This window comes from Reinekea sp. G2M2-21 (assembly GCF_015687175.1).
Lineage (GTDB): Bacteria > Pseudomonadota > Gammaproteobacteria > Pseudomonadales > Natronospirillaceae > Reinekea.
Genome location: NZ_JADPQG010000004.1, coordinates 115,344 through 173,014, shown reverse-complemented (window position 1 = coordinate 173,014; position 57,671 = coordinate 115,344). Strand labels below are relative to the sequence as shown.

The 57,671-nt window shown below is 49.4% G+C and carries 56 protein-coding genes, 2 tRNA genes and 1 pseudogene (2 of these 59 cut by a window edge); 28 read left to right on the top strand and 31 right to left on the bottom strand.

The genetic code is table 11. The features are described 5' to 3' along the window. A protein-coding gene (locus IYN85_RS15975; RefSeq protein WP_196159920.1) for a DUF1570 domain-containing protein crosses the window boundary here: on the bottom strand, window positions 1-538 show its 5' portion. It extends 464 nt beyond the left edge of the window; 538 of the gene's 1,002 nt are visible here — the first part of the coding sequence; it begins with the start codon at window positions 536-538; its stop codon lies off the left edge, out of view. Between the two features lie 63 nt (window positions 539-601). Next, window positions 602-1,420 (bottom strand): metallophosphoesterase, encoded by an 819-nt coding sequence (locus tag IYN85_RS15970; RefSeq protein WP_196159919.1) that lies wholly within the window; start codon window positions 1,418-1,420, stop codon window positions 602-604. Window positions 1,421-1,690: 270 nt separating this feature from the next. On the opposite strand from IYN85_RS15970, the gene IYN85_RS15965 reads away from it, so the two are divergent. From IYN85_RS15965 to IYN85_RS15935, 8 genes and pseudogenes are all read left to right on the top strand, one after another. Then, window positions 1,691-1,766 (top strand) — tRNA-Phe (locus IYN85_RS15965). Window positions 1,767-2,517: 751 nt separating this feature from the next. Beyond that, entirely contained in the window at window positions 2,518-3,486 is a 969-nt protein-coding gene (locus tag IYN85_RS15960) for a hypothetical protein (protein ID WP_196159918.1), read from the top strand. Window positions 3,487-3,528: 42 nt separating this feature from the next. After that, entirely contained in the window at window positions 3,529-5,496 is a 1,968-nt protein-coding gene (locus tag IYN85_RS15955; protein ID WP_196159917.1) for a hypothetical protein, read from the top strand. Then, window positions 5,490-5,840, top strand: a pseudogene (locus IYN85_RS26460) (PoNe immunity protein domain-containing protein); the annotation flags it as partial. The gene IYN85_RS15955 and the pseudogene IYN85_RS26460, both read left to right, overlap by 7 nt. Window positions 5,841-5,852: 12 nt before the next feature. Then, window positions 5,853-6,260 (top strand): PoNe immunity protein domain-containing protein, encoded by a 408-nt coding sequence (locus IYN85_RS25970; RefSeq protein WP_230390791.1) that lies wholly within the window; start codon window positions 5,853-5,855, stop codon window positions 6,258-6,260. Between the two features lie 258 nt (window positions 6,261-6,518). After that, a complete protein-coding gene (locus tag IYN85_RS15945; protein WP_196159915.1) occupies window positions 6,519-6,920 on the top strand; it encodes a PoNe immunity protein domain-containing protein in 402 nt (133 codons plus the stop codon). Beyond that, window positions 6,850-7,299, top strand: coding sequence for a PoNe immunity protein domain-containing protein (locus IYN85_RS15940; RefSeq protein WP_196159914.1), 450 nt, complete (start codon window positions 6,850-6,852; stop codon window positions 7,297-7,299). The genes IYN85_RS15945 and IYN85_RS15940 overlap by 71 nt, the downstream gene beginning before the upstream one ends. Before the next feature lie 113 nt (window positions 7,300-7,412). Then, window positions 7,413-7,949 carry a hypothetical protein gene (locus IYN85_RS15935; RefSeq protein WP_196159913.1) on the top strand — a complete coding sequence of 179 codons (537 nt, stop codon included), beginning with the start codon at window positions 7,413-7,415 and terminating at the stop codon, window positions 7,947-7,949. 442 nt (window positions 7,950-8,391) lie between these two features. Here the strand turns inward: IYN85_RS15935 and IYN85_RS15930 are convergent, their stop codons facing one another. Continuing rightward, window positions 8,392-9,342 (bottom strand): phytanoyl-CoA dioxygenase family protein, encoded by a 951-nt coding sequence (locus tag IYN85_RS15930; protein WP_196159912.1) that lies wholly within the window; start codon window positions 9,340-9,342, stop codon window positions 8,392-8,394. Between the two features lie 128 nt (window positions 9,343-9,470). Here IYN85_RS15930 and IYN85_RS26455 point away from each other — a divergent pair, with 128 nt between their 5' ends. Together IYN85_RS26455 and IYN85_RS15920 are read left to right on the top strand one after the other, a co-directional pair. Further along, complete coding sequence (locus IYN85_RS26455; protein ID WP_196159911.1) at window positions 9,471-10,316, top strand: AraC family transcriptional regulator; 846 nt, start codon at window positions 9,471-9,473, stop codon at window positions 10,314-10,316. 188 nt (window positions 10,317-10,504) lie between these two features. Further along, on the top strand, window positions 10,505-11,392 hold the full coding sequence (locus IYN85_RS15920) for a diacylglycerol kinase family protein (protein ID WP_196159910.1): 888 nt from the start codon (window positions 10,505-10,507) through the stop codon (window positions 11,390-11,392). Between the two features lie 307 nt (window positions 11,393-11,699). Here the strand turns inward: IYN85_RS15920 and IYN85_RS15915 are convergent, their stop codons facing one another. Further along, the gene (locus tag IYN85_RS15915; protein WP_196159909.1) at window positions 11,700-12,992 is read right to left on the bottom strand and encodes a cystathionine gamma-synthase family protein; all 1,293 of its coding nucleotides are present in this window, start codon (window positions 12,990-12,992) and stop codon (window positions 11,700-11,702) included. A gap of 291 nt (window positions 12,993-13,283) precedes the next feature. Here IYN85_RS15915 and IYN85_RS15910 point away from each other — a divergent pair, with 291 nt between their 5' ends. Continuing rightward, a complete protein-coding gene (locus tag IYN85_RS15910; RefSeq protein ID WP_196159908.1) occupies window positions 13,284-13,751 on the top strand; it encodes a hypothetical protein in 468 nt (155 codons plus the stop codon). An 86-nt stretch (window positions 13,752-13,837) separates the two neighbouring features. Here IYN85_RS15910 and IYN85_RS15905 read toward each other — a convergent pair whose 3' ends face one another. The 8 genes from IYN85_RS15905 to gcvA all read right to left on the bottom strand — a co-directional run bounded on the left by IYN85_RS15905 (window position 13,838) and on the right by gcvA (window position 21,063). Further along, the gene (locus tag IYN85_RS15905; protein WP_196159907.1) at window positions 13,838-14,506 is read right to left on the bottom strand and encodes a DUF4386 domain-containing protein; all 669 of its coding nucleotides are present in this window, start codon (window positions 14,504-14,506) and stop codon (window positions 13,838-13,840) included. 128 nt (window positions 14,507-14,634) lie between these two features. After that, window positions 14,635-15,522: an AraC family transcriptional regulator gene (locus IYN85_RS15900; RefSeq protein ID WP_196159906.1), complete on the bottom strand. Its 888-nt coding sequence runs from the start codon at window positions 15,520-15,522 to the stop codon at window positions 14,635-14,637. Then, window positions 15,519-16,340, bottom strand: coding sequence for a hypothetical protein (locus IYN85_RS15895; RefSeq protein ID WP_196159905.1), 822 nt, complete (start codon window positions 16,338-16,340; stop codon window positions 15,519-15,521). The genes IYN85_RS15900 and IYN85_RS15895 overlap by 4 nt, the downstream gene beginning before the upstream one ends. Continuing rightward, the gene (locus tag IYN85_RS15890; protein WP_196159904.1) at window positions 16,333-17,022 is read right to left on the bottom strand and encodes an iron-containing redox enzyme family protein; all 690 of its coding nucleotides are present in this window, start codon (window positions 17,020-17,022) and stop codon (window positions 16,333-16,335) included. Before IYN85_RS15890 ends, IYN85_RS15895 begins: the two co-directional genes overlap by 8 nt. Continuing rightward, window positions 17,019-18,125: a beta-ketoacyl-ACP synthase III gene (locus IYN85_RS15885; RefSeq protein ID WP_196159903.1), complete on the bottom strand. Its 1,107-nt coding sequence runs from the start codon at window positions 18,123-18,125 to the stop codon at window positions 17,019-17,021. Before IYN85_RS15885 ends, IYN85_RS15890 begins: the two co-directional genes overlap by 4 nt. Next, complete coding sequence (locus IYN85_RS15880) at window positions 18,122-18,691, bottom strand: diguanylate cyclase (RefSeq protein WP_196159902.1); 570 nt, start codon at window positions 18,689-18,691, stop codon at window positions 18,122-18,124. Before IYN85_RS15880 ends, IYN85_RS15885 begins: the two co-directional genes overlap by 4 nt. 305 nt (window positions 18,692-18,996) lie before the next feature. Beyond that, window positions 18,997-20,040: a phosphotransferase enzyme family protein gene (locus tag IYN85_RS15875; RefSeq protein ID WP_196159901.1), complete on the bottom strand. Its 1,044-nt coding sequence runs from the start codon at window positions 20,038-20,040 to the stop codon at window positions 18,997-18,999. 111 nt (window positions 20,041-20,151) lie between these two features. Further along, window positions 20,152-21,063, bottom strand: a complete 912-nt coding sequence (gene gcvA, locus IYN85_RS15870; RefSeq protein WP_230390790.1) for a transcriptional regulator GcvA — start codon at window positions 21,061-21,063, stop codon at window positions 20,152-20,154. A 113-nt stretch (window positions 21,064-21,176) separates the two neighbouring features. On the opposite strand from gcvA, the gene IYN85_RS15865 reads away from it, so the two are divergent. Both IYN85_RS15865 and IYN85_RS15860 read left to right on the top strand, forming a co-directional pair. Then, entirely contained in the window at window positions 21,177-21,359 is a 183-nt protein-coding gene (locus tag IYN85_RS15865) for an RSP_7527 family protein (RefSeq protein ID WP_196159900.1), read from the top strand. 90 nt (window positions 21,360-21,449) lie between these two features. Then, the gene (locus IYN85_RS15860) at window positions 21,450-22,151 is read left to right on the top strand and encodes a putative 2OG-Fe(II) oxygenase (protein ID WP_230390789.1); all 702 of its coding nucleotides are present in this window, start codon (window positions 21,450-21,452) and stop codon (window positions 22,149-22,151) included. On the opposite strand, the gene IYN85_RS15855 is transcribed toward IYN85_RS15860, so the two are convergent. Further along, entirely contained in the window at window positions 22,126-23,055 is a 930-nt protein-coding gene (locus IYN85_RS15855; protein ID WP_196159899.1) for an alpha/beta hydrolase, read from the bottom strand. The two genes, IYN85_RS15860 and IYN85_RS15855, sit on opposite strands and share 26 nt — an antisense overlap. A gap of 137 nt (window positions 23,056-23,192) precedes the next feature. Here IYN85_RS15855 and IYN85_RS15850 point away from each other — a divergent pair, with 137 nt between their 5' ends. After that, window positions 23,193-24,974 carry an alpha-amylase family protein gene (locus tag IYN85_RS15850; RefSeq protein ID WP_370592217.1) on the top strand — a complete coding sequence of 594 codons (1,782 nt, stop codon included), beginning with the start codon at window positions 23,193-23,195 and terminating at the stop codon, window positions 24,972-24,974. Window positions 24,975-24,996: 22 nt separating this feature from the next. Here the strand turns inward: IYN85_RS15850 and IYN85_RS15845 are convergent, their stop codons facing one another. Continuing rightward, a complete protein-coding gene (locus IYN85_RS15845) occupies window positions 24,997-25,668 on the bottom strand; it encodes a nitroreductase family protein (RefSeq protein WP_196159897.1) in 672 nt (223 codons plus the stop codon). Between the two features lie 239 nt (window positions 25,669-25,907). Between IYN85_RS15845 and IYN85_RS15840 the strand changes: the two genes are divergently transcribed. Together IYN85_RS15840 and IYN85_RS15835 are read left to right on the top strand one after the other, a co-directional pair. Then, the gene (locus tag IYN85_RS15840; RefSeq protein ID WP_196159896.1) at window positions 25,908-26,621 is read left to right on the top strand and encodes a tyrosine-protein phosphatase; all 714 of its coding nucleotides are present in this window, start codon (window positions 25,908-25,910) and stop codon (window positions 26,619-26,621) included. Next, window positions 26,614-28,347 (top strand): ABC transporter ATP-binding protein, encoded by a 1,734-nt coding sequence (locus IYN85_RS15835; protein ID WP_196159895.1) that lies wholly within the window; start codon window positions 26,614-26,616, stop codon window positions 28,345-28,347. The genes IYN85_RS15840 and IYN85_RS15835 overlap by 8 nt, the downstream gene beginning before the upstream one ends. A 250-nt stretch (window positions 28,348-28,597) precedes the next feature. Here the strand turns inward: IYN85_RS15835 and amrA are convergent, their stop codons facing one another. Together amrA and amrB are read right to left on the bottom strand one after the other, a co-directional pair. After that, window positions 28,598-29,170 carry an AmmeMemoRadiSam system protein A gene (gene amrA, locus IYN85_RS15830; RefSeq protein WP_196159894.1) on the bottom strand — a complete coding sequence of 191 codons (573 nt, stop codon included), beginning with the start codon at window positions 29,168-29,170 and terminating at the stop codon, window positions 28,598-28,600. Next, on the bottom strand, window positions 29,167-29,964 hold the full coding sequence (gene amrB, locus IYN85_RS15825) for an AmmeMemoRadiSam system protein B (RefSeq protein WP_196159893.1): 798 nt from the start codon (window positions 29,962-29,964) through the stop codon (window positions 29,167-29,169). Before amrB ends, amrA begins: the two co-directional genes overlap by 4 nt. Window positions 29,965-30,055: 91 nt before the next feature. Here amrB and amrS point away from each other — a divergent pair, with 91 nt between their 5' ends. After that, complete coding sequence (gene amrS, locus IYN85_RS15820; RefSeq protein WP_196159892.1) at window positions 30,056-31,129, top strand: AmmeMemoRadiSam system radical SAM enzyme; 1,074 nt, start codon at window positions 30,056-30,058, stop codon at window positions 31,127-31,129. Between the two features lie 51 nt (window positions 31,130-31,180). On the opposite strand, the gene tpx is transcribed toward amrS, so the two are convergent. The 3 genes from tpx to phhA all read right to left on the bottom strand — a co-directional run bounded on the left by tpx (window position 31,181) and on the right by phhA (window position 32,978). Further along, the gene (tpx, locus tag IYN85_RS15815; protein WP_196159891.1) at window positions 31,181-31,681 is read right to left on the bottom strand and encodes a thiol peroxidase; all 501 of its coding nucleotides are present in this window, start codon (window positions 31,679-31,681) and stop codon (window positions 31,181-31,183) included. Between the two features lie 154 nt (window positions 31,682-31,835). Then, a complete protein-coding gene (locus tag IYN85_RS15810; protein WP_196159890.1) occupies window positions 31,836-32,165 on the bottom strand; it encodes a 4a-hydroxytetrahydrobiopterin dehydratase in 330 nt (109 codons plus the stop codon). 9 nt (window positions 32,166-32,174) lie between these two features. Next, a complete protein-coding gene (gene phhA, locus IYN85_RS15805) occupies window positions 32,175-32,978 on the bottom strand; it encodes a phenylalanine 4-monooxygenase (protein ID WP_196159889.1) in 804 nt (267 codons plus the stop codon). Window positions 32,979-33,239: 261 nt separating this feature from the next. Here phhA and IYN85_RS15800 point away from each other — a divergent pair, with 261 nt between their 5' ends. From IYN85_RS15800 to IYN85_RS15785, 4 genes are all read left to right on the top strand, one after another. Continuing rightward, on the top strand, window positions 33,240-33,920 hold the full coding sequence (locus IYN85_RS15800; protein WP_196159888.1) for an HAD family hydrolase: 681 nt from the start codon (window positions 33,240-33,242) through the stop codon (window positions 33,918-33,920). An 80-nt stretch (window positions 33,921-34,000) separates the two neighbouring features. Then, a complete protein-coding gene (locus tag IYN85_RS15795) occupies window positions 34,001-34,240 on the top strand; it encodes a DUF2789 family protein (protein WP_196159887.1) in 240 nt (79 codons plus the stop codon). 151 nt (window positions 34,241-34,391) lie between these two features. Further along, complete coding sequence (locus tag IYN85_RS15790; protein WP_196159886.1) at window positions 34,392-34,655, top strand: hypothetical protein; 264 nt, start codon at window positions 34,392-34,394, stop codon at window positions 34,653-34,655. A gap of 407 nt (window positions 34,656-35,062) precedes the next feature. Continuing rightward, complete coding sequence (locus tag IYN85_RS15785) at window positions 35,063-35,635, top strand: hypothetical protein (protein ID WP_196159885.1); 573 nt, start codon at window positions 35,063-35,065, stop codon at window positions 35,633-35,635. A 568-nt stretch (window positions 35,636-36,203) separates the two neighbouring features. Here the strand turns inward: IYN85_RS15785 and IYN85_RS15780 are convergent. Together IYN85_RS15780 and IYN85_RS15775 are read right to left on the bottom strand one after the other, a co-directional pair. Next, a tRNA-Leu gene (locus IYN85_RS15780) sits at window positions 36,204-36,290 on the bottom strand. An 80-nt stretch (window positions 36,291-36,370) separates the two neighbouring features. Next, entirely contained in the window at window positions 36,371-38,023 is a 1,653-nt protein-coding gene (locus tag IYN85_RS15775; protein WP_196159884.1) for an EAL domain-containing protein, read from the bottom strand. 306 nt (window positions 38,024-38,329) lie between these two features. On the opposite strand from IYN85_RS15775, the gene queA reads away from it, so the two are divergent. From queA to IYN85_RS15745, 6 genes are all read left to right on the top strand, one after another. Continuing rightward, window positions 38,330-39,409, top strand: a complete 1,080-nt coding sequence (queA, locus tag IYN85_RS15770; RefSeq protein WP_196159883.1) for a tRNA preQ1(34) S-adenosylmethionine ribosyltransferase-isomerase QueA — start codon at window positions 38,330-38,332, stop codon at window positions 39,407-39,409. Continuing rightward, window positions 39,406-40,542: a tRNA guanosine(34) transglycosylase Tgt gene (gene tgt, locus IYN85_RS15765; protein WP_230390788.1), complete on the top strand. Its 1,137-nt coding sequence runs from the start codon at window positions 39,406-39,408 to the stop codon at window positions 40,540-40,542. Before queA ends, tgt begins: the two co-directional genes overlap by 4 nt. A gap of 155 nt (window positions 40,543-40,697) precedes the next feature. Continuing rightward, complete coding sequence (yajC, locus tag IYN85_RS15760; protein WP_196159882.1) at window positions 40,698-41,051, top strand: preprotein translocase subunit YajC; 354 nt, start codon at window positions 40,698-40,700, stop codon at window positions 41,049-41,051. 57 nt (window positions 41,052-41,108) lie between these two features. Continuing rightward, window positions 41,109-42,950 carry a protein translocase subunit SecD gene (gene secD, locus IYN85_RS15755; protein ID WP_196159881.1) on the top strand — a complete coding sequence of 614 codons (1,842 nt, stop codon included), beginning with the start codon at window positions 41,109-41,111 and terminating at the stop codon, window positions 42,948-42,950. A gap of 10 nt (window positions 42,951-42,960) precedes the next feature. Then, window positions 42,961-43,914, top strand: coding sequence for a protein translocase subunit SecF (gene secF, locus IYN85_RS15750; protein ID WP_196159880.1), 954 nt, complete (start codon window positions 42,961-42,963; stop codon window positions 43,912-43,914). Between the two features lie 122 nt (window positions 43,915-44,036). Continuing rightward, window positions 44,037-45,050: a tryptophan--tRNA ligase gene (locus IYN85_RS15745; RefSeq protein WP_196159879.1), complete on the top strand. Its 1,014-nt coding sequence runs from the start codon at window positions 44,037-44,039 to the stop codon at window positions 45,048-45,050. 69 nt (window positions 45,051-45,119) lie between these two features. On the opposite strand, the gene IYN85_RS15740 is transcribed toward IYN85_RS15745, so the two are convergent. From IYN85_RS15740 to IYN85_RS15715, 6 genes are all read right to left on the bottom strand, one after another. Beyond that, window positions 45,120-45,959, bottom strand: coding sequence for an MBL fold metallo-hydrolase (locus IYN85_RS15740; RefSeq protein WP_196159878.1), 840 nt, complete (start codon window positions 45,957-45,959; stop codon window positions 45,120-45,122). A gap of 391 nt (window positions 45,960-46,350) precedes the next feature. Then, window positions 46,351-47,271 carry a 1-phosphofructokinase gene (gene pfkB / locus IYN85_RS15735; protein WP_196159877.1) on the bottom strand — a complete coding sequence of 307 codons (921 nt, stop codon included), beginning with the start codon at window positions 47,269-47,271 and terminating at the stop codon, window positions 46,351-46,353. Further along, a complete protein-coding gene (locus IYN85_RS15730; RefSeq protein ID WP_196159876.1) occupies window positions 47,268-49,010 on the bottom strand; it encodes an alcohol dehydrogenase catalytic domain-containing protein in 1,743 nt (580 codons plus the stop codon). Before IYN85_RS15730 ends, pfkB begins: the two co-directional genes overlap by 4 nt. 43 nt (window positions 49,011-49,053) lie before the next feature. Further along, window positions 49,054-51,696 (bottom strand): phosphoenolpyruvate--protein phosphotransferase, encoded by a 2,643-nt coding sequence (gene ptsP / locus IYN85_RS15725; protein ID WP_196159875.1) that lies wholly within the window; start codon window positions 51,694-51,696, stop codon window positions 49,054-49,056. Window positions 51,697-51,961: 265 nt separating this feature from the next. Then, window positions 51,962-53,338, bottom strand: a complete 1,377-nt coding sequence (locus IYN85_RS15720; protein ID WP_196159874.1) for a PTS mannitol transporter subunit IICB — start codon at window positions 53,336-53,338, stop codon at window positions 51,962-51,964. A 15-nt stretch (window positions 53,339-53,353) separates the two neighbouring features. Next, window positions 53,354-53,845 (bottom strand): PTS sugar transporter subunit IIA, encoded by a 492-nt coding sequence (locus IYN85_RS15715; protein ID WP_196159873.1) that lies wholly within the window; start codon window positions 53,843-53,845, stop codon window positions 53,354-53,356. A gap of 230 nt (window positions 53,846-54,075) precedes the next feature. Between IYN85_RS15715 and ulaR the strand changes: the two genes are divergently transcribed. Next, window positions 54,076-54,843, top strand: a complete 768-nt coding sequence (gene ulaR, locus IYN85_RS15710) for an HTH-type transcriptional regulator UlaR (RefSeq protein ID WP_196159872.1) — start codon at window positions 54,076-54,078, stop codon at window positions 54,841-54,843. Between the two features lie 21 nt (window positions 54,844-54,864). Here ulaR and IYN85_RS15705 read toward each other — a convergent pair whose 3' ends face one another. The 4 genes from IYN85_RS15705 to IYN85_RS15690 all read right to left on the bottom strand — a co-directional run. Then, on the bottom strand, window positions 54,865-55,365 hold the full coding sequence (locus tag IYN85_RS15705) for a GNAT family N-acetyltransferase (RefSeq protein ID WP_196159871.1): 501 nt from the start codon (window positions 55,363-55,365) through the stop codon (window positions 54,865-54,867). 950 nt (window positions 55,366-56,315) lie between these two features. After that, the gene (locus tag IYN85_RS15700; RefSeq protein WP_196159870.1) at window positions 56,316-56,570 is read right to left on the bottom strand and encodes a hypothetical protein; all 255 of its coding nucleotides are present in this window, start codon (window positions 56,568-56,570) and stop codon (window positions 56,316-56,318) included. 189 nt (window positions 56,571-56,759) lie between these two features. Beyond that, window positions 56,760-57,248: a GNAT family N-acetyltransferase gene (locus IYN85_RS15695; RefSeq protein ID WP_196159869.1), complete on the bottom strand. Its 489-nt coding sequence runs from the start codon at window positions 57,246-57,248 to the stop codon at window positions 56,760-56,762. 118 nt (window positions 57,249-57,366) lie between these two features. Beyond that, on the bottom strand, window positions 57,367-57,671 hold the end of the coding sequence (locus IYN85_RS15690; RefSeq protein ID WP_196159868.1) for an AAA family ATPase. Its footprint extends 859 nt past the window's final position; only the last 305 of its 1,164 coding nucleotides appear in the window; its start codon lies beyond the right edge, outside the window; it ends in the stop codon at window positions 57,367-57,369.

Below are 57,671 nucleotides of genomic sequence, written 5' to 3'. Positions count from 1 at the left end.
GCTGGGCGTAGTCATCGTTACCGTTATGCCAAACCGCGACCGTGTTATCCAGCGCGGAATAAAAACCATCCACATTATTCGACAGCCCCGGAGCCAGGGTCTGCTTATGCCGCATAAACGCAACGCGATTGTTGAACACCTTCATTTCAATACTGGACTTAGTCATGCGCTCGGCTGGAATGAGACGACTCAGGGCTTGGGCGATCGCGTGACCATTCACCTGAAGCGCGTCGCCTATCTCGCTGTTCGTGGCACCGGACGGAAAGGATACCGTCATCTCGAAATAGTCTTTTCGCCCCTGCAGAGTTTCACGTTGAACATCGGTATTGGCTGGCGGCCGATCGCCAAAATGGACCTGACCATGTTCATCGGTCCAACTGAATATCTGGGTACCTTTGGTTCGGGCAACCGGTGCGCGATTGGCGGCACACATTTCCCGGATCACTTGTTCATAGTGAGCATCGGTGGTGGGGTGCTCTGCACTCATGAGTGAACTGCTGAACGCGAGAAAAAAAACAGAGGTCAGACGATAGCGCATGAAAAAAGTCCCTTAACCATGCAAATAATTTGCGCGCCACGATACCAAACCCCCGCTGCCCTGTCAGTAATCTGGCTCGCCGATAAGCCGCCAACGGGAACCGGTATATTCCAGTTCAACGAGTGTCTGACGCAGTGTGCCGTGGGTGCCCCGCGGGTTGCAGAATGCCGTCGTCCGTGCTGTTAATGGCGTCCGGTGATATCGATGCACATGCCCATGTATCAATAACAATGGAGCATTGGTCAGCCCCAACAAACGGTCACGCGCATCGCTGGTAAAAAACGCATCGACCTCAGTCAGCGGTTCGTCCATGAGATTTCTGGCTAGCGCTTCTGGGCATAACCCGTGGTGACTCATCAGCAGAATATCGTCGTCCGTTTGCGCCTGAAATTCGACAAACTGCGCCAACGCGGCCTGATGCCATGCCACCATGTCATCGGTCCGCATGCATCGAAACTCGGCACCCTCCCGCACATAAATTTCATCAAAATCATCCCACACGGCTCTGGAAGCGGCGACCACCCGCTCGCGATTCCCGGTCAACGCCAGATCCGTCCAAAAATCCGACGCCCAGAGCTGCAGGCCTGGTGCCAATAAAACGGACTCGTTGAACACCAATTGAATTGAAGACCCCCAGACCAATTGGCGAATCCGTTTAATCGCATCCTCTCGGGTCAGGCCGTAATAATCGTGATTGCCCATCGTCAGGTAGGTTGGAATACCGTTGGTTTTCTGTATCAGCCAGCGATAATGCGATTCCACCACCCCGTTCATATGGTCACCGGCAATCAGGTATACATCGGCCGGCGGTAAAGTGAAATTCCGGTATTGGGCTGGGGTTAAGGCATCAATATGCAAATCGGAACAAATAAAAAGCTTCATGGCAGCGACCTCGTCTGGGTGTTTTGGACAGAATGCCCAAAAGTGATGTCAAAACCATGTCCGCCCGGCCTTATAGCGCATTGACGTCTGTACAAGCCTTAATCGATGTCGCAAAAATAGCGGTCAAAACGCATCCAGAGCCGATCAATATTCAACCGATCTGATTATTTTGTTAAAAAAATCAAAGATTTAGCAAAAAAGGTGTTGACGACCAAAAGCAAAATCCGTTTAATACGCATCCGTTGACGGGGCAACTGCTCTGAACAACATGCCCAGATAGCTCAGTCGGTAGAGCAGGGGACTGAAAATCCCCGTGTCCGTGGTTCGATTCCGCGTCTGGGCACCACTCATTCAAAACGAAAAAGCCTGCAGAAATGCGGGCTTTTTTGTGCCTGTTATTTCACGGAGAAATCAATCCCCCTGCCGTGACCAAGGTGGCCCCGTTATCCCGCGTCTGGGCACCACTTATTCAAAACGAGAAAGCCTGCAGAGATGCGGGCTTTTTTGTGCCTGTTATTTTTGCACGGAGAAATCGATCCCCCTGCCGTGACCAAGGTGGCCCCGTTATCCCCCGTCTGGGCAGTCAGCGTGACCCGCCACTATTCAAAACGAAAAAGCCCGCAGCAATGCGGGCTTTTTTGTACCTGTTATTTTTGCACGGAGAAATCAATCCCCCTGCCATGACCAAGGTGGCACCTAAGTTATTCGCTACATCCTTGTAGCTCCCCTTCGGGCTCCCTGCGGGTCGTGCAAATTCGTTCCTGACGAAATTGTCCGCGTCTGGGCAGTCAGCGTGACCCGCCACTATTCAAAACGAGAAAGCCTGCAGAAATGCGGGCTTTTTTGTGCCTGTAAAATCGATAATCTCAAGTGTCCTCTCCGCATGTAAAACTAGCCTTCAACCTCGACACCCACTTACTAACCAGACAATCAGCTTGCCCCTTGGTGGATGAGTACGGCCAATTACGAGGTTTGTCATAGTTTGTGATCAACTTTGCAAATAGAAACATCGGCAACCCTCTTTGCGAGGCTTTTGATTGAAGACCAATGCCAATAACGGTTGAATACGCCCTCCTCCATTTGATAAGGATCTATCAATGGCGCAGTCGAAGGATATTCAACTTCTGCATCAGCCTGTGAAGGACTTTTTGCGCAAACAAGGCGTTTCGCTGAACCCTTTATCCTGGCATGCCACTTGGCAATTGCCTGAAGACTATGATGACGTCAATCTGGTGTCTGGAAAACGGACACTGTTTGTACTTAAAACCTCACCGTCGCAGTTCCGCTTTATTAAAAGTGCGGACAAAAACCTATCGGGGGAAGTCTATGAGTTACGCAGACGCGAAGGCAGTAGTGGGCCAACGCCTGCTGCGCCTCGAATAGAACTGAGGCGGGCACACGTTCAGCCTGTTGAGGAGTACTCGCAACCAACACACTCTGTAGACGATACCCGCCCCAAACATTTCGCTGAGCTCAGTTACCGTTATGGCGATGGCTCGCCGGTGTCGCTGCCCTATCGCATTGAGACCAAAACCAACGGAACCCTGACTGGAAACTTAGTCGCAGGCGATACTGGCAGTTTGCCCTTGCACGGTGCGAGCAAAATCAACTACCAAATCGGCGAACCCGTGCAACAGGAGCATTGGCAAAAAACAGTAGAAGCTATTGAATTAAAGGCCGATGCGTTGTTTAAAGCATTAGCAGCGCAACCGACTATTGCGGACGTTCCAAAACGGGTTCAAAACCTGTTTTCCATTCAATTGGGCTTACTGACCCCTGCGAACCCGAGCACCATGCCAACCCGCCTTTACACTGAGGGATACCCGGTCCTTGAGCTGGCGAAAACAGCAACGGAACTCTTTGAAGCCGAGCACCACAAGCCTCATATATTTGCTGAGCGTTTTCGAGCAAGACACCCAGAGGCTTACCACGAACACCTGGCACTCAGCTTCGGTTTAAATGAAATAAACGCAAACCGGGAAACGGCAGCAAAAGCCTATTTCGACACCCTGCTTTTGGCATCACAGCAAAGTTTTATAACTATTTTAGAACCGCATTTGCACTAACGGTTTGAAGATGCCGCCGATGCGGAAGGTGCATTACTAGAATTGACTTTGTTGTGCCTGATCACAGCGGGGTCAACATCCAGCACCACGAAAAACGGCAACCAAAACCCGTTGTTCACTCAGTGTCGTGACCTTGGAAAAGCTCTCAGAGCACTTGCTCAACTGACCGAGCAACAATGCTTATTTTTGTCGGTCACTGAACAAGATTCTTACCCGATAAATGCAACAGCACAACTGCCACCACCACTCATCGCGTGGCAACCCGTACCTGAACCCAATTGGATGGAACTCAACTACGATGATGCTGCCAGCCCTTTTCCCTTGGGTACGCAGTTAAGCTATTGGCTTTACGACGAGGCCGATGAATTACTCTATGAAGGCGATGACCTCACCCCTAATGTCCCCAAACGGTTTCTGCTGCCCAATACTGTCACTGAAGTGAGCTATCACTTTGCAGCGAACCTGAACCCTACATTATTTGAACAGGTCATTGCTCAATTTGGACAACCCATCGTGCAGCTCTTCGACGTCAGCCCGTTGATGGATCGCGAACCGGGGCTCTCATTCACTTACCCTTCCAGTACCGGTCAAAACGTCGTGTTAAGGCCAAGGGAAGTTGCTCAGTTGCAACAAGCCATTGCCGCGTTAAACCTCCCGGTGGATGAACGTGGCCTGGTCTTACCCAACAGCTATGTCATTCTTGCCGCGCCATACACCAACACGGACGATATTAAACAGACGGTGTACCACCAGTTCGGCAACGCCTTGAGCGAAGAAGACTGGCAACTGGTTGAAGACCAACTCGCGCATACATCGAACTCACACCCTATTTTGTTGGATCTCACTTGGCTGTATGCCGACATCGTATTTCGCGCTGCCGCTGAACGATACGACGACCCTCAGGTTCAATTGCACGTAAAAAAACTCACTGAGTTAGTCGAACAAGAACCTGATATTCCTAAGGACCCTTGGTACCGTTTATTTGCTTACGCGAGCCCCAACTTTCAGCCGAGTGAGGAAGAAGAACACCGGCTAAAACTCGGGCTAACACAGTCTGAATTGAAAGAACGACTGGATTTTCTGTACGAACAACAAAAAGATGCCGGCTTCATTCCGTATCGGCAAACTTTTAATGAGTTTTTGGAGTGGACCAACGCACTGCTGTTTGGTCTCGCGACCTTTTTTGTGCCGGTAGAAAAGTGGGCCATCGGCGGTGGGCAAGCGATTCTGGCGATTTTACGGCACAAGTACTTTGTTGGGGCTGCGGCCACCGGAGCATTGTTGTATTCCGGTGATGCCGAGGCGGGCAAGTACAAAATGCCGAGTATCAGCGTGGCCAAAGGTGCCATTCGCCTAACCGCCTCAAAGGTGCTTCGTGAACAAGCCGAGAATTACGGGATTCTGTACAAAGCCGTCAATTCACCCAGCAATATCGGCTTGGACGGTGGCGTCGGCCAGGTCAAACAACTGCACATAGGCAAAACACCCCAACAAGCACTACCCAGCCCTCCGAAAGGGCACCATTGGTTTAAACAAGCCGATGGAAGCTACAATACCAAACGCAACCCAAACTACGACGGGCCGCGCAAAGCGTACAATGCGGACGAAGGCTACTTTTACGTCACCAGTAACACCACGACTAAAGGTACCAATCGGGCCAAAGCAGAACTCGGAGAACTGAAAGCACACGAATACATGATTGCCGACGGACATACCCCCGTCCCCGGTTTCAAACACCCACTCTATGGACATCACGGTGTGGATGGTTTGTACTTTAACGGTCGGCCACCACCAAAATACATCGTCATGGAAGCCAAGTACCATAAAAGTAGTTATGGCTGGACCAAGAGTGATGGGAAGCAGATGAGTGATAAATGGATTGAGAAGAAAATCATTAATCAATTGCGCGGCGATGCACTTGACGATTTCGAACTAGAGGGATATGCCAAGATAGGCCTGAGATACATACCTGACCTTGGACGATCAATTAAAGAGGAAATTACATGGTAATCCGTCAGAATAATACGAACATTGAACTTATGTTTGGATATGTTGAGCGGTTAAATGAGGGTAGATATAAGTATGAAGAAAAACTTTTGGAAAACATCCCTACAAGGCAGAAAAATACTGTTTATCGAGGACTAATTCGAAGGGGGCATTCGGTAGTAGCGGGTTCATACACCACCGGCCAACCAATCGACAATATTCAACACGCTGCAAAGCAACTTATAAATGACTATTACAATTACGTAAATTTTTCTTCGGAATCGCTAGCGGAAGGAGAACTTGAAGACTATATAAAGTGCACATGGATTCTTTCCTTTGCTTATTTCTTCAACGCTGAAAGAAGCGATGTCGAAAAAATCATGTCACACATTCCCTACACCGGTAAGGACAAACTCATTGATCGTTTGATTGCGGCCATTATTCCAGAACACCCTGTTTCACAAGACATTGCGTTCCCGGACGTTTATAAACCCATTTGCGATGCCATGGGCGTATATGACAAAGACGCGCGCGATGTTTTAGTACAGCTGTTTCTGAAAAAGTATTACCCCAGTTTAAAAAAGCACGACGTCACCTGGTACGACGGTCACAAAGAAAAAGACCCCGAATACAACTTCCACACTGGCTACTGGGTATTTGAATTAGCGGCCATCGCCGTCGCCATAGGCTGGGACGACACCAACTTTCGCGACAATATGTATTACCCGAAAGACCTCGCTGACTGGAAGCGGGAACAACTCAATAAAGAAAACTTGCAAACACCGTAGTATTACGCCCGATATTTACGGCACTTCGAGGTTGGTTACAGGCATCGAAGTGCCAATACTTCGTCGCGTACCAACGAATGCTATCGTTGCTGAAAGTATAACCAGAAGGCTTTAAGCAGAAAATCAACACGTTGATTGCAAAGAACATCATTAAGTAATTGCACGGCGATGCACTTGACGATGCCGAAGTAGAGGGATATGCCAAGATAGGTCTGAGATATATACCTGACCTTGGACGAACTATTAAAAGGAAATCACATGGCAAATCGACAAAACTTTGTTTCTACAGAGCATTTAGTAGACTATAGTGAATACTTAAAAACCGTTCCTGATCGCTTTTTAACTAGCCTAAAAACAGCTACGGAATCCGATCACATTGAAAGCCTAACCAGAAATATCCTTAAACGACGAGTTAGTTACCTCATATGTTCATACACGCTCGGAACAGAACCTTTTCAACTATCTTCGATTGGGAAAACTATTTTAAAAGATGTGATTCGCTATATTGAATCTAATTCTAGAAAATCAGATTTGATAGCTCCGGACAATATCTTAGAACAATACATTCAGTGCACATGGATTCTTTCCTTTGCTTACTTCTTCAACGCAGAAAAAAGCGAAGTCGAAAAAAATCATTCAACACATACCCTACACCGGTAAGGACAAACTCATTGATCGTTTGATTGCGGCCATTATTCCAGAACACCCCGTTTCACAAGACATTGCGTTCCCGGACGTTTATAAACCCATTTGCGATGCCATGGGCGTATATGACAAAGACGCGCGCGATGTTTTAGTACAGCTGTTTCTGAAAAAATATTACCCCAGTTTAAAAAAGCATGACGTTACCTGGTACAACAGCCACAAAGAAAAGGACCCCGAATACAACTTCCACACTGGTTACTGGGTATTTGAATTAGCGGCCATCGCCGTCGCCATAGGCTGGGATGACACCGATTTTCGCGACAATATGTATTACCCGAACGACCTCGCTGACTGGAAGCGGGACCAACTAAAACTTGCCACTATGGAGAGATAAAACCCAAAGAAAGATACTGAAAAACCGTACGAGCATATGCGACAAAATTAATAACGAGTCAGCAAGTCAGCCTGGCTCAATGACTCATAAAACAACTGTATAAGGACAATACAATGGAAAACTGTAGCTATTTATATGCTTCGCCAAGCATACCGGACCGAAAGAAAATCACACCATTCAAAGGACTTTCAGAATGGGCCAACGACATACCACTTTCTCATAAGATTATGGTTTCAGTGGATACTCAGTACTGTACCTCAACTATTTGGGATACCGACGATAAAATTGCGCTGTGTGGAAATTACAATGGTGGATTTCAACGCCTGCTGAGTTTCATGAACCGAATAACCTTTGAACCACTTAAAGAGCCGATCGCGGAAACGATCAGTTTCTTAAGTGCACCCGAAAACATTCAGGAAATTGCCGTTATTGAACCGTTGGAAATTTTCGAATTTTACGATGAAGCGCCGACCTTCTTGACCACTGAATTAATGAAAGCGCTTGGCTACCTCGATAGTGAGATTGACAACGTGTTAAGTATTCTAAACAACCCCTCGAGCGACCCTGAAGACATTGAAGAGACGTTGCATTACCTCGGTCTTCACAACTGGTCAGAAATTTTATACTACGATTTCAGCGAAAGAGGTTAATTAAAGCCCGTTATCACTGTATTCACTGCTTCTGACTGTGAGCAACTTCCATAGCATTAGGCGGAACGCACCTTGGGCAGGCATTCTGCCTGAACAAGTGACAACGCTGACGCTTTGACATATGGGCACCTCTAGAAAGTTCATCAGACTCTGGGCTTAGGAACGAGGTTAGGGCTAGGCGAAAATTTGAAAACCTAGCAGGCTAAGTTAAGAATTTTCAACAAAGCCATAAGTTCGTTCTTAAGTCCCCGTAGGGCGCGGGCTAGCAACGCGCAGAGATCGACGGACTTTTTAGAGGTGCCCATATAAGCCCGGTCCTTCGGGTTGTGACTAACAGACGGCCATTTGTTGTAACTTTTCGGCTTTATGGAATGACTCATGTGCGGTTGCCACATCGTTGGCAACCTCACCTTATCCTTCGCCGAACCTAACTCACCTCTCTTTAAGCCCAGTGATCCAACCCCAACAGTTTTCGTCCGAGCTCAGACAGCGGCGCAGGACCATACTGTTTTGCTTCTAACCCGCGCGGGTCGCCGGGAAACGCATCGCCTGCGGGTGCTTGCCGGTTACGCCATAATGCGATGCGTTCAGACTTCAGTGCAACGTTATCCGGTTGGGCGGGAAACATTGAGACGTATTGCGCCATGCGTACTTTATCCGGTGAGTGATTGGGCCGAACACCGTGGGGTAACAATGCGTTGAACACGAGCATATCGCCGGGGTTTAAAGGCACGGGGGCAATGTCGTACCCGCTGATGTCCGGTTGAAAGGGGTTTGCGTTCGCCGGTTGCCGGGCAGACCACCACTCCAGGTCCTGAAACAAACCTGGTACACATTGAAAGCCGCCGGTCGTCTCATCCTGTTGACTCAATGCCAGCACTCCCTGCACTGAAACGGGCAACGGTCGCGCTGAGCTGTCTACGTCAAAATGGATAAACCCATTCGGGTTCGTCAATTGCCGGTTGCCACTGTTTGGGGTATTGAGATTTGCCCGGTCGATGGATACCCATAAATCTTCACGATCCCAGATATCCACAAACAGGTCATACAGCCGTTGGTGTTGGCGCACTTGCCACATGGCCGGGTGATGATACATTTCCACCATACCGGTGTTATTCAATTCCAGCATTTTGTGCGCCCGGCGCTCCGGTCGATTCCAGGTTAGCGGGTCATTCGCATCTTTTTCTTCAAATGCCCAAATAGCCTGCACGACCTCGTTTACCATATCTCTGGGGATCAGGTTACGGATCACCACATAGCCAAAACGGGTCCATTGTGTCCAGTCTTCTTCGGTCATTATCCGTTTGGGCAGTTGCTTCTGAATATCTTTTAACGGTTGCGATCCGGCCACGGCACCGGGGTGTTTGGGTTGAGCATAAGCGGGCATTTGCATTGGTTCTCTCCGGTTCTTTCTGCGTTGGAATAGGCTCAGTGTATGGATCACAACTGCAAAAAGTGATGCGATTTAAGCATAAATTGATGCTATTCTTGCGAGAATACAGTCACATAAGGATCTGACCCGTGCGCCCCTTTCTGGAACGTATCGTACAGTCGCCCATTCAGAGTCTGGGTTGGCTGGATCGGCAATTGGATGACGGTATTCCGTTTGAATGGCACCACCATCCGCAATTTGAGTTAACCCTGACGTTAAACAGTGAGGGATACCGCTATGTGGGTGATCATATTGGGCCTTACCGTGACGGCGACCTGGTGTTGGTCGGGCCGAACACGCCCCACACTTGGCATTCCAATACGAAAGACAATGACGACACGCCACACCACGCCATTGTGGTGTGGTTTACCGAAGCCTGGTTGCGTTCTTTGATCGAATTATGTCCGGAATGGCGATCACTGGAGGTTCTATTGCTGCGCGCGCACGGGGCGTTGGCCTTCAGCGCTCAAACCTCCGAAAGAATCCGTACCGATATGATGGCGCTTCCTGGGGCGGCAGACGCAGAACGCTTGCTGATGTTCATTGCGATTCTCCAGGAACTGGTGAAAGACAACACCACCGCCAGCTTGTGTGAGCAATTTCTGCAGCAGGCAGCCGAGCCCCGGTTGGAAAAAGTCATTCAGGAACTGAACACTAATTTTGTCTCGCCCCCTTCTGCCAGCGGCATGGCGAGCCTGGCCAATTTAAGCGTATCCTCTTTTCAGCGTTTGTTTCAAAAACACACCCGAATGACACCCAGCCAATACATTGCACGATTGCGCATTGGCCAAGCATGCTCAATGCTAAGTAGCAGCCATACGCCAATTGCGGTCGTCGCCGATCGCGTCGGCTACAAAAGCCTGGCGCAGTTTAATAAAACCTTCCGCGAACTTAAAAACATGACGCCCAGGGAGTTCCGCAAAACTTTCAGCTGACTATCCTGGCCTTTCGGAGACCCTACCGTGAAGTGTGCCGTAGGGTGGCACTATCAACTCACACACCGATTGCCGGGAAGGTTTTTACTACGCAAATCAAACACGCCAAACTTATTGAATATTGCGCTTGGCGGCCTGTCACGCTTTGTGCGATAGTCTGGCGATCAACTCATTTTCGACGGGGCATTATGTCTTACGCGGTTGTATTCAATACGTTTTCCGGGCATCGCTCACGGCGCTGGAACGAAAAGCTTATAACGCAATTGCAGCACGAACTGGACGATACAATCCTGCCCTACCCTGTCGACAGCCTGAAAGGTTTACACACCGCGTTGACGGACGTATTAGGTTCCGACGCTCATACATTAATCATTTCTGGCGGCGATGGCACACTGAACCGCACGGTGAATGCATTGCTTTCTCACCCGGACTATCGGGAACTCGCCTTGGCGCTTATCCCCAACGGTACCGGCAATTCCTTCGCACTGGATCTGAACATAAAAACACCCATGGATACCATCGAAGCAATAAAGCAGGGAAAAACTCAGCAGGTGGACGTGGGTGAGATAATCACCGAAGGTGGTCGGCGTTTTTTTATCAATAATTTTGGTGTCGGATTGGTTTATGACATCACCCGTCTGGCCAGTAAAATGCGGCCAATCGGTGCGTTAAGTTATGTGATTGCGACGCTAATCAAACTGATTCGTTTACCGTCACTGAGGTTGTCATTAACCATCGACGGGCAACACGAATCACGCGATGTGTTGTTCCTTGATATCTGCAACTCACAATACACGGGTGGCGATATGCGCATGGCACCAAACATTAAATTAGATGACCGCCAGTTTCAGCTGATTTCGGTACCGGTGCTGACGCGACGTTTACTGCTGAAAACCTTTCCCAAATTATTTAATGGCTCGCATGTAGAAGAAAGCTTTGTGACCAGCCAATTGGTTAAACGAGTTCATCTGCGCGCGAATAAACGTTGTGCCTGCATTCTGGATGGCGACCTGGCCGACGAACTGCCGCTGACGGTAGCCATGACCAATCAAACGCTCACTTTTTACTGTTTATAACCGTTATAGAATGACGCTTTTAACGTTAAAGGAATGTCACGGTCATGCAGAACGTTCTTAAACTAGCCCGAATATTTCACCAAAATCACATCTCAGACAGCAAAACGGCTTTGTAATGTTGATAATAAAGACACCACACCAATTACCATCAACACCAAAGCCGTAACAGAATGCGACCACATGACCTTATCTTTTTCGCCTCTTAAGCGCCGTAAAATTGAAGCTGATTTTTCCGGCGGAGACCTGAGTTCCTTGTTTTACATTTCGCAAACCGTCGCGCTTTTTTAAAGGCTTTCTGTTGATGCCCTTACATGCAATCCAACGCATGCGATAGATCCGCAATGAGATCCTCCACGTGTTCAATGCCCACCGAAATGCGCACCATGCTTTCGCCCATACCTAACCGATTTTTTACATCATCCGGCACATCGGAATGCGTCATGCTGTACGGATGCTCCATCAGGCTTTCGGTGCCACCCAAGCTCACAGCCAGTTTAATTAATTGAAGGTTATCAAGCAGCGCAAAGGCTTCTTTTTCCCCACCGACAACATCAAACGCAAAAGTAGAACCGGCGGACGTTGATTGCCGCTTAAAGATGGCTTCGGCATCAGATCCTTTGGGAAGAAACCCAAGGTAATGCACTTTGGCGACCTTCGGGTGCTGTTGCAGAAACTCAGCAATCACCTTTGCGTTTTCAGCGGAGCGTTCCATGCGAATTTTTAAGGTTTCCAAACTGCGCATGAGCAACCAGCACGTATGCGCGGAACACATGGTGCCTAAAATGGTACGAAACCCTGCAATCGGGGCCATCACCTCAGCGCGCCCCATGGCACTGCCTGCAATTAAATCGCTGTGACCGCCAACATATTTCGTCAGGCTGTAAATGGAAATATCCGCGCCATGCGCCAGTGCTTGCTGCCAAACCGGGCCTAAAAAGGTGTTGTCGACCACAATGAGTGGGCGATGCCCCTGCTTCGCCGCCAATGCATCTGCCAAACGCGCGCATTCCTGCAAATCCACCAGGCCATTGGTGGGGTTGGCCGGGGTTTCAACATAAATCATTCCGACCTTGCCTTTGCCCTGTGCCTCATTTAATGCGGGCTCTAAGGTGTAGTGCTCGATACCGGATTCAAATTCAACACTGCTAATGCCATACGCAGGCAGGATATTACGAATCAGATACTCGGTTCCGCCGTATATCGGCGCAGAATGCACAATCACATCCCCTGGTCGCAAGTGAGCCAGCAATGTAGTGGCAATGGCGGCCATGCCACTGGAAAACGACAGCGCTTTGTCGGCGGACTCCCACAACGCCAACCGGTCCTCCAACACTTCCAGGTCTGGGTTGTTAATCCGGCTGTAGATGAGCCCGCTTTCTTCACCTGCGTTAGGCTCCCGTTTGCCGTAAGCGAGTTCAAAGAACTCTTTGCCGTGCTGTGCGTTATCAAACACAAAAGTGGAGGTTAAAAACACGGGAGGTTTGAGCGAACCTTCAGACAACGACGGGTCATAGCCATAGCCCATCATCAGAGTTTCAGGTCTCATGTCGTGATTTTCGCCCAATGAACGGCGATGATATTTCTTACCGGAAATCGGCATGCTGTGTTCCTTTTGTTCTTGTTGTTATCAGGCCCAATGGATGCGGCCATCCAGACCAATGTAGCGGATGGACTCCAGCACTGAACAGTATCCCGCTATTGTCTTTTTCCGGCAATGTGCAACGTCTGCTTTACGGGCTGGAGTGGTCTCATTACAGCGCTAGCCACGCCACGCTCTACACGCTTGACAAGGCAGGCTAAAAACTTAACCACCGTTCGGTTACATTTTTATATTTTCAACGACATTCAAATAACTATACTGTACATACATACAGTTAATTTGAGTTTTAAAGTGCGGTTTTACTCTGGACGTTTGGGCGAACAAATCGATTTATCCCGCTTACTGACCATCATTCGCTCCGGCGAGCTTTATTCACTGGCAATCCAGCCTTCCAACCTTGGTTATGAAATCAAGGCGGAGATCATCAGCTCGGATCAGGGTATTTGCGGAGTAACCGTGAAACGTGTCGGGCACGTACAATTTCATACCATAGAGGAAGCGCAGACAGCGATTATCGATGCTTTACGAAGCGAACCGGCCAGACTGATTGACTGGCATCTATTGGCAAGGGACGGCACTTCACTGCTGTGCGGTGCACCGCTCAAGCAGGGGAAAAAACGATTTCAAACCACCAGCGTGGACAAGTTTTTCAGTGACGCTGTCGTTTTTCCCGGTCCGCGTTGTTGTCGCTGTAAGACACAGGCGTTTGTGTTTGGCTTATCACCGCGACCAGCACCCCGGTCACCGACAAGTCAATAAGGTGGGGCAATACAGCTGTCAGTAATGTATTGCCGTTTTTAAACCATGACCGTTTTTAAACCATGACTGACGCAGAGAAGCCAGCATTAGGACGTGGTCTTGAATCCTTTGACAATCAACCAAACACTCAAGGTGATTTCAAACAATCCGCCGGGCATAGACAGCACCACACCTAACGGATAGCCAAATAATTCCAGCTGAGTGCCCGCTATAAAAACCACATAACCGATCCCACCCCAAATGGGTAGAAACCCAGGCACTAAACCCGAACGAAACAATAGCACTGTCATCAACAAACCGCCGACACCCCAAATGGCCATACCCAGTTGATAACAAACAACAGCACCATAGGTAAGTGATTGCCCAGCCTGAAGGTGCCAGGTTTCCGGGGTTTTGGCATAGGCGTCAGCCAGCGGAATTTGCATGGCATTAAGCACGGTGCCGACGATCAACGTTACCGTAGCGGCAATAGCGAACGCCAGATAGCCCACAGTTAAGCGGGCGCTGACAGCACTGAAACGCCCCCACATCAATATCGGCAGCGCAATATTGGCTATCGTATGCAGAACACTCATCAACACGAGCGAGAAAACCAGCTGACTGGTGTGCTGATGAATAGCCGATAATGGGGTGTCGGCCCCCGTTAAGGCGGTCATCAGCCCCGAGCCAAGGCCATAGGTCAAAAAAGAGAAAATAAAAAAGGCACCAAAGCACCGTGCGGTATTGCGGTCGGACAACATATTCGAATCTCTCATTAATTGGACTCGTAAAGCATACTGACCGTCATCGACTGAGATTTGATAATTTGTGCTCTAGGGCGCCTCTAAAAAAGTTCGTCGATCTCTGCGCGTGGGCCAGCCCGCGCCAGTTGTGGACCAACACCCTAATTTTGCAGTGGTACGACGTATCGGGATTTGAATTTCCCGGCCATGGCATCGTCGATGTCCACAAACCATTCGTAATCGATGCCATTGCCTCGTTGGACAGATTGATTCGCAAACCAAAAGCCGTAGACATAGTCGATTGTTCGCTTAGCGACTTCGGCATCAACATTGGTTTGAGTCTCAAACACAGCGACATGACGTTCAGGTAAAAGGTACTCACTCATATCCGGTGAAAGCGTCGCTTCTGTCGACACCGGAACACCTGCCAAGTATTGCAGAAGGTCTTCAGTAAAGGTCCCGGAAGGACTGATGGTCAACGCCACCATTTCATCCGAGCATAAAATCGGATTTTGCGCTTGGCGCTCGAATAACTTAAACCAGGTCTCCCCCACCATATTGCATATAGGTTCGATGGTCGTAAACGGTGACGTGACTTCGGTCGACAACCCCACAATGCGTTGCTCAGGCAGAGTCATGAATGTTGGAGATAACGACATGCCTTGAGTAATGTGATGGATCAGTTCCGGGGTCAGTACGGGCTTTTCATACAGGGAAAAAGATGGCCGACTCAACCGAAATTGCTTAGGAGATAATTTGAAAAAAGATTTGAACGATCGGGTAAACGATTCGTGTGAACCGAAGCCAACCGATACCGCAATTTGAATAATGGAATGATTGGTTTCCAACAGCAGTTGAGCGCCCTTTGTTAACCGTCGCCCTCGTAAATAGGCGCCCAGAGAATCACCGATCAGACTTTTAAACAACCGCTGAAAATGCCACGGCGATAACCCCACCTGGCGTGCCAAGTCCAGAACATTCACCTCTTCCGCCAGATTATTTTCAATATGGACTATCAGCTCGCTGATCAGCTTCAGGTGACTATTCACTGCGTGTTCTGCCGCTCCAGTTCCAGCCGGGCATACAGGTACTCGGTAAAGAATCCGTGCATAAAAAATCGATGGGTGAGATTCCAAGGGCCCAACAGGTAGTGCGGGTATTTGTTGTAGGCATACTCCACAACCGATGGATCTGAAATAAGTTTACCCACGCGAATCGCAATGGATTGATCCAGACTGAAACCGTTAATCGCGTCTCGGTATTCATCACGTTTCAACAACAAACAGAACAGGCACATAAACAACACGTGTGCGGTTTCAAAGTCGATCACCTGGGTTCGTTTTGCTTTAATGTCAAACGTCTTATGGTCAATCGGTTGCCAGTGAGTCCATTTGAGCTCTTGTACTGCGGATCGTTTTTGCGCTGAACTGAACGCACCGACCAGACGAAATAATTCCTGATCGTGTTCGACGAATGAATCCTTAAGCATGTCTGCGATGGTTTTCGGGTACAGCTTAATCGGCTTTGAAGGCTTGTCTTCGTTATCATTCAAAAAATTCAGGATATTCGATTCCGTTGCAAAATGACGCAGGATCAGAACGTTGGCCTCCATCGATACCCAGTGCGTACAAAACCAACAGATCAATTTTTGCAACAGCGCGTGAGCGCTGAATTGCGGTAAAGGCAGTCGTTTAAAAAACCAGATCAGATGCAACATTGCGCCGAAAAACAACTGTAATAACGGCCTTAAAATCCAGCGACCCGGGTTATGCAGGTCTTTCATCCACAGCTCGGTTGCAGCGGGATCAATCGGAATGGCATCGTCTTTGGCAACAGCATGCAAAAAGGCACTGTAAGCTTTAGTCATGATCAATTTCTTCCAGTTGCAATGCGTAGAGTCGACCCACGACGCGGGCCGTTTTACAGATAGCCGCGGCGTCTTGCTCTGTTTGACAAACCCGATCCATAATTTCATACAGTTTGTCGATGTGGTTATCGTCATTTTCTGCGTGATAATGCATAAAGGTGGTGCACTTTGTCTCGGTACCCATCACCTCATCGACCCTCTCAGCCCAGTTGGCGGCCATTTTCTGACCCAATCCTTCGATCATCCACATAGCACCAATCAAATCGACAGGATTAGGTTTGCTGGCGCGATACATTAAAAACGCATGGAGTGCTTCCGTTCCCAGGTTTCGCCCCTGCTGATTGAGTTGCTCGCTTTGGCCACCGGCGGCGATGAAGTCCGCTTCCAGAACCCGATAGTCCTGATGTTCATCTTTGGCGTGTTGAATCACCACATTCCGGACGTCGACATACTCGCGTTCGAAACTGGACGCACAACGCGTAATCCACCGACCGCCTTCAATCACCTGCTGGCGTAAATGCAACAACAGGTTGCGATAGTCATCGGCAGTGAATTGTCCGTTTTCCAGTCTGGCAATGATCGGTACCCGACCGAGATCCCGCTCAAACTCAAACCAGATGCGCATCAGTTGCTGCAAGCATTGCTGCGCGAGCAGCGAAGACAGTTTTTTGCGTCCGTTCATGATTCCACCACCGTAAGTTGCATATAAACATTATTGAATCGACCGCTTTCCGGGACCATGCACAGAATTTTTTCACCCGGATGGTAGGTCTGTGTACGCAGAAACTCATCCAACATGATGAAAATGCTGGCACATCCTGTGTTGCCGCGTTCATAGAGATTAGTATACCAACGCTCTTCCGGAATCATCATGCCCGCATGGTCGAGCATGTCGAAAATTTTGCTGCGGAAATGATCAGAAGAGTAATGGCACAAGACATGGTCAATGTCATTCACGTTGAGTTGTTTTTCATCCATTAATCGAAGATATCCGTCGACACCCAGTTTGACAATGTTGTCGAGCAGGCGCACATCCTGACGTATCAATAACGCGCCGTCCGCTTCAGCCTCCGCATAGGTTGGATAATCCTGCCAACTTTTTTGTGCGCTGCCGGTACGTGGTTGTCCCACGGTCATACACACAGGATAAGCATCCGCATGAGAAAAACCACGAATCCAGTCGATGCGCAAACTGTTCTTGCGCGGTTGAGTTTCCAACAGCAAGGCACCGGCACCATCGGACAGCATCCAACGCAAAAACTCTGCGTTAAAATCAACGACATTGCTTGCGGCTTCATAGCGGCTGGCCTTGAACAGACGCGAAGAAAGTTCACTGGCAATGACCAATGCGCTGTCGTGTTCGCCTGATTTTAAAAAGGTGTATGCGGTTTTCAGTGCCATCATAGAACTAGAGCAAATACCGTGACTCGTTTGCAATTCAATATCCGGTAACTGCAGCTCCGCCTGTACCATGCTGCCAAAGCCGGGTAAAACGAAATCACCCTGGCTGGTTGCAGCACTAAGCATTCCTAATTTGCGTTTGTTAAACCCTACTTTTGCTAAACAGTCTTCACCCGCCTGGGCAGCCATCTGAGCGTTGGATATGGTCGTTGTATGCGATTCGTCGATTGCATAGTGACGCGTTCGAATACCATTGGCTTGCAAAATTTTCGACTTCAAACGGCTGGGTTTACCATTCACCAAACCCAGAATTCGCTCAATATTGTCGTTATCAATCGGTTCACCAGGTAAGTAGTGACCGGTACTATTTATAAATACATTCATGCTGAGACTCCCTTATGCTTCAGCCGGTATCGTAAGCATCGCAAGTTTTCTTCCATGTAAGGAAACACGCAAACAATGCCCATGAATATGAGGTAGGCCGGTAAATATCCATCAAAGCCGTGCGCATATTCCATGCGCGTTAAGGTTAACTGACCTGCCCAATTGAATTGCACTAAGTCGATAACCACCGGCCAATTAATGACGGCAATGATCGACAGCATATACAGCGGTAACGTTGCCAAATAGCTGTGAGCGTGCATTTCCCAAATGGATATTTTCCGCCGCGGCGAAGCAAAGTGAACATCCATATGCGCGATGAACTCATGCAACGCCCACGCAAGCAAACAGAGTAAGAGGATAAGCACATTTACGCGATAAGTGAGGCACAAGATAATGGGAATGCCCACTTGTATGCCCATGACAGAATGCATAAGAGACTCGGTTAAACCGGATGTCGACTCAATGTGGGTGGCCCGGTGACAACACCAGTCAACAAAACCCGCAATACCCCACAGAGGTAAAAACAGATACAACAATACATTTATCAATAACTGGCCGGTGTCCATAGGTCGCTCACTTCTGCACTGGATGACAACAAAGATTATTCACAATATCCAAAGATAATACATATTTCCAAAAAGATTACTAATTTAATACCATTAGTCGCCATTTATGCGCCTGTCAATTTGAATATCAAGTCATCTTAGGCAGGTTTGCAAAGCCACCTGAATGATACCCAATGACAGACAATGCGACCGTGGGATAGTAGCGGCCAAAACTCGGCACAAGCAACCGGGCTTGTGGAAAAACAGTCAATGCGAAAACGGCGTAAAACCATGGGTCAAGGCCTCTGAGCAGAGGCCCTTCTTGTTTACATCGTAACAACCTGATCGGCTATCTCATCGAAGAGCTGGGCCCAGTTCAGCGAAATCACGGGTTTGCCCTGTAATATCCGCTGGCGTCGTTGGTACAAATAGTTCTGCGACCAGCGATCCATAACGTCAGGATCACTCAGGTCAAAGTTCTGGTGTAGCTGCGCGTATAGATCGATCTCCCGTTGCTTCAACAAAGCTGGCAACCATCGACACCATTGCCGATCCAACGGACGTTCCTGCAAATAGCCCCGCATGAAGCTTTGGAAAAACAGACTGACTGCGCTTTGCTGCAAGCCTTCCGGTCGATCAAATGGAATGGCGTAAAACACAGCAATGGCAATATCAGCGACAAACAAATGGTATTGGCAATCGTCAAAATCAAACAGCGTAATGTCCTTGCCGTGAACAAAGAAATTACCGCGGTGAAAATCTGCATGGATTAAGCCATAGTCGTGTTTATGCTGATGGACCTGTCGAATCTGATGGTTCAGGCGGTCGAATTTCTCAGAAATAGCTTCATCGGAGGAGGGCAAAAACTGGCGAATATTCTGGCCTGGTTCTTCATACCAATGCGGTCGTTGACTGCAACTGTGCTCAAATTCAAAGCTTTCGGCCAAAAGATGCATTTTGCCGCACATATGGCCCATCTGCTCAAACAAGGGGGAAGACCAGGGCGACGTTTTAAATGCCCAAACGTGCTGTCCTTCTGCCCAGGAGAAACAAACCGCTGTAAAGGCTCCGCCATTTCCGTCACTTATCGACGCCAGGTATTCACCATTGGGGAAAGGCAACACCGTGGGGACATTCAGTCGATGGCTCGCCAAATGTTGCAGCCATTCTATTTCGCCACGAATCTGCACAGGGCTGCGATGCATCGAATGAGAGATGCGCAAAGCGCAGGGTTCTCCTTTGTATCGAACTTTAAAAATGAAACTTTCAAATCCATCGAGAGGTTCACACGGGCTTTCAAAAAGGCCGACATGCTGCAAAATTGCCTGCTTAATTGACTCGGTGAATAACTCTTTGCTTTTCTTATTCATTATTCGGACCCTCGTCTGTGAGCTGATCAATAAACAATCAACTTTCGCAGCCTAACGAACCCTTTTAAGCGGTAAATTGTCCGAAGTCAGTCAATGGGCAAAAAACGGCATTTAACCGGCCAGTGTTTCAGCTGCACTGATTTCCGCAGCCATTCGTTGAGTGATCCAGTCGCGGAATACGGTCATCGCTGGAGTCAACGGTCGATTTTTCTGCGACACCAGGTAAAAAGATTTGGACAATTGCATGATCACGTCGATCGGTATCATCAAATCGCCCTGGTCAATCTCCTCACTGACCAAGCTTGGGTCTGTCAAGGCAATCCCCAAGCCTTTTGCGGCAGCGTTCGCAGTATTCATGCCATTGGAAAAACTGATGGTTCCCTGTGATGGATGAAACGGCGTTTCCGTCAACTGGAACCAACTGGTCCATTCGTCCGGCCTCTTTTTCACCTGCAACAACCGAAACTTAAGCAGGTCTGCAGGCTCCATGACTTTTTCCTGTTCTAACAGTATAGGGGCGCATACCGGTACCAGGTAGGAGGGCCTCAGCAACTGACATTCAACCCCCTCCCACTGCCCTTCACCGAAATAGACTGCCATATCAATATTCGATTGTTTAAAATCGATTTCACCGATGGAACTGTGAATATCCAACTCAATATCCGGATGACGATTCGTAAAATCGTGAAACCGGGGCAATAACCAGCGATCCAGAAAGGCCGGTGCCACCGCCAATTTCAACTCGCCGCCGGAATGCGCTGACGAGGCTCGCTGGGTGGCCACTTCCATGTGCATGAACGCACTGCTGATAGACTCCAGATAAGCGGCACCGGTCAGTGTCAGAACAACTTTGCGGGTACGCCGTTCAAACAACTCAATACCTAAAAAATCCTCAAGTGCTTTCACCTGATGACTGATCGCCGATGGCGTCACGTAAAGCTCTTTTGCAGCTGCCTGAAAGCTACCTGTGCGGCCTGCGGCTTCAAATACCTGTAATGCTTTGAGTGGTGGTAAACGTATCATGCGGGCCCATAGGTGAAATAAACTAACTTATAATCGTAAAAATAATCGTTTGTGACCAAAAGGTCAACGCCATAGACTGCGCGCATCTTATTTGCTGTTGTTGAGATTCACCCATGCAAAGTTTTGAACAGATCGCCGTAAACGCTTATGAGCCATCTGATGTTGAGCGTCATATTCAACGAGCCCGCGCCATGCGCAGCCAGGCCGTAAACGACGCCACCAAAGCCGCTTTTGAATGGGTCTCAAGAACATCGCGCAGCCTGCTGACTGCATCACCGCGCGCGCGTAAAGCCTGATTTCTGGAACGATTTATACACTCGTTTTTTGGCCCGCCTTGAGCGGGCTTTTTTTTGTCTGCATGACGCTCAAATACGAAATGGGTTACCATGCCCCACCCTTACTCAACCGATACCCGCATGCAGAAAGACTACATCACCGACAGCCCTGACATTGAAGCGATAGAGCTTTGGAACAGCCAATGCTTTATTACCGAAAACCCCTACCACACGATGCTGCAGGAAGCGCTGCGCAACAGTATTTACGACGATATTGGTGAACTTAATGCGACGGTTCAAAGTGAAGTTGCTGTTACCGCCAAAGCCAATCTGGCGGAAAGCGAACTGGACTTTCTGGATCGGGACAATGCCGACATACAAACGCTCAATGTATTCCTCAGCGACCTCATCAACACCATCGCCGCCGACGTCAATCAACCCTTTTGGCCAGAAGACGCAGAGGCGTATGCCACTATCGTTGAAAGCTGGTATCACGTAACTCGCAATGGCGGTTATCACGATGCACACAGTCACCCCAACTGTTCCTGGTGCGGAATTTACTATCTCGATATTGGCGATTCAGATTTTACCCGGCGCAATGGACTGAATCGTTTCTATGACCCGAGAGTGAATGCCGACCACTACCTCGATGCCGGGAGCCAGTACCTAAATGGCACGGGCATTTGGGACATAGAACCCAAGGACGGTCAGATTGTGATCTTCCCGTCTTATCTGAAGCATTCTGCTTTGCCTTACTTCGGCGACAAGGATCGAATCGTCATCGCGTTTAATGCGCGGGTGGATTTTGTATAAGTTGCTGCCGGATAAAGCCCGCAATGTCCGCTAACGCCTCAACGGCCTCAGGCAGAATCGGCGCCATAGCCGGATAACAGTGCATCATCCCTTGACCGATTTGGCGATGCACCTCAACACCGGCTTTCTCCGCTTTCGCCATGAGTGCCAGCGCTTCGTCATGAATGTTTTCGCGGGTACCCACCGAAATAAACATTGGGGGCAACCCCTGCATATCACCATATAAGGGTGATATCAGTGGATTTTTTTTGTCGTGTGTCGTCGCGTACCAATTGCCATATACCTGCCAAGAACCGGGTGGCGCCAGCGGATCATCAGTCAGATAAGACGCCTGTTGTAACGTAAGGTCCACCCAAGGGGACAGTAACACTGCCGCTTTGGGCAAAGGCATCGCCAGACTTTTCAACTTCAACAGTGTGGCTAACGCCAATCCTCCTCCGGCTGAGTCACCACAAAAAACGATGTTCTCAGGCAACCAACCGGTCGCTAACAGGTTCTGATACACCGCTATACTGTCATCCAAGGCTGCGGGAAACGGATGTTCTGGTGCCAGGCGGTAGTCGAAACATAACGCATTGACCCCAGTCGCTTTGACAAACTTAGACACGATCCCCCGATGCGACGAAGCCGAGCCGGTGGTGTAGCCACCACCGTGAAAATACAGCAACAAGGTCTGCGCATGCGCGTCTGTAATCAGCCGCAGTGCGTGCACACCCCGATGTTCTTCGGATACAAGCTTGAATGAGGCATCCAATTGCCCCAACCTGGCCGCCATCTTTTCCGTGCGGGCACGCAAGGCAACCATATCGGTCCGCTCAGTGATCGTCTCCGGTCTTAGCCGCCCCCGAAACCAATGACGGTGTTGCAACAAAAAATGAATGAATTGCGTTTTGAGTGTCGGCATGGATGGCTCCCTTATTCAGCACGAGACAAGAATCGCGTTATAGCTTTTATCAACCGGTTGACGAGTTCAACCCGGTAGTCTGCCAGTGTTTTTGTACAATGCTTTGCATAACATCAATTACAAGAAGGATTCTCGCCGTGTCCAGTGATCAATCCGGCAAGCCCGTCATTTATCAAGTGTTTACACGCCTGTTTGGTAATCAAAACACCACCAATAAACCGTGGGGCACCAAAGAGGAAAACGGAGTCGGCAAGTTTGCGGATTTTGACGATACCGCACTGCGCGCAATCAAAAATTATGGTGTGAGCCACATCTGGTACACCGGCGTACCGCACCATGCCCTGATCGGCTCATACCCGGGCATCCATGACGACCACCCTGAGGTCGTGAAAGGTCGTGCCGGCTCGCCTTACGCCGTGAAAGACTATTACAACGTGAATCCAGATCTCGCCATGAACCCGGCACAGCGGCTGGAAGAGTTTGAAGCCCTGATCGAGCGAACCCACCGACACGGCATGAAAGTTATTATTGATATTGTGCCGAATCACGTCGCGCGCCAGTATCAGAGCGTCAGTGCCCCGCCGGGTGTAGATGACTTTGGAGCGCGCGATAACACCGAGCTGAGTTACGATCGAAACAACAACTTCTACTACCTGCCCGGAGAAGACTTTCAAACCCCAGATTACCCAGAAGGCTTCGCACCGCTGGGCGGCGAATATCAGGGCGCTCATTACCAGGAATCACCGGCCAAATGGACGGGGAATGGTGGTCGCCACGCCAAGCCACATTGGGATGACTGGTTCGAAACCGCCAAAATAAACTATGGCGTTACACTGGATGGCATCAAAGATTTCCCGGAATTACCGCCCGGTTATGATCAGCAGGATTTCGTCGCGCACGCTGAATTCTGGGCTGACAAATCGCTACCGAACAGCTGGACCAAATTCCGCGACATTGCCCTGTATTGGCTGGATAAGGGCGTGGATGGCTTCCGCTTCGACATGGCAGAAATGGTGCCGGTTGAGTTCTGGAGCTTCATGAACGCAAGTATAAAAGTGCACAACCCAGAAGCCGAGGTGATTGCTGAGGTCTACCAACCGGATTTGTATCGCGACTACATTTTCAACGGCAAGATGGACTACCTCTACGACAAAGTTGATGTCTATGACACGCTCAAAGAGATCGTTCGCGAATCGGCCGGTACCTCCCGATTGGACGACGATCAACGTCGGCTTGCCGACATAGAACCCCACCTGTTGCGTTTTCTTGAAAATCACGATGAACAACGCATCGCGCATCCAGAATTCGCGGGTTCTGCAGAACGCGGCTGGCCTGCGATGGTCGTCACTGCGTTACTGGGAAAAGGTCCGACCATGTTGTATTTCGGCCAAGCGCAAGGCGAAAAGGCGGATCAGGACCTGGGTTTCGGTCGCGCCAGCCGTACCACGATTTTTGACTACGCAGGTGTTCCTGCCCACCAAGCCTGGATGAACCACGGTCGATTTGACGGTGGTGGCCTGACCCAAAGCCAGGCGGAACTGGATGCCGCGTACCAGCGTCTATTGAGCTTTTCAGCGCAAGAGCCAACGCTCCACGGCGATTTCATTTCACTGCACGCCCATAATCGTCAATACTCCCTGAACTATGGCGAGCGGCAATATGCCTTCATTCGCAAACACCACGCACATTGGATTCTGGTGTTTGTCAATTTCGACTTTCGCGACAGCTATTGCGACTTGATACTGCCTCCGGATGTAGTTGCCGCCTGCGAAGGGCTCTACTCTGGCAGCGTACTGGTCGAATGCATCGGCGAAGAGTGGTTACAGAAAACCGTTCAAGCTGCGGATCATGGCGATCTGACGATCCCCATCAACTGCCCGGGCTTTGCCGGGCAGGTGTTTAAATTGAGCGGCCGCTGAGAGAACCCTAACAGCATCCGAATTAGTCCAGAAAGGTAGCGATGTCGACCAACGGCTTCTTGTCGATGGTCGGCACCTGACACCCGTCTGCCGGGTAGCCAGCCACCAAAATCATATAGGGGCGTTCATCGGCCGGTCGTTTTAAAATAGTGTTCAAAAATTTCATCGGGCTCGGCGTGTGAGTCAACGTGGCGACTCCGCTGGTGTGCAGCGCGTTAATCAGAAAACCGGTCGCGATGCCGACGCTTTCAGATGTGTAATAATTTTTAAGCTTGTTACCCTGCGCATCGTAGGAAAACTTCTTCAGAAAAATAACAATCAAATGGGATGCCGTTTCTAAGAAGGGCTTTTCTGCGTCGGTCCCCAGGTGGCTGAGTGCGTCCAACCATTCCTCTGACGCCCGTTGCTCATAAAACTCGCGCTCTTCCTGTTCCGCAGCCAACCGTATTTGCTTCTTGATGTCTGCGTTAGAGATTGCCACGAAATGCCAAGGCTGCATGTTGGCGCCATTGGGTGCGGTACCCGCTGACAATATAGCCTGCTCGATCACGCTGGCGGGAATCGGCTTATCGGAAAAATCCCGCACGGTTCGCCGCGTCTTGATGGCCTGATAAAAAGCCTCCGCCTCGGCCTGCATTTCCGCCTCTGTGAGGGTGTTAAATTCATAGGGGATGGGCGCGTATTCCTGCTTCATGGTCAGTTCCTGTTGTTGGTTTCTTATTTTTTGACTCTCGGAGTATGTTAAGGACAAAACACCTTTGGCACCAAGCAGTGCTCGGAAGGCTTATACTTGCAGACCTTTCAGTATTCAGTAAAAGTATCGTTACAGACCCGGTTTTTTGGCCAAATCCAGCCTAAAACGACCTCTTGCGCTATCATGAACCGGCCAATCACCTTAGAATACGCCCCCGAACAGTCAGCTACAGCCACGCAATGAGCAAAAAGCAATCCTATCTGAAACAGAAATACATCAACGCACAGCAACAATGGGCTGATGGCCTAAAAACGTCCGGCCAGCGCGCTTTCGCACGTTTCGACGCCGTCATGGGTGACCATTCTTTCCTGAGATTTTTCTGGACTAACCGACACCAGCTCGATGATGGCGTGTGGCGCAGCAATCAGCCGTCACCCCGACATATCAAAAAGCTCGCCAGCCAGGGCATTAAAACCATTGTTAATCTGCGTGGCGTGAGCCGTTGGGGTTCTTATATCCTCGAAAAGGAAGCCTGCGACGAATACGGCATTGAAATGATCAATCATAAAATGTATTCCCGACGCATGCCCACCTACGAAGAACTGTTGAAAACGCAGGCCATGTTCGAACAATTACGGAAACCGGTACTGTTCCATTGTAAGTCGGGCGCCGACCGCGCTGGTATCTGCTCCGCGTTATATTTACTGCTGATTAAAAAAGCCCCGATTGAAGAAGCGCAAAAGCAACTGAGCCTGCGTTACCTGCACATCAAGCATTCAAATACTGGCCGACTGGATTACTTTTTGGAAACCTACCGTCAGTTCAATGAAAAAACGCCGATCGATTTCATGACGTGGGCCAAAGATCATTACGACCGGGACACCCTCACCGCGCAATTCCATTCCAACAAATGGTATGACCTGTTGGTCGATAAGGTGCTGAATCGTGAGTAACCATTCCGGTAAATACCTGTTGAGTAAAATGTGGTCTGGATATATCAAGAATCACATTGGCAAACTGATTGTCGCCATCTGCTTTATGCTGCTCGAAAGCGGCTCAATTTTTGTTCTCGTCAAACAATTGCAACCCATGGTAGACAAGATATTTGTTCAGGCAGACCCAACGGCCGTCCTACCGGTCACCTTAGCCTTCCTTGGCGTTTTTCTGGTTAAAGGATTCGGCTCTTTTGCTCATCGATCACTGACCGTTAAAGCAGGAATGTCAATTGTCGGTGAGTTGCAACAAGACCTGACCAACCACCTGTTGCGTCTGGATATTGCATTTTTTAACCGTCATGCACCGGGTGAACTCATTGAGCGGGTGCGGGGAGATACGCAAGCCCTGCAATCATTTGCCAGCGGCACGTTGCTCACATTCGGTCGAGATACCGCAACACTTGTCGCCATGATTATTGCAGCCATGCAAGAGGATATCGCGTGGACGTTAATCATTTTTGTCGGCCTACCCGTACTATTGCTTCCAATGGCCTGGCTTCAAAAAGCAATCCGTCGCTTAACCCGGCGGGCAAGAGAGTCTTCTGCCAGTTTATCGACGCGATTAGATGAGATTTTTCATGGCATCAAGGCCATTAAACTCAATAACTTGCTCACACACGAAGAAGACCGATTCAAGCAAGATGTTGGCGCCTTTGTAAAAAACAATCTGAAATCCGAATACGGCCGCGCCGCCATGCCATCCATAATCGACATTGTCGCGGGTTTGGGTTTTGTCGCCGTTATCTTTTACGGTGGGCAGGAAATATTAGCGGGTGAAAAAACCGCAGGCTCCTTCATCACATTTTTCTTTGCCATCGCATTGGTTCTGGACCCTCTCCGCCGGCTGACCAATGTAACCAGTGGTCTGCAAATGGCGCTGGCCAACCTGGAAAGAATATTTTTTGTTTTCGACCAACAACCAACCGAGCGCCCCAATTCAGTTCGCAAGCTAGCCAATCCTAACGGAGATATTCGCTTCGAACAGGTCAATTTTTCCTATGGTAATAATGTCGTTCTGAACAACCTGAGCTTTGTTGCGCCAGGTGGCAAAACCACGGCCTTTGTTGGCCCTAGCGGCGCGGGAAAATCAACGTTGTTTAACGTTTTGACCCAACTGGAGTTGCAGTCTAGCGGTGATATCTTCATTGGCGACGATAATCTGGCCGACATCGATTTATTGGATCTTCGCCAGGACGTGGCTGTGGTTTCACAAGAATCCGCGCTGTTCGATGAATCAATACGCGACAATATTTGGCTCGGTGATTTAACCGCTGATGAAGCTAAAATCGATTCGGTGGCCGATACCGCCTTGGTCAGCCAGTTTGCGAAAGACTTACCGGATGGTTTAGACAGCCTGGCGGGACCTCGTGGTACGAATCTTTCAGGCGGACAGCGGCAGCGTGTGATCATTGCGCGCGCGCTGCTACGCAACGCGCCCATTCTGCTGTTAGACGAAGCCACGTCGGCATTGGACAACAACACAGAACAGAAAATTCAAGCTCTGCTGGATGCGTTCACCAAAGATAAAACCACTCTGGTGATTGCCCATCGGCTCACCACGGTGATGAATGCCGATGTTATTCATGTCATGAAAAACGGCGCTATTGTCGAAAGCGGCACCCACAATGAACTGCTTGCATTGAACGGCCACTACGCCGAACTCCATACCACATTGGAACGCTAGCCCGGAATTCTCATTATAGGTCGAGAGCTGAGGAAAATTAGCCTAAACAGTGTGTTCGTTTGTCCGCCAAGCCTTAGTTACTCTAAAGTTCAAGGGCAATCGCGCAAAATGTAACGGCAAATTTTTAACAGACTCGATCAGCGAAGTGGGGTCGCAAAGTGTTACCGAAGTTCATTTATCTAAATGCCAGGCCTGGGATACTGAGTTGTTTTAAGCGATATATTGATTAAGGCCCCAAAACGCGCAAGCCTTATTGGTTCGCGCGCTCTCTAAAGCTTTGCACCTGGTATGTCTGAACATCTAATTCGGTGACGGGTGTCGCTTCATCCAAGCCAGCTTTTCGCTTTAGATAATTGAAAAAAGTCGTGTGATCCGGCAACTGCTCCCAAACTTGCGGTAGAAATGTCGAGCGATGATTTCCCTGTTCAATAATGACACCGTCTCGATGTGGAATGACCTGTCGAAACAGGTCCTGCTCATCGGTAAAAGACAGCGATTCAGGTTTTGACAGTATCGAGATTTCGAAACTGAGATCCGGCAATTCATCAATAGTCACCGGTAAAAATCGGGGATCGCGAAAAGCAGCTGAATGGGCATTTTGAGCAACATCATCTGCCAGACTGCGATGAGCTTCCAGCGAACCAATACAACCACGTAATTGGCCGTCTGTGGTTAAGGTCACGAAGGACGCCAATGGTGAGTCGAATACAGGATCGGTCAAGCCGCTAATCGGCTGCGCTGGGTTCAAAGCCTGCCAAACGCATTCCCGGGCAAAACGCAGTGCCATCTGCTGTTGCTCGTTATTCAACAATACCGGAGTCATGAGCTAACACCGTCATACACAGCGAACGACGCATAACCGACGACCCGCTCTTTGTCTCCGGTGATTTCCCCTGAATTTCCTTTTGCAATAGGCTCTACCTGCCACCCTCGCCCTTTAGCAAACGCCAGAGCACCGTTTAGCGGGTGATGACCACAAGCCTCCTCACCCAGCAGCGATGTTTCACAGTGTAGAATTTTCTGAATCGTATTAGCATCGACGCGATTTGCGTCTGCGTCGTACAGAAAATGGCTTAAATCGGTGCTGACCACAATCAACGTCTGCTCATCCCAAATCGTCTCAATTGCCTCGCGCACCAGCTCAACGTTGGACTGACCAACCACCAATGGCACTAACAGAAAATTGTCCAACAGTGTTTGCAAAAACGGCAGCTGCACTTCCAAACTATGCTCCAACGCATGCGCGTCGGTTCGGACGTCCACTCCCGGTAGGTCGGTTAATCGGTTAATCGCGATTTGGTCGAGTTTAATATCCCCTAAAGGTGTTCTGAACGTTGCATGTTCCGCGACCGCTATGCCATGCAGAGCCACACGGTGCGAAGGACCGAGCACAACGACCCGACGATAGGCATCACGGTGATTTTTAAGCGAGGCATAGGCGTTTGCGGCGATCTGGCCGGAATAAATGTAGCCGGCGTGCGGCACCACCAACATGGTCGGTGCTCGGGAATCGGCATCGTAATTTGCCTGACCTAAAAACGTCGCCAACTGATGATGCAACTGATGGGATTCGGCGGGATAAAACGCGCCAGACACAGCGGGCATTCGAATAGTCATACGAGCCCCCTTTACCAAGAATTTGTACTATCAAACCTAGTCCCAAGCACTACACTAATCAACAGTGAGCGCTCTAAAAGGAGACGCAGCCATGGCAACAAACCGGTACTGGCATGCCTTGGACGATGGCTCCGGCAAACTGCAATGCGATCTGTGCCCACGCTATTGCAAGATACCCTCCGGAAGCCGGGGTTTGTGCTATGTACGTGGCAACCAGAACAACGAAATTACCCTGCTCAGTTATGGCCGTTCCAGTGGTTTCTGCATTGATCCGGTGGAAAAAAAGCCATTAAATCATTTCTTGCCCGGAACACCGGTACTTTCATTTGGTACAGCGGGCTGCAATTTGGCGTGCAAGTTCTGCCAGAATTGGGACATCAGTAAATCGCGTAAAAATGAATCGCTGGCGGCCGCAGCCAGCCCTGAGCAAATCGCGCTCGCGGCCGCGCAAAACCAATGTCGTTCGGTTGCCTATACATACAACGATCCGGTGATTTTCATGGAATATGCGCTGGATGTCGCCGAGCAATGTCAGCACCACAACATCCGCAATATCGCGGTCACCGCGGGTTACATTTGCCCGGAACCTCGCATCGAATTTTTTCAGTCGATGGACGCAGTGAATGTGGACCTGAAAGCTTTTTCGGAAAACTTTTATCGCAAGATCTGCGGCGGACATCTGGCGCCGGTCTTAGAAACACTGCTCTACATTCAGCATGAAACACATTGCTGGCTGGAAATCACCACCTTGCTGATTCCAGGTGAAAATGACAGCGACAAAGAACTCGATCAATTAACGGGGTGGATCGCGGAACATCTTGGGGTCACCACCCCACTGCACTTTTCGGCCTTTCATCCTGACTGGAAGATGTTGAATCACGCGCGTACTCCGTTGGCCACGCTACAACGTGCCCGTGCAATCGGCCTTCAAAACGGATTGAAATATGTGTACACCGGGAATGTTCATGATCCGGCAGGCGATACCACCTATTGCCCAGAATGCGCTGAGCCAGTGATCGTCCGCGATTGGTATCAGTTGCAGACCTGGGCCTTAGGCGAGAATGGTGTGTGCGGTCATTGCGGTGCGAAGGTGCATGGCGTCTTTGAAGCGACTCCTGGGCAATGGGGTGCTCAGCGGAAAGTGATTCCAATGCATCAATCATAAAAAAAGCCCCATCCAGGGCTTTCATGTAAGGTCATTGAAAATCGGTCAACGTTAACCGACAGCGTTCAATGCGGCGTCATAGTCAGGCTCGTTGGCAATTTCAGACACTAACTGGTTGTGGATAACCTGACCCGCTTCATCGATGACAACCACCGAACGAGCACACAAACCGGCCAATGGACCGTCAGCAATCTTCACGCCGTAATCATCCAGAAAAGCTGGGGACCGGAAGGTCGACGCAGTTTTCACGTTGTCCAAGCCTTCTGCGCCACAAAAACGTGAGAACGCAAATGGCAAATCCTGTGATACACACACAACGACCACGTCGTCACGGTTATTCATTTTGCTGTTGAACTGGCGGGTAGATGCAGCGCAGGTTCCGGTATCAACACTTGGGTAAATGTTTAAAATAACTTTTTTGCCTGCAAAACTGGCCAGGGATACTTCCGACAAATCCGCGCCGGTTAATGAAAACGCCGGGGCTTTTGTACCCACTGCTGGCAGTTCACCAGCGACCTGAACGGGATTACCTTGCAATGTAACTGTTGCCATACCTTTTCTTCCTTTGAGTGTGGATTGAACTTACGGGCAGTATTGGGGTTTGGATGAAAGTTTCAACCACAGAAAAAGTGCGGGTAAAGCCGACTTGAAAAAGTGCGGTCACGGCGGACTCTCTTGCAATGCCGCAACCGCACGGAGCAAAAGTTTAAAGGGCGTCCGTTTTGGCCGCACAAATAAAGTCGTTCCTGTGCAACCCGTTGATGGCATGCGTCCACCAGCGCACAGTGACTTTACCCCATTCAGTCACAATCTCCGGATGGTGGCCTTCGGCCTCGGCCAACGCACCAACTTTATTGGTAAACTCGAGCGCCAAACGAAAATTCTTAAAACTGTAACTGCGCTCCAGCTGCATGACATTGTTAACGACGACAGGCGCCCAATCGGGAATCTGATGCATTAATTCAGCCAATTCCTGATCGCTGACTTTGGGTGCATCGGCGCGGCACGCTTCACACTGTTGTTGTGCAAGTGACATTTCGTCTCCTTATCCATTCACGACTTTTTTTTGAGGAAATTTTGCGGGCAACAAACCCATTTTTTTGGCGCTGTCTACCGCTGCCATAATGTCCATGTTGGCAATATCAAATAACGCGTCGACAGACTCCAGATAAAAATACTGGGGCTGTAAAATATCAATCCGATACGGCGTGCGCAGCACGGTCATCAAGTCAAACGGAGTGCGTTCAGGAACATCACTGGCAAAAGCATAGTCGGTTTCTTTTGGCGATGACAAAATGCCGCCCCCGTAAATACTGCGCTCCCCTTGAACTGTTTGCAGCAAACCAAATTCAACGGTAAACCAATAGAGCCGTGCCAGGTACACGCGGTCCTCTTTTGAGGCTGCTAAACCCAACTTGCCATAGGTTTCGGTGAACTTGGCGAACGCAGGGTTGGTCAACAACGGACAGTGACCGAATATTTCATGAAAAATATCCGGTTCCTGAAGGTAATCCATATCGGCCGGGGTTCGGATAAAGGTGGCCACGGGGAATTTACGCTCACTCAGTAATCCGAAAAACGTCGAGAAATCGATCAGCGCCGGGACGGCTTGCGTCTGCCAGCCGGTCGCTGCCATCAACACAGCATCGATGTCTGCCAATTGTGGAACGTGATCAACTGGCAGATTCAGGGCTTTCGCACCTTCGAGATACGCCTGACAAGCGCATTGCTCCAGTACCGGTAGTTGGCGCGAAACCAAAGCTTTCCAAGTGTCGTTTTCGATCTGGGACCAAATGATTTGCCCATCGGCTTGTGGCTGATGTGCAACATACTGGGTACCTTTACCCATAGAAGCCTCTCCGGTTGTATTCTTGTTTTTGTTCGGTTATTTCGGACTTAAAACCGCGAAAAGTACAGCCATACCCCTAAATTGACTGCTGACGTAAACGTCAAGCAAAGATGACATGCCTTCACCCAGCGCTCGCGCAATCAGGGTTTAACGGCGGTAACACTGCGTTTTCCTTGATCAGATCAGTGGAAAGCAAAATGAACATTTAATTTCGATGCAAAAGCCCGTATAAAGGCCGCACATTTGCGCAGGAGCAACCTTTTGACATTAAAAGCACTTGTTTTCGATATGGACGGCACTTTGCTGAACACATTGGAGGACTTGGCAGACTCAACCAATGCGGCGCTGAGCAAACACGGTTTTCCAACACAAGAACCGGATAACTATCGCTTTTTCGTCGGCAGCGGAGCCCGCGAGCTTATTCGGCGGGCTCTACCCACGACTCAGCGAACGGAAGACACCATCGACCAGGTCCTGGCCGACTATAAAAAGCATTACGATGGCAATTGGGCAAACAAAACGCACCTGTACGCTGGAATTGCCGATGCACTGTCCTTCGCACAAGCGCATGACTTACAGTTGGCCATTCTGACCAACAAACCACAGGCCTTTGCCAACCTTTGTGTTCAGCATTTTCTCCCCGACTGGTCCTTTACGTTAGTCCAGGGCCAGGTTGACGGAATTGCACACAAACCCAGTGCAGAGGTATCTGCGCGAGTAACCGAAGCATTACAGGTTACACCAGAGCAAGTTCTGTATTTCGGGGACAGCGATATCGACATGCAAACCGCCCAAAACGCGGGCTATCAAGCCATTGGGGTCACCTGGGGATTCCGGGACGCGGAAGAACTGTTGCAGGCTGGTGCCAGCCAGCTCTTACACGACCCCGGTGAGATTATTAACCTGGTGAAAACCTCACTGAACAGTAATTTCCTGCCCTAATTCATGTATTTGCTTGCATTTACGTCACATTGGGCCAGATTAGAAGGACATTGTTTGGCTGAAATCAACGGAGTGACATCATGGAAACCGCACACCACACCCTGGCAGACTTGTTCGGACAGTTGGGCCTGGAGAACTCCAGTGATGCGATCGACTCATTTATCGCTGAACATAAGAGCCTGAGATCAGACCAGACTCTGGAGTCCCTCGCCATCTGGTCCGAGAGCCAACGGCAATTGCTGATTGAAGCGCGCACCGAAGACGCTGCATGGTCTGAGCCTGTCGATGAGCTGGATGCCCTGCTTCGACAACATCATTAAGGATGCCTTGAACAAGGGGATGAAACTCGGGTGGCTTAGAGTACAGTAAAGCTGCACCCTGAACCTAACTGCTCAATTAATAAGCAAAACTCGCAATTTCCCAGAACGCGAGTAGTTTAAATCACCGTCTAGCGAACGGTGAGAAAAGGTTATGAAAGAAACGCAGCAGGGAAACCGCAAAGTCATCTTAACCAAATGGTTGCTGATCATTTTTTCCGTGGGCACAGTGCTGTATTTGCTGTTACTGGGCTTACGTGGCGAAGTCCCCCCAGATTCTTTTTTCATGAACCTTGTCTTGGGTCTGGGTGCCATTGGCGGCGCTTTTACGGCGGGCAACATCTTTGAGCACCGCGCCGCAGCGCAAAAGGAAGTGACAAAGAAAATGGAATCCAATAAAGAACCAGCGTCAAGCTAATAACAACCCGCCTAAGGTGCGGAAAAAGATGTTTTAGTCTTTTACTCTCTTGCTCTATTCATTTGCAGCAGAATCAAGCAATACTCTTTCGTGGAATCCAATTACAAGATACAAAAAATCCAATGCGTTTTAACTGAAATATTTTTGAGATACTCAGTCAAGAGCAACAAAATTAATCACCTCAAAGCATCTACGATTTTGTTTAGGGAAATTCCACTTTTGACGTCTAGTTTACTAAGTTCTTCGACCATCCGTTAGCTTCAAAAAAAGCAGATCTTCATAATCCAAAAACAATATACGAGTGTACACTTCTCTTTCTCCTGGGGAGCAATTGCGACTAAGATTATCGAGTTACTGCTTCCAATAATCAAAGCCAACGTAAATGGCTTTTAATAAGAGCTATCCTGATGAAACATATCTTTATTCTATGCATGCTAAGTACTGGACTTTGTTGTGCTTCTGAAAATAATATTGAGATTGTTAAAAACGCTTCATTTGAATGTGAGAGTGAAGAAAGAATTGGTCAAGTATTGGACAACTGGAATGATTGCAAGAACGCGAGCTGGGGGGCATTTACTACTGAATCAAACCTTCAGGTGGTCGAATTTGTTTGTCCGTCGATTAGCACCGTAAAGTTTTTCAACCACGTCAAAAATCGCGTACCTGCACGAGACTTTGTTCACTTTGATATCAAAAGTTACCAAACCAAATTCGCTTGGCACATAAATTCAGACAACACAATCGCGTTAGATAACATCTCATTTTCCTATCGCTGGAAAGATGCATTAACATTTGACAATAAATACTTTGGAGAAGAAAGAAACGAAATTCATAAGTCTGCGTGTCGTAATAAACCACACATCGATTTAACTAATGCCCACTACATAGACACCTTACCCGAAACTGCGTTCAAGGACATGACGTCTAACCTTAAAAAAATGCGTGGCATTTTTGACTATGATCCGGAGAAACCACAATAAAGGGTAGAAATCAGAGAATGACTCATACTGGTCACAAAGTCAGATTCATATTCTATAACAAACAAAAAAGCCCCAATCTTTCAATTGAGGCTTCTTTGTCGAATCTTGGTACCAGTGTGGTGCGGCATCCCGACCGGACGTAGAGTCCGGCTTACCTGCAACTAAAACAAAGCAAAAACAGAAAAGCCCCAATCTTTCAATTGGGGCTTCTTGTCGAATCTTGGAACCAGAGTGGTGCGGCATCCCGACCGGACGTAGAGTCCGGCTTACCTGCAACTAAAACAAAGCAAAAACAAAAAAGCCCCAATCTTTCAATTGAGGCTTCTTTGTCGAATCTTGGTACCAGTGTGGTGCGGCATCCCGACCGGACGTAGAGTCCGGCTTACCTGCAACTAAAACAAAGCAAAAACAAAAAAGCCCCAATCTTTCGATTGAGGCTTCTTGTCGAATCTTGGTACCAGAGTGGTGCGGCATCCCGACCGGACGTAGAGTCCGGCTTACCTGCAACTAAAACAAAAATACAAACAAAAAAGCCCCAATCTTTCAATTGAGGCTTCTTGTCGAATCTTGGTACCAGAGGCCGGACTCGAACCGGCACGCTTTTAAGGGCGCGGGATTTTGAATCCCGTGTGTCTACCAATTTCACCACTCTGGCTAAGTGAGGCGGTATTCTAGGGAATAATTCTTTTGTGTCAAGCACTTAGCGTAATTTTCTGTGCAGATTCGGTCACTGTCCTACAAATCCAGCGCGGTCATCAGTTTGGTGTCCCATGGTTGTGGACGGGCCAAGCCAAACCCCTGCCCGGAATTACAGCCCAGTTGCTGTAAACGAAGGAACTGCTCTTTGGTTTCCACGCCCTCAGCCAATACTTCGATATCCAGGGCTTTGGCCATCGACATAATGGCGTACATGATCTGGTCTTCTTTGCGGGCTTGGGTCTGAGTACGCAGAAACTGACGGTCTATTTTCAGCTTATCCACTGGAAGCATGTGCAGGTAGGCCAGGCAGGAATAGCCGGTACCGAAATCATCAATGGCAATACGGATGCCCTTGTGCCGCCAAGCTTCCAGCTTTTCGATAATACCATCGGTATAGGTCATCAGCTGCGATTCGGTCAGTTCAACTTCCAACTGCCAACCTGCGTCAGTGACATCGCGCCAGAAGGTCATCAATAAATGCTCAAAAAACGGATCGGTAATTTGCTGAGCGGATATATTCACCGCCAGCAACGGCTTCTCCGCCCGATCCGCCAGATTTACAGAGCGAATATCACGACGAATACAATTAAAGATGAGTGAACTGAGGGTATTGATTAAGCCCCGAGACTCCGCCAAGGGAATGAATTCAGCGGGCGAGACCTGCCCGAATTCGGGTGATGCCCAGCGAGCGAGCACTTCCATACCGATAAACTCACCGCTCTGGATATTGTACAAAGGCTGGTATGCCGCCTGAAATTGCTCTGGCGCTTGTTGCAATACCCGCCGCAGCGACTCCGCCAGCCGCTGCTGTTGTTCTATTTTTTGAGATTGGTGCCGATCATAGAGCTGAAACTGCGCCCGACCCTGTTTTTTGGCCTCAAACATGGCTTTTTCAGCGTTAATAATCAGATCTTGTGGGCTTGCGCCCTGATCAGGGTAGAAAGCGACCCCAATAGACACCGTAAACTGGTAATGTTTGCCACCCATCTGGACCGGTCGCTCAAAGTAGCGCAACAACCGATGACAGAGGTATTGCATTTCATGGGCTTGTTCACAACTGACGATCGCAGCAAACTCGTCGCCGGACAGGCGCGCCAGTAGGTCATCGCGACGCAGCATCTGGCGGATTTTCTCTGCACACAGCTTTAACAACTCATCGCCAATTTCATGGCCATGCAACTCATTGATATCTTTGAAATGATCCAGATCGATGTACAACACCGCAAAATCATCATTGCCACTTTTATTCAGGGCAATGTGCTGAGTGAGTTCGTCAAGAAAGGCGTAGCGATTGGGCAGCTCTGTCAAATCGTCCAACAACACCCGTTGTGAGGGAGCCTTGACCAATTTCAGGCTTTCGGCATCAAAGACCCCGACATAGCGAGGTTTCAGTGTGTTGGGCAATTGAATGACTTTGACGCTGTATCGGCCTGTGTCCGTCAGACCGCCAATTACCTCGCCCCGCCAACTGCGTTTTTGGCGGATGCATCCAGGCAGCTCAGTGACAGAAAGGTCATCGTCTTTACTGACTAAATCGAACAGAGAGGCTACAGAGCGGCCGAAGACCGCTTCATACTGGTGATTAAAATAAATAAGGCGCAGGGTTTCATCAAATACCGCAATCGGTTTTGAGAATTCGTCAACCAGTGATTTGTAGCTCGGTTCGAAATGGAGACTACTTACAGACACAAAAAGAATTTACCTTCTAATAACACCGGTCTGCCCTGCAATGGTGCGATGATTAACTATCTACTCGAACATGAAACCAAAATCCTTTCAGTTTCAACTGTTTAACGTAACAACCTGATAACTCGCAATAACCAACGTAGAAATACCAGATGCCGCGAAGCTGAGCAAGTGACAATTCTGGCGGCGGGAATAATACCCTAACCACTTGGTAAGAAAATGACCGAAGACAAACAAGAATCACATGGAGCCAACTGCGCATTTCCGATAGAATATCCGGCCTTTTTACTGTGTAACCATGACAATTTAATGCAATATCTTGACAAATCATTTCAAGTTGACGACTTTGACTTTCAGTTACCGGATGATCAAATCGCGCGCCATCCAACCGCAGAACGCACCGGTAGCCGTTTGTTGTACCTGCAGGGTAACGATGGCGTCATTGAGCACCTGCACTTCCCGGCGATCGAAGAATTGATCGAACCAGGCGATCTACTGGTGTTCAATAACACCCGGGTGATTCCAGCCCGTTTATTTGGTCAGAAGGACAGCGGCGGTAAAGTTGAGGTATTGGTTGAACGGATGACCTCAGATCACACCGCCGTTGCGCATATCCGGGCCAATAAAAGCCCGAAGGAAAACACCGTTTTGCAGATGGAAGGCGGTATTGAGTTGGTGGTCACCGGACGTGACGAGAACCTGTTTAAAATTCGCTGTGCAAACGAGACACCGTTGGTCGACTTGCTGGAACAGCACGGTCATATGCCATTACCGCCTTACCTGGAACGCGAAGACGACTCGGAAGATCGCGAGCGTTACCAGACTGTTTACGCACAGAAAAAAGGTGCCGTTGCCGCACCAACGGCCGGCCTGCATTTTGACGATGCTATTCTCGCCCGCCTTAAGGCAAAAGGCGTCAATACCGCCTTTGTGACCTTGCACGTGGGTGCAGGCACGTTCCAACCGGTGAAGGTCGATAATATTGCGGATCACGTCATGCACGCGGAATGGGTCGATGTCCCAGCCGATGTCGTGGAACAAATCCGCGCAACCAAAGCTGTGGGTAAACGCGTTATCGCGGTTGGTACCACCAGCGTACGTTCACTCGAGAGCGCATCCGCTTCGGGTTCAATTGAACCATTCACGGGTGACACACAGATTTTTATTTACCCTGGGTATGAGTTTAAAACAGTTGACGCCATGCTCACCAATTTCCACTTGCCGAAGTCTACGTTGATCATGCTGGTCAGCGCTTTTGCGGGCAAAGATCATGTTATGAACGCCTACGCTTCGGCTGTTCAGGAAAAATACCGCTTTTTCAGTTATGGCGATGCTATGTTTGTCACCAAAAACAACGGCGCGCACCTTTTCTCAGGAGACCCCTCATGAGCCGCACCTGTTTCATGAACTTCAAACTGCACAATACAGACGGCAAAGCCCGTCGCGGCACCTTGACCTTCCCGCGTGGTGAAGTGCAAACCCCGGCCTTTATGCCGGTAGGCACATACGGCACAGTCAAGGGCATGACACCGAAAGACGTTGAAGAGATCGGCGCTGAAATCATTCTGGGCAACACATTTCATTTAATGTTGCGACCCGGAACTCAGGTCATCAGCGAACACGGTGACTTACACGATTTCGCCCAATGGCCAAAACCCATCCTGACCGACTCGGGTGGCTTCCAGGTATTTTCACTGGGTAAACTGCGCAAAATTACCGAAGATGGTGTGACCTTTCAGAGCCCGGTCGATGGTGCCAAAGTGCACATGACCCCGGAAAGCAGCATGGAAGTACAGCGCGCCCTGGGTTCCGATGTGGTGATGATTTTTGACGAATGTACGCCTTACCCGGCCACACACGATGAAGCCCGCAAATCGATGGAAATGTCCCTGCGTTGGGCAAAACGTTCCAAAGATGCCCATGACGACAGCCCTTCCGCGCTGTTTGGCATCATACAGGGCGGCATGTATCGCGATTTACGGGAAGTCAGTCTGGAAGGACTGACCAACATCGAGTTCGACGGTTACGCCATCGGTGGTTTAAGCGTCGGCGAACCAAAAGATGAAATGATGCAGGTGCTCGATTACCTGCCCGCTATGATGCCAGAAGACAAACCTCGCTACCTGATGGGTGTGGGCAAGCCTGAGGATCTCGTCGAAGGCGTTCGTCGCGGTGTGGATATGTTCGACTGTGTGATGCCAACTCGCAACGCCCGCAACGGCCACCTGTTCGTGACCGATGGTGTGGTTAAAATCCGCAACGCCAAACATCGTCACGACACCAGCGCTTTGGACGCGGAGTGCGACTGTTACACCTGTCGGAATTTCAGTAAGGCGTATCTGTATCATCTGGACAAATGCGGTGAAATGCTCGGTGCACAACTGAACACCATCCATAACCTGCGTTATTACCAGCGTTTGATGGCTGAATTACGCTCAGCGATCGAAGAAAACCGGCTTGATGCCTACGTTGACGACTTTTATGCCCGTCGCGGCTTGGAAACGCCACCTTTGGCACCATAACGGTAAACAGATTTTTATTTGCGCAAAATTGCCAGTTTTTCGTCTTTCCGAAGGCGGAGGCCAACGGTAAACTGCGCGCAGCACAATAAACAATGAGCCAGGTGGCCCTCGGCGCCGGAAACTGGCCAACTAATAACAGTAAATTGGAGTAGATCATGAAAAAACTAATCGCGCTTGCGCTTGCCTCAACCCCTGTTGTTGCCCTGGCTGCGCCGACAACTGCCGCTCAACCGAGCCCTTGGCAGTTGCCAATCATGCTGGGTATTTTCTTTGTTATCTTCTGGCTGATGGTTTGGCGTCCACAATCCAAGCGGGCGAAAGAGCATAAGAATCTGCTGGCCGAACTGTCTAAAGGCGATGAAGTGATCACCAGTGCCGGAATCGCCGGTAAGGTCACCAAGGTGACTGATGATTACATTCAAGTAGAAGTTGCTGCGAATACCACCCTGACATTCCAGAAGCAGGCCATTACTGCCACGCTGCCAAAAGGCACGATCAAAGCGATCTAAGTCGCTGAAAACACCCCGCTCGCCGGGGTGTTTGCGTTTAAGCACAAAGGAAAAAACATGTTAAATAAATACCCTCTGTGGAAAAACCTGCTGGTCATCGCGGTGCTGTTGTTTGGTGTGTATTACAGCCTTCCCAACCTGTATAAGAATGACTACGCGGTTCAGATCCGCGCCACGCAAGCCGGCGTAATTGTTAATGACACCACGCTGAAAAAAGCCACCAACGTTTTGGATGACGCCGGGCTGACGTACTTCGGCGCTGAAGTTCAAGAGCAATCTCTTTTAATTCGTTTGCACAGTAACGACGAGCAACTGAAAGCCAAAGCAGCGCTAACCCGAGAAATGGGTACCGACTTTTTAATCGCCCTGAATCTGGCACCCACTACACCCGAATGGCTGACCGCGATGGGCGGTAAGCCGATGGCTCTGGGTCTGGATTTATCCGGTGGTGTTCACTTCCTGATGGAAGTCGATATGGAACGCTATATCGCGTCCCGCCTGACCAATTTTGAAGCAGACATTAAGCGTAATCTGCGCGAAGAAGGCATTCGCTACCGTGGCACGTCGGTACTTGATGACAGAACCATTCAGGTTGTGCTGGTCAATGAAGATTTTCAAAGCGATGCCAACAAGTGGATCAGCCGTAACCTGCCTGAATTCCGAACGGTAAACACCACGGCGCGTAATCTGCCTGCGATCAACCTGACGCTGACCGATGTGGCCATCACGGCAATGGAAGATTATGCGATCAAACAGAACCAAACGACGCTGAGTAACCGGGTGAATGAAATTGGTGTGGCTGAACCATTGGTACAGCGCCAAGGGCGTAACCGTATTGTGGTGGAACTGCCCGGTGTGCAAGATACCGTTTCAGCGAAGCGCATTCTCGGCAAGTCTGCCAACCTGGAATACCGCATGCAGTCGCTTGACGGTGACGGTGAACTGTTCAAGTTTAAAGACAGCAACCGCACGGTCATGTTGAGCCGCGACGTTATCGTAACCGGTGATAACGTAACCAACGCAACCACCAGCTATGATCAGAACGGCACACCTGCGGTATCCATCACGCTGGACAGCGCCGGCGGTGCCCGCATGGGCGAAACCACTAAGAAAAACGTGGGCAACCCGATGGCGGTACTGTTCATTGAGCAGCGCTCTGAACCAATCGGCTTTGAAATGGTGAACGGCGAACAGGTTATGCAGTACCGCAACTACGAAGTGAAAGAAGTTATCTCTTTGGCAACCATTCGCGGTATTTTCTCCTCTCAATTCCAGACCACAGGCCTGGACAGCCCGGAAGAAGCTTCTGAACTGGCGTTGTTATTGCGCGCCGGAGCCCTGGCAGCGCCGATGAATTTTGTGGAAGAACGTACCGTAGGACCAAGCCTCGGTGCGGAAAACATCCAAAAAGGTCTGACCAGTGTCGCCATCGGTTTTGCGTTGGTGATTCTGTTTATGGTTGGGTTCTATAAAGTTTTTGGTGTGTTCGCCAGCATCGCGTTGACTGTCAATCTGTTATTGGTGGTTTCGGTAATGTCGATATTGGAAGCTACGTTAACGTTGCCAGGTATCGCCGGTATCGTCTTAACCGTGGGTATGGCCGTCGACGCAAATGTTCTGATCTTTTCGAGAATCAAAGAAGAACTGGCCGAAGGAAAATCGATTCAGACCGCGATCGACTCCGGTTATGGCCGTGCCTTCCTGACCATTTTCGACGCCAACATCACCACACTCATTGTGGCGGTTATTTTGTACGCCATAGGCACTGGACCGGTGAAGGGTTTTGCGGTCACGTTATCCGTCGGTATTTTAACCTCGATGTTCACCGCCATTGTGCTGACCCGTGCCTTAACCAATATGGTTTTTGGCGGTCGCACTGTGAAAAAACTGCCCATTTAAGGAGAAGCACATGTCAGAAGTTAAGGTTTTCGACTTTATGGGTAAGCGCAACATTGCGCTGGTGTTTTCCATTATTTTGTTGGTCGTCTCCGTGGTATCGTTGGCCAGCCGTGGCCTGAACTTTGGTTTGGATTTCACCGGCGGTGCCCAGATAGAACTGGGCTTCCAACAGGAAGCCGATGTGAACGAGATCCGCAGCTTGCTTGAGGGCGCCGGCTACAACGATGTTAATGTGAAATTTTTCGGCAACAACACCGATATCCTGATCAACATGCAGGAAGACAATAAGCCACAACTGGGGGCAGAAGTACTTGCACTGGTAGCTGAACAGCGACCTGACGTTGAGCTGCGTCGCAACGAATACGTGGGTCCTCAGGTAGGTGAAGAACTGGCCAACAAAGGTGGCATTGGTATGCTGGTCGCGCTGGCGTTGGTTATGATCTACATCGCTTTCCGCTTTCAGTTTAAGTTTGCCGTTGGCGCCGTCGCGGCGTTGATTCACGATGTCATAATTGTACTCGGGTTTTTCTCGGTGACTCAGCTTGCCGTTGATCTGACGGTTCTGGCAGCGGTGCTGGCCGTAATCGGTTACTCACTGAACGATACAATTGTGGTCTCTGACCGCATTCGTGAAAGCTTCCGGATTATCCGGCGAGATGACGTCAAATACCTGATCAACCTATCTCTCTCGCAAACGCTGGGTCGTACCATCATCACCTCGTTAACCACTTTGTTGGTATTGATTGCGTTGGCAATTTTCGGCGGAGAAATGATTTTCGGCTTTGCTATTGCGTTAACCGTGGGTGTGGGAATTGGTACCTATTCGTCTATTTACGTGGCGGCTAATATCTTGATGATCATGGACATCAGCAAAGAAGATCTGATGCCTCAGGAAAAAGAAACCGTCGATCAGGACGAAGTGCCATCTTGGCTGAAAGACGAAGAAGGCGAAGAACCGAAGTAAGTTACGGTCTTTCGCCTAACGGGAGTACGCTCGCGGCCACTAAATTGCCGCTACGCGACTCCCGTTTTTTAGTTTACACTCCCCCATTCAGCCCGTAATCGAACTAACACGAAGTCTTTATCATGAGCAAAACAAGAATTCTGACCGGTATTACCACTTCCGGTATTCCCCACTTGGGTAATTACGCTGGCGCGATCCGTCCTGCTATTGAATCCAGCAAAGCAGACAATGTCGAATCTTTCTTCTTCCTGGCCGACTATCACGCGTTAATAAAAAAACACGATCCACAAATGGTGCGCGAATCCGTGCGTTCTGTTGCCGCCACCTGGTTGGCTTCTGGCCTGGACCCGAATCGTGTGACCTTTTACCGCCAGACCGACATTCCGGAAATCACGGAGCTGACGTGGATTCTCACCACCATTACCGCCAAAGGTTTGATGAACCGAGCACACGCCTACAAAGCAGCGGTGCAGGAGAATGTTGAGACCAACGCGGCCGATCCGGACAAGGGCGTTGAAATGGGCTTGTTCAGTTATCCAATATTAATGGCCGCTGACATCATCATGTTCAATGGCGAAAAAATCCCGGTGGGTAAAGACCAGATTCAGCACATTGAAATGGCCCGAGACATAGCACAACGATTTAACTTCCTGTATGGCGAAACATTCGCGATGCCGGAAGCCGTGGTCGATGAAAGCGCCATGATTATTCCGGGTCTCGATGGCCGAAAAATGTCCAAGAGCTACGGCAACACCATTCCGTTATTCGAAGGTGAAAAGAAGTTCCGTAAGTTGATCAATAAAATCAAGACCAACAGTCTGGAACCAGGTGAACCGAAAGATCCGGAAGGATGCACACTGTTTGCCATCTACTCCGCCTTTACGGATGAAGCCGCACAGGCTGAAATGCGTCAGAAATACGCGAATGGTATTGGTTGGGGCGACATGAAAAAGTTTCTGTTTGAATTCCTCAATGAAGAGTTGAAGGACAAACGCAACGAGTACGACCGCTTAATGGCAGATCCGGCAGAACTGGATCGTGCTTTGGCCATCGGTGCTGAAAAAGCCCGTGCCATTGCGACGCCGTTCCTGGCGGACATTCGCAACAAGGTCGGTATTGGTCCGATTTCTGGCTGATTGGTGCTCATATAAAAAAATCACCTTCGGGTGATTTTTTTTTGGCTGACAGACGCACCTGTATGCGATTCAGTAAACGCCTAAGTCTTCTCCGCAATGAATCTCGCCGCTGAAATTCTGCCGAACTTCGGCAATTAACGAGTCTATCGACGCTCCCCAGAGCAACAAATGAGTCATCACCAGCTTCTTCGGCTTCACGTAAGCCGCTATTTTGCCCAGCTCGATACCCGAGGTGTGCATGTGGCTGTGATAGCGTTGCCATTCTGGCTCGCGGTTATCAAAGCCTTGCTGCGAATACACCTCATGCACCAGCACATCGCAATCCCGCCACTGGTCATAGGCCGATTCGCACGGTGCGGTGTCTCCAGATACCACAATGGTACGCTCGGCCGTGATGAACTTGTAACCAAATGGTTGCCAGGTTGTGCCATGCTTCACACCAAAAGCTTCAATGCGTATGTGTTCGTTCTCTAACACCACACCCGACTGAATTTCGGTGGCCACGGCACGACCGCCGGTTTCATTGATGGGCTCCAAACCGCAGGTTCGGGCTTTGATATCTTCACCATAAGCCGCCACAACATGATCGACTAGCGAGCGGGTGCCGGGTGGACCAAAGACGGCCAACGGTTGCTCACGCCCCATTACCCACGGTGAAAAAATCAGGTCCGGTAACCCAACCGTGTGATCACTGTGCAAATGGGTGAGCAAGAGTGTCGATAAGTTTTTCACATCGAGGGCAGCCACGCCCTGCTGATACGCCTGATGTGCGCGCCGCACCAAGCCAGCACCACAATCGACGATGTAAGCCTGCCCTGCCACCGTAACCACTGTACAGGGACCCATACGAAGAGGATCCGGATTAGGTGTCCCTGTGCCCAGCAGGACGACCTGAGGTTGTTGCGCCATGATGTTTCTCCTGTCTTTCAGGCAACTTAAAGCAAAAGACGAATGAAACCAATCTTGTTAAGCGGACAGGCAAAAAAAAGGACAACAGCGGATGCTGATGTCCAAAAAACCGATGCCCCGGAGAGGAATGAGGTAACTCTTAGGATCCGTTAACACTCATTTAAACGCGACAGCATTAAATCAGTGTTAACAGACCCCAGACACCGGTAATCCAGTGGTCCATGCGTGAAGCAAGGTAAGTAAAGCGCATAGCAATCATGCCGAAGGCAAGGCGGAAAAGAGAAGGAATATTGGTGCTAATTCAAACTTTTTCCAACGCAAGCTTCGGTACGAGGGCGAAGCGATGTGCCACCTTATTTTCCGCATGGCCCACTAACATAGGGTACAGGCGTTACGAGGTCATACTGGCAACCAGATCAGTCACCTGCGTCAAGCTACCCAATTCGGTACCCCGTCGACTGGCTGTGGCCGCGCCACAGGCCAAGCCCCACGGCATGGCTTCGGGCAACGATGCACCGGTACTCAATTTCCAGACCAACCCTGCGACCATAGAGTCGCCGGCGCCAATAGGATTACTTTCAACCACGGAGGGGCTTTGAACGGCGGCCAACGTGTCAGCGGTTGCGTACAGCGCGCCATCTTTACCCAGAGACACCACGAGATTTTTAGGACCCAAACCAAGTACCGCACTGGCCCAATCGTCAGAACCTGAGACGTCCGCCGCCGACAAACCCAGTAATTGCATGGCCTCTTCCACATTCGGTTTAACCAGGGTTGGCCCGGCCAGGCAACCAGCTCGCAGAGCAGCACCACTGGTATCCAGTACTGCGTGTGCACCGGCGGACTCAATACGCTGTATCAGGTCTGCGTAAATGGTGTCAGGAACACCCCGAGGCAAACTGCCACCCAGCACCCACCAGTCACCGGGTGAAAGCCGTTCCTGAACGGCATCGACCAGCGCGGTTAATTCTGCCGCGGTTATTTCGGGGCCCGACTCATTCACCTTAATATGCTGACCACTGTCGTGAGCAACCACGGACACATTGGTCCGGGTTTCGCCAGCGATCTCAGTAAAATGCGTCGCAATACCCATGGCCGCTAATGCTTGAGTCAAGCGTTGACCATTCAGACCGCCGACAAACCCCATAGCAGTACTGTCGACATCGAGGTTACGCAACATGCGCGACACATTGAATCCTTTGCCACCACAATCCATGCGCGAGCCCTGAGCTCGCGCAACGCTGTTAAAGGCGAAATCGCTGATCTGCAATTCCAGATCCACCGCCGGGTTTAAAGTCAGCGTGTAAATCATGCCGTTTCCTTCATATAGGCTTCAAACAAGGCTTTTTCGGCATCGACGTTCCAGGTGTTACCGGCCCCAAGTGCGGCAGCGACGTCTGGTAATTGCTCTGCTAATTCATCCAATCCCAGTAACGGTAAATCTGCCAGCTGAGGGAAAATCAAAATCTTACCGGGGTAACGCGCGTCGATCATAGCTTCGATACCAGCTTTGGCGACGTTCATGCCACCAATAGCGGCCACACAGATTGCTGGCGCAATATTTCCGGCCACGGTGTTATCCATCACCACGGTCTGATCTTCAATGGTCAAACCAGAGGTGCCGGTATACTGGGCGTTGTCGAGATAAACCGAACTGAAATCGACCGGCGCAAGCGTACCGTTCGGCACACCGGCAAACAGCACCAGCATCCCGTCTTTTTTCATAAAGGTGGCCGACTCAGCCATAATGCCGGCATTCGGTACACACACCACGACATCATCAGCGCCTTCGTTATTGGAGTGTTGCTTAACAAACTCCGGTAACGAAACTGGGTTATCAATGGGGTTGTAAGTAATCAGTTCGCAATTGTTTTTGTCCGTCAGTGATGCGAAACGCGCTTCAATTTCCGCGAGGCGCTGATCATTGATATCGGTCACGATCACCTGACGAGGACCGTCCTTTTTCTCAATGGCACGTTGCACATGCATTTGCCCCATAGGACCACCGGCGCCGACAAATACCGCGAAACCATCTTTGCGTAAATCACAACGGTTACGTTCTTCTCCATACGAGTCGGCAATATCTTCGCCACTGTTACCAATAAAAGCGACATAGTCATAGTGCAGGCGACCCACATCGGCGTCGACCAAACCGTCGAGAGGTTTCTTACCCACCATGTTCAACGTACCGCGACGTGCAACATACTTGGCAATAGTGGTTAACGCGTTTGAGGAGGAAGGTGACAGCGCCACGATATCATCGAAGCCTGCACCTGCGGTAAATTCTTCTACGGCCGCCGGTAATGAATCTAATGTGATGTCATTTCGTACAACGACTTTCTTGGCTTTCTTTTCCACCAGCGAGCGCAGGGCGTCAGGCACGTTGGTCAATACAACCGTGGCTGGTGCTTCCAACCCTTTGGAAAAACCATAAACCGTTGCATCGTCAGGCTGGCCAACAATCCACATGACACCGCCCTGCTTTGGTTCCAGTCGACGACGTTGCGTATAGGAAGCCCAAACGCAGCCCCATGGTTCCAACAAAGCGGCTTCGGCAAAACCGAGCTGGTCAGAGACTTTCAACAAACAGGAACCATGGTCGGTGTCGAGAATTTCAGGACCAATCAAATGGTATTGCGTTAAGCCACCCGGAACCGTGTAACCATAAGCCGTGCTCTTACCGTCTTGATAAATATCCGGCTGCATGGCGTAGCGTTCCCCGACCTTAAATTGGTTCTGCAATTCCGCGCCGACTTCAATGACGGTCAGTGTGGCTTCATGCCCCAAACGCGTTGGCTCTTTGGTGAGATCGCGGTTATACAGCTTCGGGTGCTGACTGCCCTGATTAATCAGTTTCACATCGGAAAAACAAAGTCCCACCGCGTCCACGCGAACCAGCAATTGATTCGCGGCAGGCTTGGGCACTTCAAAAGTTTCCGGGGCGTTGTTTTTACCGATGTTTTCCACACCGGCACCGTACATATTCCAGGTCGCAGTGGTCGCCGGAATGGGTTGTACAAGTTGTTGGTACTTTTCGTATTGGCTCGTCATGTTTATCACCTGATTCAAATTATTTTGTGCAATTGAAATCTGCTTACAGCAAATCGTCATGGTTCTGGTACAACGCCATCACGGCTTCGGAACTGCCGAGTGAGAGCGCTTTCTGAGCCTTTGCCTGCAACTTGGCAAACGACACAGATCGAATAATGTTTTTCACCGACGGCACATTAGCCGGGCTGACCGATAGTTCGTGAACGCCCAGACCGACCAATAAAGCCGCAATGTTCGGATCGGCGGCCATGTTGCCGCACACACCCACCCATTTACCGTTGGCATCTGCCGCTTTCACAGTCATTTCAATCATGCGTAACAGCGCTGGATGATAGCTGTCGGCTTCGCAACACAGTTCTGGATGTAACCGATCCATCGCCAGGGTGTACTGCGTCAGGTCATTGGAGCCGACAGAGAAAAAGTCGACTTCTTTGGCGAGATGATCCGCGATCAGCACCGCCGAAGGCACTTCGATCATAATGCCCAGCGGCAACACGGGTGCACCAAGTTGCGTACGCACATCGTTTGCAATGTCTCGGGCTTTTTGCCATTCCGACATTTTCGCGATCATCGGAAACATAATGTGCAAACCGCATTCACCACTTTCCTGCCATTGCCACATCGCGGTTCGATAAATGGCTTCCAGTTGGCGACGGAACATATCTTCATGTTTAAACGACAATCGAATGCCCCGCACGCCCAGGAAAGGATTGTCTTCATGAGCCATATTCATCCACGACACCGGTTTGTCGCCACCAATATCCGCCGTTCGGACCACCAATTGACGGGAACCTAACGACGTGACAATGGCTTTCAATGCATCCATTTGTTCCGCGACAGTCGGTTCAACCGACGCGGCTTCAAACAGAAATTCAGTTCGCAATAAGCCCGCACCTTCACCACCATTGTCCAGAATACCGGCGGCATCCTGAGGTTTGGCGATGTTACAAACGACGTGAATCTTGCGACCATCACGGGTTGTAGCCGGTTCATGCTTACAGGCATCTTGAGCTTTGCGAATCGCCTGCCAGGTTTGCAGGCGTTCCGCTGACTGCGCCAATGTCGCAGCATCCGGTTCTATGACCAGTACGGAGCTTTGCGGGTCTATGACCACCGGCGTTTTTTGTGTAACACCGGCCAGATTGTCCGCCCCCAAACCAACGATCGCTGGAATACCCAGGGCGCGGGCCAATATCGCCATGTGGCTGTTCGGTCCGCCCAATTCTGTGCAGATACCTTTGATGGGTAAACCTTCCAACCCGGCGGTTTGTGACGGCGTTAAATCCCGCGCCAGTAATATGAAATCCGATTTCGGGTAGGCCAATGTAGCCGATGACGGCTGCAAAATCGCAATGACCCGATCGCGGATATCCACCATGTCTGCGACGCGCGCACGAATACGCTCATCGTCTACCGTGGATAGTGAATCTATTTGGCGTTGAACTGACTGATGCCAAGCCCAGGCTGCGCTGCTGCCATGACTGACCAATTTATGGCTGTCAGCCACAATGGTGTCGTCTTTCAGCAACTGCTTTTGAGCTTTTAAAATAGCGGCTTCTTTCGGCGCTTTTGCTTGCAGCTTCTGCTGCAGTTCGTCGATTTGCAACGCGGCTTTTTCCAGCGCAGCGGCCAAAAAGCGTGACTCGTCAACGGGGTCGGTACCGTCTTTATCAATTTCGACTGAAGTTGAAGCCAAGACAAACGCTGGCGCAGTGGCAATACCCGGCGATGCTGCAGACCCTTTCAATAAACGATTTCCAACCGGGTTGTCTAATCCAGATAATCCGGCAAGAGCACTGTACGTTGCGGTCGCATTTTCCGAGTCATCACCGTCCAGCCCGGCATCAATTAACTCACATAAACTGTGTACAGCATCATCTGCCGCGTCACCCTGAGCAGAGACCACCAGTTGGTCACCTTTCTTTGCACCCATCGACAAGACAGATGCCATCGATTTTGCGTTGGCCGTGCGTTCGCCATTACGAATCCGAATCTCGGTGCCAATGAATTGCTCCGCGTGCTCCGCAATTAAACTGGCCGGCCGAGCATGCATACCAGCTTCGTCGATGACGAGGGCCTGGGCTGATACGGCGAAATCATCTTCGCAGACATGCTCGGCAGCCAGATCTGCACCCAGTGCTGAAATAATCGCCGCCGGGTCTGTTGTTTGGGCCAACTCGAGGGCCAAAGCGTCGTCCATTACCACGGTGGTCAGTGTTTGTAACAGACTTAAATGCTCAGACCCAGCGGCGGCAATTCCAACAATAAGTTTAGCGACATCACCGTTATCATTCCAAACCACGCCTTCGGGTACCTGCACGATAACGACACCGGTTTTTAACACCAGAGGTTTGGCTTCATTCACACCATGAGGAATGGCAACGCCATTAATTAAATAGGTACTGACTTTCTCTTCCCGCGCGACCAACGCCGGCAAGTAATTTTCTGATACCAAACCCAACGTCAGCATCTTCTCAGCGATGACCGATAACACAGATGTTTTATCTGAAAAGCGTTGATTGAGTAGGATCTGTTCTGGTGACACCGCCAACAGTGAGTCTGCCCCAGCCGCTGTATCTGGCTTCGTATCTGGCATTGACTCTAGGTGTGTCACGTCTTCGATAGCAACCTGCTGATTGGCTTCAGGCTTCTTGGCACCACCGATTAAATTCTTGATAAAGGACATATGCATCCCGTTTTACTGTTCAGTCAAATTAAGGAAAGCGTATTGATACCGTCGCATTTCCCATGGTTCGCCTGCGAACCAGCGCAGACAATCACCCTCTTTCTTTTCAGTTTTTTGTTCTAAGTTTTTTACTCTGTTATTTTTTTTCGGTTAAAAGTACTTCGGGTTAATCTCACTTAGGCGATCGGTCAAACTTCATTTATTAAAAAGTAAGCTCGCCAGACCCGGTATGAGCAGCCTTATACTGCCCACACCGGCTTTCCAATTACACCAAGCTGGAGACCAGATCGTCGTAGACGCTGGCGTCCATGAAATTACCAATACTCACGTGATGCGCGTGGGGCAGTTTTGCTTTTGCCCGATCCGACAACTCACGTTGTGTAATCACGATATCGGCGTCGTCTAAATCGTTGATCGCCGCATTCGTCACATGAATGTCCAGACCCGCATCTTTAATTTTGCCACGTAATACCGTTGCACCCATTGCTGATGAACCCATACCCGCATCGCACGCCACAACGATTTTACGAACATTGCGAGCAGAGAAAGCCACTTGACCTTTCGCTTGCGCTTTGTTGGCTTGAACGGCCGCTTGCGCAGCTTCCAGATCGTCAGAAGATGCCGCGTCGTTACGGATTAAAATAGAAGCCACCAAGAATGACGTTGTTGCAGCGACTATGATCGACGCCATCGTCAGCAACAAACCGACGCCTTTAGTCGACATCAATGCCAGAGCGAAAACTGAACCCGGAGATGGTGGACCTACCAACGCATTGCCTGTCATCATATTGAACGCAACGCCAGCCATACCACCGGCAATCACAGCCAGAATCAGCTTTGGCTTCATTAAGATATAAGGGAAGTAGATTTCGTGGATACCGCCCAAAAAGTGAATAATACTGGCACCGTAGGCTGACTTCTGTGCCATGCCTTTACCCACGAACATGTACGCCAACAGGATACCCAAACCTGGACCCGGGTTGGTTTCAATCAGGAAGAAGATAGACTTGCCTGCTTCTTCAACCTGTTGCGCACCGAGCGGTGTAAACACACCATGGTTAATGGCGTTATTTAAGAACAAAATTTTTGCCGGTTCCACAATGATAGAAACCAGGGGCAGTAATGAACGGTCTACCACCCAACCCACGGCGTTGCCCAATGCATTGGTAATCACTTCCACGACAGGACCAATCACCACGTAGGCCAACAGAGCGGTCAGCATGGATAAAATGCCCAACGAGAAGTTGTTCACCAGCATTTCAAACCCAGGCTTAACTTTACCGTGCACCTGCTCATCAAACTTCTTGATGACCAAGCCACCTAACGGACCGGCGACCATGGCGCCAAGGAACATAGGAATGCTGGTACCGACAATAACACCCATCGTCGTCACTGCACCGGCAACCGCACCACGTTCACCACCGACGATTTTACCGCCGGTATAACCGATCAACAGCGGCAGCAAATTCAGAATCATCGGACCGACCAACGTCGACAGATTCTCGTTTGGCCACCAACCGGTAGGAATGAACAGTGCAGTGAGCAAACCCCAGGCAATAAATGCACCGATGTTCGGCATCACCATGCCACTGAGGAAACGTCCGAACGACTGAACGCCGACTTTCATATTGTTAACTGACATAATTATGCCCCCAAATTATATTGTTTTTGTATTGAGATTCGATTCAAAAGCTTGTTGCAGACTATCGAGTATTGCTTGCTCGTCTTGGGTTGTTAACCAGAGATCGACAATCTCGGTGCGACCCATCAACTGTGCAACGGATGAGAAAACATACGACTGGGATTCCCGCAGTTTCTGCAAATCATCCTGGGCTGGGGCAGATAATAGAAAAATGATGCGCACATCTTCGTCTTTTCCATTCCAGGTAAAGTCCTCGTTTGCCAACCGGACAAAACATAAAACGGGTTCATTAATGTGCTGACTAATCGTATGAGGAATTGCAGTGTGTTGACCGGCAAAGGTACTCACCACATCCTCTCGCTTAATAATGTCATTATAAAGCGCCGAAGGATTCTGCGTTTTCTTGAGCATAAACAGATGCGCACAAATTTTATGCAGAGCATCCGCTTTAGTGTCTGCTTTCAGATCGAGCAAGATCGTTTCATGTGTGATTAGACTGTTATTCATTTTTTTACCTCTCACAACCTGAGTGTGAGTATACGAAGCAATCATTTTACGTCAAAAACACTGATTAGAATTGACGTCAAATAGAGAAAATGCACCAAAAACAAAGAAAAATCGCGATTAAAACGTCAAAAATCGTCAAATAAAATCAAAATTGGTGCATCTTTTTGTTTCACCTGAGCAAACAATCAACTAAAATCATTTGCAATCACTTCTAATCATAGGTTTTCAGTGTGACTGCAAAAGCCCGGCATAACAAAATCCTAGACTACTTACAGGAACATTCCCTGGTTACCATCGCGGAATTGGTGGAGCTGCTGGACGCATCACCGGCCACGGTTCGCCGGGACATTACGGATCTCGACGCTGAGGGCAAATTAAAAAAAATCCGTAACGGGGCCGAAAAAATCCTCTCGCCTACCGCCACGGCTTCGCCCGGCATGGTGGGTTTCTACCCGAATATTTCAGACTACAGCAACTATGATGAGTCAGACCGCATTGCCCGTAAGGCGGTGGAAATCTGCCAGGAAAAAGACAACATTTTTATTGGGGAAGGCCGAACGACCTTTTTAATGGGCAAATACCTGCTCGATACTAGCATTCACGTCTATTCCAATTACTTACCACTGTTGATTTACCTGATCTCTCAGGATTTCCCGCACCTGGTCGTGTTAGGCGGGCAATATATTAAAAGCCAGAGCCTACTGGTGTCGCCCGATACCAACGTGTCGTATCAGGGCCGCTATATGATCGTCAGCGGTGATGGCTTGACCGAGGCAGGCCTGACTAAGTCTGCCCTATTGGCATTCATGGAAGAAAAGAAAATGTTGCAATACGCCGACAAGGTCATTGCCTTGGTGGATGCGGATAAAGTCGGTGTGTTTGGCGGTATATCCATGTTTACCCTGGCCGAACTGGACATTGTGATCACAGGTAAGAGTGCCGACCCGGCCATGGTTGAGACACTGTTGAAAAACAATGTTCAGGTGTTCCTGGTCTGACACTAATACACCTGAGTAGGCTCAAAAGGGCTGCGTACTTAACAGGTAAATATCTTCACCTTCCCAATCAATAACCCGTTGATGGTGCAGCCCCAATTTGCGCAATAATCGGATGGATCGCTCATTGTCCAGACTGGTAATGGCCAGAATCGGGCTAAGCTGCAATTCGTTTTTGGCATACGCCATAACCCGCTGCGCGGATTCATAAGCATACCCCTGCCCCATGAAGCCCGGCAGAAAACCAAAGCCGATATCGGCCGATGGCAGATTTTCCCGCCGAACCAGACCCGACATGCCAATAACTTCCTGCGTTTCGCGTAACACAACCGCATACAAACCATAGCCATTTACGGTGTAACTACGGATGAGTTTGTCTGTTAAAAACGCCTCGGCGGCACCAAGCGAATGAATGTTGCGATCGCCAATATTCTTGATATACAAGGGTGAATTCATCAGCTCATGTATAAACCCTGCGTCATCAATGGTGAACTCCCGCAAAAGTAAACGTTCGGTTTGCATCATGTTTATTCGATCTCCAGGTTTCACGTCGAGTTTTATCCAGGACGGTGTATTTTTATCAAAGGGATCGTTGGCCCCGAAATGAGTGTGCTCTGACGCGTTGAGTCTATCCTACCCTTCAGCGTTTATGTCACCGAACTTCGTTACGTTTTCAATCGCTATCGATACGATTTGATCCGTCTCTCGAGAGAGATAATCCAATACACGACACAGGGTTTCTGCCTGAGTTACTGTAAGCCAATTAAAGCAGTACGCAGACTTGGGCTCTTCAAACTCAGGATGTTCAAAATAGAAAACAAATGCATCTAGTGTCCTGAGTCGGAAGTTCGTATAGTTTCAGAGCGAATGGGAAGCGCTAGTACAAGGCGCTCTTCGTAGAGAATATCGAGATCTTTTCAAGAAGAGCAACGCTGTAATAGTGTTTCCCATTCGCTCCCTTCGGGCGCGACATTCAAGCTCTCTAGCGTCGTTCTGTCTCTTGCCAATGGAATAACCATTGACTGCGAGACACGTCTAGCTTTAGAACTTGAATGGCACGCTGAATTCATGCGAACTTCTGACTCAGGACACTAGCAACGGGTCAAACGAACTCGGTTCATGAACAATAAGTCTGATAAATGAGGGAAAGATCCACTGCACTGCAGTGCTCGATATCGTTCCAAATTCGTTGTAGAAGCAATAAAGTTCCTCGCTGCTGAGCTGATCACCTCTGATAGCAGAAAATTCCTTTGACAGAATACGTCTCATCAGATCATTTGAGTCAACGGCAAATAATTCATCGTCGGCTGGTCTTGCGATAAATGGAAAGTCTCGTTCAATGAGCGCAACAATCTGTTCTTTCGAAAAATACTCATTGAAATCCATACGACTCACTCAACGCTATCTGCTTCATCATAGGAAGACGGTTATTAACACCTACCCTGACATTGTATGTGCTGGATGGTAAGAGCATTTTACTTGATACGCCTGTATTTTTCGCTATCCACCTGACCCGCATTGAAGTTAAATAGACCTGAACTGCCAGCATCATCCTCTTCATATTCGAAAAGAAAGTAAATGGTTGCGTACAAGCACCAAAACGAGCCCCAACATAAAAACGGAACACCCCAAGCGGGGTATTTGAAGTATTTTAAGAGCACCACACCGATGGCGGTTGCAATTATGCTGAGCACAATTTCGTATAGTTTTCTGACTTTGTAACGAGACATGATTCCCCCTTGCCTTCCTTTTAAAGTACAAATTTTGCATCATCACAATACAGAGTAGTGACTACTTGCGCCTGCAAGAAAAATATCCCTTTTCCGAACGCTCTGTAAAAAGCCAGCACCCAGCCATCATCAATACCCTATGAATCCCTTACTCGCATGGAAATAACACTTATACGAGTGGCGCCACTTTCAAGCCAAACGTGACATTTTGACGAATTCATAGTCACCGCCATTTGTAGCTTGCACAAATTTTTTTTCCTCGACAAAGCCACACCTTTTGTACACTTGAATTGCTCGGGCATTGAAAGTGGCGACACTCAGTTCATACCGCCTTGGTTGGAACTGCTCATCAGCAAAGGTAAGACCGGCCTGAACAAATGCAACTCCGAGCCCTTGTCCTGTTATATCAGGATGCAACCCTAACCCCAGGGTCACCACATCTGTCTCTTGACCAAATATAAAAAAACCAATTAATTCTCGATGTTCGTTCGCCACCGAAAAATATTGATTAGACCAGTTATCCGAATTCAAAAATTCAAGCCTATCCTCATCATCCTGGCTAAGATCGTAAAAACGATAGATTCCAGGGTAATGCCATTGATCAATAGACTGCGCAGCCGACCGTGTCATCGGAAAAAAAATAAACTCCATTTGCGACAGCCCTCCGAAGGTACCCATCAACGTTCAATGATTTATAACTGATATGCAAACAGCTTGCTATCAGAAAAAGTCATGCGTCCCGCAAGGTCAAAACTTCAGTTGCTCGCATATTTCATAGATTATTCGGCGCGATAGTCTACCCTGGCCAATGCCACGGCGGTTCATCTAGCATACCCTGCCCGTTAATCTGCGTACTACCCAGTTCTTTCTCCAGTTCGATGGAATGGCAGGCTTCGTCTTTGTTCAGTGCGGCGATAAGACGACTGGCGTGAGAGACGACCCAGACTTGCGTCTGCGCCGATACTTTTATTATCAAGCGCGCCAACGCCGGTAGCAAATCCGGGTGCAGGCTAGTTTCCGGTTCGTTAAGCACCATCAACGAGGGCGGTCTGGGTGTCAATAGCGCAGCAACCAACAACAGATAGCGCAGCGTACCATCGG

Coding starts and splice junctions, on each gene's coding strand:
- IYN85_RS15970 (WP_196159919.1), bottom strand. CDS start 1,420: ATGAAGCTTTTTATTTGTTCCGATTTGCATATTGATGCCTTAACCCCA.
- IYN85_RS15960 (WP_196159918.1), top strand. CDS start 2,518: ATGGCGCAGTCGAAGGATATTCAACTTCTGCATCAGCCTGTGAAGGAC.
- IYN85_RS25970 (WP_230390791.1), top strand. CDS start 5,853: ATGTCACACATTCCCTACACCGGTAAGGACAAACTCATTGATCGTTTG.
- IYN85_RS15945 (WP_196159915.1), top strand. CDS start 6,519: ATGGCAAATCGACAAAACTTTGTTTCTACAGAGCATTTAGTAGACTAT.
- IYN85_RS15935 (WP_196159913.1), top strand. CDS start 7,413: ATGGAAAACTGTAGCTATTTATATGCTTCGCCAAGCATACCGGACCGA.
- IYN85_RS15930 (WP_196159912.1), bottom strand. CDS start 9,342: ATGCAAATGCCCGCTTATGCTCAACCCAAACACCCCGGTGCCGTGGCC.
- IYN85_RS15920 (WP_196159910.1), top strand. CDS start 10,505: ATGTCTTACGCGGTTGTATTCAATACGTTTTCCGGGCATCGCTCACGG.
- IYN85_RS15915 (WP_196159909.1), bottom strand. CDS start 12,992: ATGCCGATTTCCGGTAAGAAATATCATCGCCGTTCATTGGGCGAAAAT.
- IYN85_RS15905 (WP_196159907.1), bottom strand. CDS start 14,506: ATGAGAGATTCGAATATGTTGTCCGACCGCAATACCGCACGGTGCTTT.
- IYN85_RS15895 (WP_196159905.1), bottom strand. CDS start 16,340: ATGACTAAAGCTTACAGTGCCTTTTTGCATGCTGTTGCCAAAGACGAT.
- IYN85_RS15890 (WP_196159904.1), bottom strand. CDS start 17,022: ATGAACGGACGCAAAAAACTGTCTTCGCTGCTCGCGCAGCAATGCTTG.
- IYN85_RS15885 (WP_196159903.1), bottom strand. CDS start 18,125: ATGAATGTATTTATAAATAGTACCGGTCACTACTTACCTGGTGAACCG.
- IYN85_RS15880 (WP_196159902.1), bottom strand. CDS start 18,691: ATGGACACCGGCCAGTTATTGATAAATGTATTGTTGTATCTGTTTTTA.
- IYN85_RS15875 (WP_196159901.1), bottom strand. CDS start 20,040: ATGAATAAGAAAAGCAAAGAGTTATTCACCGAGTCAATTAAGCAGGCA.
- gcvA (WP_230390790.1), bottom strand. CDS start 21,063: ATGATACGTTTACCACCACTCAAAGCATTACAGGTATTTGAAGCCGCA.
- IYN85_RS15865 (WP_196159900.1), top strand. CDS start 21,177: ATGCAAAGTTTTGAACAGATCGCCGTAAACGCTTATGAGCCATCTGAT.
- IYN85_RS15860 (WP_230390789.1), top strand. CDS start 21,450: ATGCCCCACCCTTACTCAACCGATACCCGCATGCAGAAAGACTACATC.
- IYN85_RS15855 (WP_196159899.1), bottom strand. CDS start 23,055: ATGCCGACACTCAAAACGCAATTCATTCATTTTTTGTTGCAACACCGT.
- IYN85_RS15845 (WP_196159897.1), bottom strand. CDS start 25,668: ATGAAGCAGGAATACGCGCCCATCCCCTATGAATTTAACACCCTCACA.
- IYN85_RS15840 (WP_196159896.1), top strand. CDS start 25,908: ATGAGCAAAAAGCAATCCTATCTGAAACAGAAATACATCAACGCACAG.
- amrA (WP_196159894.1), bottom strand. CDS start 29,170: ATGACTCCGGTATTGTTGAATAACGAGCAACAGCAGATGGCACTGCGT.
- amrB (WP_196159893.1), bottom strand. CDS start 29,964: ATGACTATTCGAATGCCCGCTGTGTCTGGCGCGTTTTATCCCGCCGAA.
- amrS (WP_196159892.1), top strand. CDS start 30,056: ATGGCAACAAACCGGTACTGGCATGCCTTGGACGATGGCTCCGGCAAA.
- tpx (WP_196159891.1), bottom strand. CDS start 31,681: ATGGCAACAGTTACATTGCAAGGTAATCCCGTTCAGGTCGCTGGTGAA.
- IYN85_RS15810 (WP_196159890.1), bottom strand. CDS start 32,165: ATGTCACTTGCACAACAACAGTGTGAAGCGTGCCGCGCCGATGCACCC.
- phhA (WP_196159889.1), bottom strand. CDS start 32,978: ATGGGTAAAGGTACCCAGTATGTTGCACATCAGCCACAAGCCGATGGG.
- IYN85_RS15795 (WP_196159887.1), top strand. CDS start 34,001: ATGGAAACCGCACACCACACCCTGGCAGACTTGTTCGGACAGTTGGGC.
- IYN85_RS15790 (WP_196159886.1), top strand. CDS start 34,392: ATGAAAGAAACGCAGCAGGGAAACCGCAAAGTCATCTTAACCAAATGG.
- IYN85_RS15785 (WP_196159885.1), top strand. CDS start 35,063: ATGAAACATATCTTTATTCTATGCATGCTAAGTACTGGACTTTGTTGT.
- queA (WP_196159883.1), top strand. CDS start 38,330: ATGCAATATCTTGACAAATCATTTCAAGTTGACGACTTTGACTTTCAG.
- tgt (WP_230390788.1), top strand. CDS start 39,406: ATGAGCCGCACCTGTTTCATGAACTTCAAACTGCACAATACAGACGGC.
- yajC (WP_196159882.1), top strand. CDS start 40,698: ATGAAAAAACTAATCGCGCTTGCGCTTGCCTCAACCCCTGTTGTTGCC.
- secD (WP_196159881.1), top strand. CDS start 41,109: ATGTTAAATAAATACCCTCTGTGGAAAAACCTGCTGGTCATCGCGGTG.
- secF (WP_196159880.1), top strand. CDS start 42,961: ATGTCAGAAGTTAAGGTTTTCGACTTTATGGGTAAGCGCAACATTGCG.
- IYN85_RS15745 (WP_196159879.1), top strand. CDS start 44,037: ATGAGCAAAACAAGAATTCTGACCGGTATTACCACTTCCGGTATTCCC.
- IYN85_RS15740 (WP_196159878.1), bottom strand. CDS start 45,959: ATGGCGCAACAACCTCAGGTCGTCCTGCTGGGCACAGGGACACCTAAT.
- pfkB (WP_196159877.1), bottom strand. CDS start 47,271: ATGATTTACACGCTGACTTTAAACCCGGCGGTGGATCTGGAATTGCAG.
- IYN85_RS15730 (WP_196159876.1), bottom strand. CDS start 49,010: ATGACGAGCCAATACGAAAAGTACCAACAACTTGTACAACCCATTCCG.
- ptsP (WP_196159875.1), bottom strand. CDS start 51,696: ATGTCCTTTATCAAGAATTTAATCGGTGGTGCCAAGAAGCCTGAAGCC.
- IYN85_RS15720 (WP_196159874.1), bottom strand. CDS start 53,338: ATGTCAGTTAACAATATGAAAGTCGGCGTTCAGTCGTTCGGACGTTTC.
- IYN85_RS15715 (WP_196159873.1), bottom strand. CDS start 53,845: ATGAATAACAGTCTAATCACACATGAAACGATCTTGCTCGATCTGAAA.
- IYN85_RS15705 (WP_196159871.1), bottom strand. CDS start 55,365: ATGATGCAAACCGAACGTTTACTTTTGCGGGAGTTCACCATTGATGAC.
- IYN85_RS15700 (WP_196159870.1), bottom strand. CDS start 56,570: ATGTCTCGTTACAAAGTCAGAAAACTATACGAAATTGTGCTCAGCATA.
- IYN85_RS15695 (WP_196159869.1), bottom strand. CDS start 57,248: ATGGGTACCTTCGGAGGGCTGTCGCAAATGGAGTTTATTTTTTTTCCG.